57 protein-coding genes and 1 riboswitch are annotated in these 56,250 nt (G+C 70.5%); of the genes, 31 read left to right on the top strand and 26 right to left on the bottom strand.

The features are described 5' to 3' along the window. Window positions 1-53 precede the first annotated feature (53 nt). Complete coding sequence (locus ACJTNH_RS12135; RefSeq protein ID WP_458175951.1) at window positions 54-671, bottom strand: TetR/AcrR family transcriptional regulator; 618 nt, start codon at window positions 669-671, stop codon at window positions 54-56. A gap of 34 nt (window positions 672-705) precedes the next feature. Between ACJTNH_RS12135 and ACJTNH_RS12130 the strand changes: the two genes are divergently transcribed. After that, entirely contained in the window at window positions 706-1,770 is a 1,065-nt protein-coding gene (locus ACJTNH_RS12130) for a DUF3533 domain-containing protein (protein WP_458175949.1), read from the top strand. Window positions 1,771-1,831: 61 nt separating this feature from the next. Here the strand turns inward: ACJTNH_RS12130 and ACJTNH_RS12125 are convergent, their stop codons facing one another. Further along, window positions 1,832-3,007 (bottom strand): 4-hydroxybenzoate 3-monooxygenase, encoded by a 1,176-nt coding sequence (locus ACJTNH_RS12125; RefSeq protein ID WP_458175947.1) that lies wholly within the window; start codon window positions 3,005-3,007, stop codon window positions 1,832-1,834. Between the two features lie 63 nt (window positions 3,008-3,070). Further along, window positions 3,071-3,847: an IclR family transcriptional regulator gene (locus ACJTNH_RS12120; protein WP_458175945.1), complete on the bottom strand. Its 777-nt coding sequence runs from the start codon at window positions 3,845-3,847 to the stop codon at window positions 3,071-3,073. Between the two features lie 69 nt (window positions 3,848-3,916). On the opposite strand from ACJTNH_RS12120, the gene pcaH reads away from it, so the two are divergent. Genes pcaH through pcaC form a run of 5 tightly spaced genes read left to right on the top strand, consistent with a single transcriptional unit; the run spans window position 3,917 to window position 7,925 of the window. Beyond that, window positions 3,917-4,684, top strand: a complete 768-nt coding sequence (gene pcaH / locus ACJTNH_RS12115; protein WP_458175943.1) for a protocatechuate 3,4-dioxygenase subunit beta — start codon at window positions 3,917-3,919, stop codon at window positions 4,682-4,684. Next, a complete protein-coding gene (pcaG, locus tag ACJTNH_RS12110) occupies window positions 4,681-5,394 on the top strand; it encodes a protocatechuate 3,4-dioxygenase subunit alpha (RefSeq protein ID WP_458175941.1) in 714 nt (237 codons plus the stop codon). The genes pcaH and pcaG overlap by 4 nt, the downstream gene beginning before the upstream one ends. Before the next feature lie 25 nt (window positions 5,395-5,419). Then, complete coding sequence (locus ACJTNH_RS12105) at window positions 5,420-6,736, top strand: lyase family protein (protein ID WP_458175939.1); 1,317 nt, start codon at window positions 5,420-5,422, stop codon at window positions 6,734-6,736. Then, complete coding sequence (pcaD, locus tag ACJTNH_RS12100) at window positions 6,733-7,509, top strand: 3-oxoadipate enol-lactonase (RefSeq protein WP_458175937.1); 777 nt, start codon at window positions 6,733-6,735, stop codon at window positions 7,507-7,509. The genes ACJTNH_RS12105 and pcaD overlap by 4 nt, the downstream gene beginning before the upstream one ends. After that, window positions 7,506-7,925, top strand: a complete 420-nt coding sequence (gene pcaC / locus ACJTNH_RS12095) for a 4-carboxymuconolactone decarboxylase (RefSeq protein ID WP_458175935.1) — start codon at window positions 7,506-7,508, stop codon at window positions 7,923-7,925. The genes pcaD and pcaC overlap by 4 nt, the downstream gene beginning before the upstream one ends. 7 nt (window positions 7,926-7,932) lie before the next feature. Here the strand turns inward: pcaC and ACJTNH_RS12090 are convergent, their stop codons facing one another. Continuing rightward, on the bottom strand, window positions 7,933-9,369 hold the full coding sequence (locus ACJTNH_RS12090) for a hypothetical protein (RefSeq protein ID WP_458175933.1): 1,437 nt from the start codon (window positions 9,367-9,369) through the stop codon (window positions 7,933-7,935). Window positions 9,370-9,614: 245 nt separating this feature from the next. On the opposite strand from ACJTNH_RS12090, the gene ACJTNH_RS12085 reads away from it, so the two are divergent. Next, window positions 9,615-10,670 (top strand): glycosyltransferase family 4 protein, encoded by a 1,056-nt coding sequence (locus tag ACJTNH_RS12085; protein ID WP_458175931.1) that lies wholly within the window; start codon window positions 9,615-9,617, stop codon window positions 10,668-10,670. Window positions 10,671-10,673: 3 nt separating this feature from the next. On the opposite strand, the gene ACJTNH_RS12080 is transcribed toward ACJTNH_RS12085, so the two are convergent. The 4 genes from ACJTNH_RS12080 to ACJTNH_RS12065 all read right to left on the bottom strand — a co-directional run bounded on the left by ACJTNH_RS12080 (window position 10,674) and on the right by ACJTNH_RS12065 (window position 16,144). Continuing rightward, a complete protein-coding gene (locus ACJTNH_RS12080; RefSeq protein WP_458175929.1) occupies window positions 10,674-12,188 on the bottom strand; it encodes a sensor histidine kinase in 1,515 nt (504 codons plus the stop codon). Window positions 12,189-12,204: 16 nt separating this feature from the next. After that, complete coding sequence (locus tag ACJTNH_RS12075; RefSeq protein WP_458175927.1) at window positions 12,205-12,948, bottom strand: response regulator transcription factor; 744 nt, start codon at window positions 12,946-12,948, stop codon at window positions 12,205-12,207. Between the two features lie 404 nt (window positions 12,949-13,352). Then, window positions 13,353-15,137: a hypothetical protein gene (locus tag ACJTNH_RS12070; protein WP_458175925.1), complete on the bottom strand. Its 1,785-nt coding sequence runs from the start codon at window positions 15,135-15,137 to the stop codon at window positions 13,353-13,355. Continuing rightward, the gene (locus tag ACJTNH_RS12065) at window positions 15,134-16,144 is read right to left on the bottom strand and encodes a hypothetical protein (RefSeq protein WP_458175923.1); all 1,011 of its coding nucleotides are present in this window, start codon (window positions 16,142-16,144) and stop codon (window positions 15,134-15,136) included. The genes ACJTNH_RS12070 and ACJTNH_RS12065 overlap by 4 nt, the downstream gene beginning before the upstream one ends. A 974-nt stretch (window positions 16,145-17,118) precedes the next feature. On the opposite strand from ACJTNH_RS12065, the gene ACJTNH_RS12060 reads away from it, so the two are divergent. Both ACJTNH_RS12060 and ACJTNH_RS12055 read left to right on the top strand, forming a co-directional pair. Then, window positions 17,119-17,880: a hypothetical protein gene (locus tag ACJTNH_RS12060; RefSeq protein ID WP_458175921.1), complete on the top strand. Its 762-nt coding sequence runs from the start codon at window positions 17,119-17,121 to the stop codon at window positions 17,878-17,880. 433 nt (window positions 17,881-18,313) lie between these two features. Further along, the gene (locus ACJTNH_RS12055) at window positions 18,314-18,529 is read left to right on the top strand and encodes a hypothetical protein (RefSeq protein ID WP_458175919.1); all 216 of its coding nucleotides are present in this window, start codon (window positions 18,314-18,316) and stop codon (window positions 18,527-18,529) included. Here ACJTNH_RS12055 and ACJTNH_RS12050 read toward each other — a convergent pair. The 3 genes from ACJTNH_RS12050 to ACJTNH_RS12040 all read right to left on the bottom strand — a co-directional run bounded on the left by ACJTNH_RS12050 (window position 18,506) and on the right by ACJTNH_RS12040 (window position 21,608). Further along, entirely contained in the window at window positions 18,506-19,246 is a 741-nt protein-coding gene (locus ACJTNH_RS12050; protein WP_458175917.1) for a hypothetical protein, read from the bottom strand. The two genes, ACJTNH_RS12055 and ACJTNH_RS12050, sit on opposite strands and share 24 nt — an antisense overlap. Continuing rightward, complete coding sequence (locus tag ACJTNH_RS12045) at window positions 19,243-20,145, bottom strand: helix-turn-helix domain-containing protein (RefSeq protein ID WP_458175915.1); 903 nt, start codon at window positions 20,143-20,145, stop codon at window positions 19,243-19,245. The genes ACJTNH_RS12050 and ACJTNH_RS12045 overlap by 4 nt, the downstream gene beginning before the upstream one ends. Window positions 20,146-20,327: 182 nt before the next feature. Then, a complete protein-coding gene (locus tag ACJTNH_RS12040) occupies window positions 20,328-21,608 on the bottom strand; it encodes a M23 family metallopeptidase (RefSeq protein WP_458175913.1) in 1,281 nt (426 codons plus the stop codon). 336 nt (window positions 21,609-21,944) lie between these two features. On the opposite strand from ACJTNH_RS12040, the gene ACJTNH_RS12035 reads away from it, so the two are divergent. From ACJTNH_RS12035 to ACJTNH_RS12010, 6 genes are all read left to right on the top strand, one after another. After that, a complete protein-coding gene (locus ACJTNH_RS12035; RefSeq protein WP_458175911.1) occupies window positions 21,945-22,553 on the top strand; it encodes a TlpA family protein disulfide reductase in 609 nt (202 codons plus the stop codon). Window positions 22,554-22,618: 65 nt separating this feature from the next. Next, window positions 22,619-23,119 (top strand): SRPBCC family protein, encoded by a 501-nt coding sequence (locus ACJTNH_RS12030; RefSeq protein ID WP_458175910.1) that lies wholly within the window; start codon window positions 22,619-22,621, stop codon window positions 23,117-23,119. Window positions 23,120-23,456: 337 nt separating this feature from the next. Next, a complete protein-coding gene (locus tag ACJTNH_RS12025) occupies window positions 23,457-24,056 on the top strand; it encodes a M23 family metallopeptidase (protein ID WP_458175908.1) in 600 nt (199 codons plus the stop codon). 195 nt (window positions 24,057-24,251) lie between these two features. Continuing rightward, a complete protein-coding gene (locus tag ACJTNH_RS12020; RefSeq protein ID WP_458175906.1) occupies window positions 24,252-24,614 on the top strand; it encodes a hypothetical protein in 363 nt (120 codons plus the stop codon). A 254-nt stretch (window positions 24,615-24,868) separates the two neighbouring features. Then, the gene (locus tag ACJTNH_RS12015; protein WP_458176041.1) at window positions 24,869-25,060 is read left to right on the top strand and encodes a matrixin family metalloprotease; all 192 of its coding nucleotides are present in this window, start codon (window positions 24,869-24,871) and stop codon (window positions 25,058-25,060) included. Window positions 25,061-25,221: 161 nt separating this feature from the next. Continuing rightward, the gene (locus ACJTNH_RS12010) at window positions 25,222-25,476 is read left to right on the top strand and encodes a hypothetical protein (RefSeq protein WP_458175904.1); all 255 of its coding nucleotides are present in this window, start codon (window positions 25,222-25,224) and stop codon (window positions 25,474-25,476) included. Between the two features lie 597 nt (window positions 25,477-26,073). Here ACJTNH_RS12010 and ACJTNH_RS12005 read toward each other — a convergent pair. Then, window positions 26,074-27,486, bottom strand: a complete 1,413-nt coding sequence (locus ACJTNH_RS12005; RefSeq protein WP_458176039.1) for an IS1380 family transposase — start codon at window positions 27,484-27,486, stop codon at window positions 26,074-26,076. A 120-nt stretch (window positions 27,487-27,606) separates the two neighbouring features. Continuing rightward, entirely contained in the window at window positions 27,607-28,737 is a 1,131-nt protein-coding gene (locus tag ACJTNH_RS12000) for a hypothetical protein (RefSeq protein WP_458175902.1), read from the bottom strand. Window positions 28,738-28,888: 151 nt separating this feature from the next. Here ACJTNH_RS12000 and ACJTNH_RS11995 point away from each other — a divergent pair, with 151 nt between their 5' ends. The 8 genes from ACJTNH_RS11995 to efeB all read left to right on the top strand — a co-directional run bounded on the left by ACJTNH_RS11995 (window position 28,889) and on the right by efeB (window position 37,470). Continuing rightward, window positions 28,889-29,842, top strand: coding sequence for a cytochrome c oxidase assembly protein (locus ACJTNH_RS11995; protein WP_299952687.1), 954 nt, complete (start codon window positions 28,889-28,891; stop codon window positions 29,840-29,842). A gap of 2 nt (window positions 29,843-29,844) precedes the next feature. Beyond that, window positions 29,845-31,524, top strand: a complete 1,680-nt coding sequence (gene lnt / locus ACJTNH_RS11990; protein ID WP_458175899.1) for an apolipoprotein N-acyltransferase — start codon at window positions 29,845-29,847, stop codon at window positions 31,522-31,524. Beyond that, the gene (gene ccsB, locus ACJTNH_RS11985; protein WP_458175897.1) at window positions 31,514-32,485 is read left to right on the top strand and encodes a c-type cytochrome biogenesis protein CcsB; all 972 of its coding nucleotides are present in this window, start codon (window positions 31,514-31,516) and stop codon (window positions 32,483-32,485) included. The genes lnt and ccsB overlap by 11 nt, the downstream gene beginning before the upstream one ends. 92 nt (window positions 32,486-32,577) lie before the next feature. Then, window positions 32,578-32,718, top strand: a riboswitch (cyclic di-AMP (ydaO/yuaA leader). A 69-nt stretch (window positions 32,719-32,787) separates the two neighbouring features. Further along, complete coding sequence (locus ACJTNH_RS11980; protein ID WP_458175895.1) at window positions 32,788-33,951, top strand: M23 family metallopeptidase; 1,164 nt, start codon at window positions 32,788-32,790, stop codon at window positions 33,949-33,951. Between the two features lie 177 nt (window positions 33,952-34,128). Continuing rightward, a complete protein-coding gene (locus ACJTNH_RS11975) occupies window positions 34,129-34,515 on the top strand; it encodes a BlaI/MecI/CopY family transcriptional regulator (protein ID WP_458175893.1) in 387 nt (128 codons plus the stop codon). Further along, entirely contained in the window at window positions 34,512-35,453 is a 942-nt protein-coding gene (locus ACJTNH_RS11970) for a M56 family metallopeptidase (RefSeq protein WP_458175891.1), read from the top strand. Before ACJTNH_RS11975 ends, ACJTNH_RS11970 begins: the two co-directional genes overlap by 4 nt. Window positions 35,454-35,518: 65 nt before the next feature. Beyond that, on the top strand, window positions 35,519-35,968 hold the full coding sequence (locus ACJTNH_RS11965) for a plastocyanin/azurin family copper-binding protein (protein ID WP_458175889.1): 450 nt from the start codon (window positions 35,519-35,521) through the stop codon (window positions 35,966-35,968). 197 nt (window positions 35,969-36,165) lie between these two features. Continuing rightward, window positions 36,166-37,470, top strand: coding sequence for an iron uptake transporter deferrochelatase/peroxidase subunit (efeB, locus tag ACJTNH_RS11960; protein ID WP_458175887.1), 1,305 nt, complete (start codon window positions 36,166-36,168; stop codon window positions 37,468-37,470). 73 nt (window positions 37,471-37,543) lie between these two features. Here efeB and ACJTNH_RS11955 read toward each other — a convergent pair whose 3' ends face one another. From ACJTNH_RS11955 to ACJTNH_RS11935, 5 genes are read right to left on the bottom strand one after another with little or no spacing between them, the layout of a single operon-like run. Next, entirely contained in the window at window positions 37,544-38,479 is a 936-nt protein-coding gene (locus tag ACJTNH_RS11955) for a cation diffusion facilitator family transporter (protein WP_458175885.1), read from the bottom strand. After that, window positions 38,476-39,144 (bottom strand): methyltransferase family protein, encoded by a 669-nt coding sequence (locus ACJTNH_RS11950; protein ID WP_458175883.1) that lies wholly within the window; start codon window positions 39,142-39,144, stop codon window positions 38,476-38,478. Before ACJTNH_RS11950 ends, ACJTNH_RS11955 begins: the two co-directional genes overlap by 4 nt. Further along, entirely contained in the window at window positions 39,108-39,851 is a 744-nt protein-coding gene (locus ACJTNH_RS11945) for a cation transporter (RefSeq protein WP_458175881.1), read from the bottom strand. The genes ACJTNH_RS11950 and ACJTNH_RS11945 overlap by 37 nt, the downstream gene beginning before the upstream one ends. Then, on the bottom strand, window positions 39,851-40,177 hold the full coding sequence (locus ACJTNH_RS11940; protein ID WP_458176037.1) for an ArsR/SmtB family transcription factor: 327 nt from the start codon (window positions 40,175-40,177) through the stop codon (window positions 39,851-39,853). The genes ACJTNH_RS11945 and ACJTNH_RS11940 overlap by 1 nt, the downstream gene beginning before the upstream one ends. Before the next feature lie 50 nt (window positions 40,178-40,227). After that, window positions 40,228-40,887 carry an SCO family protein gene (locus ACJTNH_RS11935; RefSeq protein ID WP_458175879.1) on the bottom strand — a complete coding sequence of 220 codons (660 nt, stop codon included), beginning with the start codon at window positions 40,885-40,887 and terminating at the stop codon, window positions 40,228-40,230. Window positions 40,888-41,090: 203 nt separating this feature from the next. Between ACJTNH_RS11935 and ACJTNH_RS11930 the strand changes: the two genes are divergently transcribed. After that, window positions 41,091-42,467, top strand: a complete 1,377-nt coding sequence (locus ACJTNH_RS11930; protein WP_458176035.1) for a PepSY-associated TM helix domain-containing protein — start codon at window positions 41,091-41,093, stop codon at window positions 42,465-42,467. Between the two features lie 35 nt (window positions 42,468-42,502). Here ACJTNH_RS11930 and ACJTNH_RS11925 read toward each other — a convergent pair whose 3' ends face one another. From ACJTNH_RS11925 to ACJTNH_RS11915, 3 genes are read right to left on the bottom strand one after another with little or no spacing between them, the layout of a single operon-like run. Beyond that, on the bottom strand, window positions 42,503-43,345 hold the full coding sequence (locus ACJTNH_RS11925; RefSeq protein ID WP_458175877.1) for a cytochrome c biogenesis CcdA family protein: 843 nt from the start codon (window positions 43,343-43,345) through the stop codon (window positions 42,503-42,505). 36 nt (window positions 43,346-43,381) lie between these two features. Beyond that, window positions 43,382-44,059 carry a vitamin K epoxide reductase family protein gene (locus tag ACJTNH_RS11920; RefSeq protein ID WP_458175875.1) on the bottom strand — a complete coding sequence of 226 codons (678 nt, stop codon included), beginning with the start codon at window positions 44,057-44,059 and terminating at the stop codon, window positions 43,382-43,384. Beyond that, window positions 44,040-44,684: a DsbA family protein gene (locus ACJTNH_RS11915; protein WP_458175873.1), complete on the bottom strand. Its 645-nt coding sequence runs from the start codon at window positions 44,682-44,684 to the stop codon at window positions 44,040-44,042. The genes ACJTNH_RS11920 and ACJTNH_RS11915 overlap by 20 nt, the downstream gene beginning before the upstream one ends. A 346-nt stretch (window positions 44,685-45,030) precedes the next feature. Between ACJTNH_RS11915 and ACJTNH_RS11910 the strand changes: the two genes are divergently transcribed. The 6 genes from ACJTNH_RS11910 (at window position 45,031) to ACJTNH_RS11885 (ending at window position 49,862) form a co-directional block, all read left to right on the top strand. Beyond that, window positions 45,031-45,384, top strand: coding sequence for a PH domain-containing protein (locus tag ACJTNH_RS11910; RefSeq protein ID WP_458175871.1), 354 nt, complete (start codon window positions 45,031-45,033; stop codon window positions 45,382-45,384). 80 nt (window positions 45,385-45,464) lie between these two features. Further along, window positions 45,465-46,190: a MerR family transcriptional regulator gene (locus ACJTNH_RS11905; protein ID WP_458176033.1), complete on the top strand. Its 726-nt coding sequence runs from the start codon at window positions 45,465-45,467 to the stop codon at window positions 46,188-46,190. A 28-nt stretch (window positions 46,191-46,218) separates the two neighbouring features. Next, entirely contained in the window at window positions 46,219-46,554 is a 336-nt protein-coding gene (locus ACJTNH_RS11900; protein ID WP_458175869.1) for a YnfA family protein, read from the top strand. Between the two features lie 110 nt (window positions 46,555-46,664). After that, on the top strand, window positions 46,665-47,447 hold the full coding sequence (locus ACJTNH_RS11895; RefSeq protein WP_458176031.1) for a DUF1775 domain-containing protein: 783 nt from the start codon (window positions 46,665-46,667) through the stop codon (window positions 47,445-47,447). Next, window positions 47,425-48,090: a zf-HC2 domain-containing protein gene (locus ACJTNH_RS11890; RefSeq protein ID WP_458175867.1), complete on the top strand. Its 666-nt coding sequence runs from the start codon at window positions 47,425-47,427 to the stop codon at window positions 48,088-48,090. The genes ACJTNH_RS11895 and ACJTNH_RS11890 overlap by 23 nt, the downstream gene beginning before the upstream one ends. Continuing rightward, window positions 48,087-49,862, top strand: a complete 1,776-nt coding sequence (locus tag ACJTNH_RS11885) for a copper resistance CopC/CopD family protein (RefSeq protein ID WP_458175865.1) — start codon at window positions 48,087-48,089, stop codon at window positions 49,860-49,862. Before ACJTNH_RS11890 ends, ACJTNH_RS11885 begins: the two co-directional genes overlap by 4 nt. A gap of 248 nt (window positions 49,863-50,110) precedes the next feature. On the opposite strand, the gene ACJTNH_RS11880 is transcribed toward ACJTNH_RS11885, so the two are convergent. After that, window positions 50,111-51,271 carry a hypothetical protein gene (locus ACJTNH_RS11880; protein WP_458175863.1) on the bottom strand — a complete coding sequence of 387 codons (1,161 nt, stop codon included), beginning with the start codon at window positions 51,269-51,271 and terminating at the stop codon, window positions 50,111-50,113. A 194-nt stretch (window positions 51,272-51,465) separates the two neighbouring features. Here ACJTNH_RS11880 and ACJTNH_RS11875 point away from each other — a divergent pair, with 194 nt between their 5' ends. Then, window positions 51,466-51,993, top strand: coding sequence for a hypothetical protein (locus tag ACJTNH_RS11875; protein WP_458175861.1), 528 nt, complete (start codon window positions 51,466-51,468; stop codon window positions 51,991-51,993). Between the two features lie 442 nt (window positions 51,994-52,435). Here the strand turns inward: ACJTNH_RS11875 and ACJTNH_RS11870 are convergent, their stop codons facing one another. The 4 genes from ACJTNH_RS11870 to ACJTNH_RS11855 all read right to left on the bottom strand — a co-directional run bounded on the left by ACJTNH_RS11870 (window position 52,436) and on the right by ACJTNH_RS11855 (window position 55,982). Then, on the bottom strand, window positions 52,436-52,870 hold the full coding sequence (locus tag ACJTNH_RS11870) for a hypothetical protein (RefSeq protein WP_458175859.1): 435 nt from the start codon (window positions 52,868-52,870) through the stop codon (window positions 52,436-52,438). Window positions 52,871-52,982: 112 nt separating this feature from the next. Then, the gene (locus tag ACJTNH_RS11865; protein WP_458175857.1) at window positions 52,983-54,938 is read right to left on the bottom strand and encodes a DUF3732 domain-containing protein; all 1,956 of its coding nucleotides are present in this window, start codon (window positions 54,936-54,938) and stop codon (window positions 52,983-52,985) included. Between the two features lie 4 nt (window positions 54,939-54,942). Further along, window positions 54,943-55,416: a three component ABC system middle component gene (locus ACJTNH_RS11860; protein WP_458175855.1), complete on the bottom strand. Its 474-nt coding sequence runs from the start codon at window positions 55,414-55,416 to the stop codon at window positions 54,943-54,945. Next, window positions 55,413-55,982, bottom strand: coding sequence for an ABC-three component system protein (locus ACJTNH_RS11855; protein ID WP_458175853.1), 570 nt, complete (start codon window positions 55,980-55,982; stop codon window positions 55,413-55,415). Before ACJTNH_RS11855 ends, ACJTNH_RS11860 begins: the two co-directional genes overlap by 4 nt. Between the last annotated feature and the right edge of the window lie 268 nt (window positions 55,983-56,250).

The raw sequence follows: 56,250 nt of genomic DNA, 5'->3' as shown, positions 1-56,250 counted from the left end.
CTGACAGTTGACGAGTCGACTCGTCGACCCCCCGGAGCGAGATGTGCCAGGGGTCAGGGCTGCTCGGGGTCCACCAGGTCGGCCAGCACCCGGGTCAGCAACCCGTCCGGGACGGCGGCCGGGTCGGGCAGCGCCTCCACCGCCAGCCCGTGGGTGAGGGCGATCAGCACCACGGTGAGCGACTCGGCGTCCCACCCGGTGCGCACCGGGTGGTCGGCGAGGAAGCGCCGCACCACCTCGGCGATCCGGGCCCGCAGGTCGCGGCGCGAGGCGACGAAGGCGCGGCGCACCTGCGGGTCGCGGACGGCGCGCTGCCAGAACTCCAGGAACAGCAGTTGCCAGGTGGTGTCCCGGGCGGTGAGCTGCGCGCCCACGGCGGCCAGTGCGCCGGGCAGGTCGGTGGTGGTGCGCAGGGCCGCCTCGACCTCCTCGACCCGCCGGGCGACCTCGGCGTCCATCAGGGCCAGGAACAGCTCGTCCTTGCTGCCGAAGCTGGAGTAGACCGCGCCCTTGGTGAAGCCCGCTGCCGCCGCGACCTGGTCCAGGCTGGCAGCGGAGAACCCGCGCTCGGCGAAGACCTGGCCGGCGGCGTGCAGCACCCGGGCGCGCACCTCGTCCTTGCGGGGGCGGGGTGTGCGCGGGGTCGCACCCGCAGGGCTCGTGCTGGTCACACCACCAGAGCATACTGATCGGTATCCAATACCGATGAGTATCGAGGAGGCCGGGATGGCCGGCGCACACGGACTGCACGAGGCTCCCCGGCGTGAGCTGCTGCCCGGCGTCACCCGCCGGGCCGCCGTCCTGGTCGTCGGGGTGCTGCTGCTCCAGCTGGGCTTCGTGCTCAGCTACGTCGGGGCGTTCCACGCCCCCACCCCGCGTGAGGTCCCGCTGGCCGTGGTGGCGCCGGACGGCGCACCGGCCGGGACGGCGGAGTCCGTCGTGGCGCAGCTGAACGGGCTGGACGGCGACCCGCTGGACGCCCGGGTCGCGGGCGGCGCGGCCGACGCCACCGAGCTGCTGCGCGACCGCGAGGTCGACGGCGTGCTGCTGCTGGGCGCCGGGGCCGAGGACACCCTGCAGGTCGCCGGCGCCGAGGGTGGTGCGGTGAGCTCGGCACTGGAGCAGGTGCTGACCGCCGCCGACGCCGCCCAGCAGCGCACGCTGACCACCGATGACGTGCTGCCCGCCGCCGCGGGCGACGCCCGCGGGCTGTCGGCCTTCTACCTCGCCGTCGGCTGGGTGGTCGGCGGCTACCTGGTCGCCTCCATCATCGGCGTCAGTGCCGGCTCCCGGCCGCTCACCCGGGGCCGCGGCGCCGTCCGGCTCGGGGCGCTGGCGGTCTACGCCGTCGTCTCCGGCGTCGGCGGCGCGCTGATCACCGGGCCCGTGCTCGACGTCTTCGACGGGCACCTGGTCGCACTGTCGGCCTTCGGTGCGCTGCTGGTCTTCGCCGTCGGCGCCTTCACCATGGCGTTGCAGGTCTGGACCGGGCTGCTCGGCATCGGCCTGGCGATCCTGCTGTTCGTCGTCCTGGGCAACCCCAGCGCCGGTGGCGCGTACCCGGCGCCGCTGCTGCCGCCGTTCTGGGCGGCGATCGGGCCGTGGCTGCCGCCGGGCGCCGGCACCGACGCCGTCCGCGGCATCGTCTACTTCGGCGGTGCCGGGGCCGGGCAGGCCTGCCTGGTGCTCGCGGCCTACGCCGTCCTCGGTCTGGTCGCCACCCTCGCCGGCTCCGGCCGCCACGCCTCCGCCCCCGCCGAGCCCGCGTGATGACGGCCCTCCTGCAGGGGCCCGCCACGAGCCTGCGAGTGGTGGGGGGCAGGAGGGTCCTTCACCAGAGGTCGAGGGGGAGGCCGGTGTAGTTCTCGGCGAGCTCGCGGGCGGCGGTCTCGGAGGTGCAGAGGCGGCGCAGCTGGGAGAGCTGCAGCTGCGCGTCGAGGTCGTCGCCGGAGCGGTGGAACAGCGACGTCATCCACCAGGAGAAGTGGGTGGCGCGCCAGACCCGGGCCAGCGCCCGGTCGGACCAGCTGTCGACCAGGTCGGTCCGCCCCTCGGTCAGCAGCCGCACCAGCGCCTGCGCGAGCAGGGTGACGTCGGCGACGGCGAGGTTGAGCCCCTTGGCGCCGGTGGGCGGCACGATGTGCGCGGCGTCGCCGGCGAGGAAGAGCCGGCCGTGCCGCATGGGTGCGCTGACGAACGAGCGCATCGGCAGGATCGACTTCTCCGTCACCGGGCCGGTCTGCAGCTCCCAGCCGTCCAGGGCGAACCGGGTCGAGAGCCCGTCCCAGATCCGGTCGTCGGACCAGTCCTCGATCCGCTCGGTGGGGTCGACCTGCAGGTAGAGCCGGGAGACCGAGGGCGAGCGCATCGAGAGCAGGGCGAACCCGTCGGGGTGCCAGGCGTAGACCAGTTCGTCCTCGCTCGGCGCGACGTCGGCCAGGATGCCCAGCCAGGCGTGGGGCCAGGTGCGCTCCCAGGTGCGGCCGCCGGCGCCGGCGGTGACCACCGGCCGGGAGACGCCGTGGAAGCCGTCGGTGCCGGCGACCACGTCGCACTCGAGCACCTGCGGGACGCCCTCGGCGTCGGTGAACCGGATCCGGGGCGCGTCGGTGTCGACGTCCTCGGGTGCCACGTCGGAGACCTCGAACAGCAGTGGCGGGCCGTCGTCCAGCTGGGCGGCGACCAGGTCCTTGACCACCTCGGTCTGGCCGTAGACCCACACCCGGCGGCCGCACAGCTGCGGGAAGTCCAGGTGGTGGCGGACGCCGGGGTGCTGCAGGTGGATGCCGTCGTGCGGCAGCCCCTCGCGCTGCAGCCGGCCGCCCACGCCGGCGTCGACCAGCGTCTGCACGGTGTGCTGTTCCAGGATGCCGGCGCGGATCCGGCCCTCGACGTACAGCCGTGACCGGCTCTCCAGCACCACCGTGTCGATGCCCTGGAGCTGCAGCAGCCGGGACAGCAGCAGTCCGGCCGGTCCCGCTCCGATGATCCCCACCTGGGTGCGCACGGTCGGAGTGTGACCCCGGCTACCGGCGGACGGCGACCTGCGGACCCCGCTGGGCGGAAGCGGTCAGCGGAACTGCTCGCTGCCGCGCAGCGCCCGTCCGATGCCCCGGGCGGCCACCTGGAGCACCGGGGACAGCCGACCGACGTCGCGCCGGTGCGCCGGGACGACGATGCCCAGGGCGGCCACGACGACGGGGCCGGTGGGCCGGTCGACGGTCACCGGGACGGCGACCGACGCCGCGCCCAGGGACATCTCCTCGGCGGTGCGGGCCAGGCCGCGGCGGCGCACCTCGGCGAGCTCCCGGCTCAGCAGCCGGCGGTCGACGACGGTGTGCCGGGTCTCCCGGGTCGCCTGCGCCAGTGCCTGCTCCACCACGTCGTCCGGGGCCGAGGCGAGCAGCACCTTGCCCACCCCGGTGGCGTGCAGCGGCAGGCGGCTGCCCACCTGGCTGACCACCGGCACCGACTCGCGGCCGGAGATCCGCTCCACGTAGAGCGCCTTCGTGCCGTCGCGGACCGCCAGGTGCACGGTGTCCCGGGTGGCGGTGTGCACGTCGAGCAGGAAGGGGCTGGCGACCTGGCGCAGCTCGAGCTGCACCGGCGCGAGCAGCCCGAGGTCCCACAGCTTCCGGCCGATCTCGTAGCGGCCGTCGGGGCGGCGGGCGAGGGCACCCCAGGCGGCGAGCTCGGCGAGCAGCCGGTGGGCGGTGGTCAGCGGGGTGCCCGACCGCTCGGCCACCTGGGACAGCGTCAGCCGGGGGTGCTCGGCGTCGAAGGCGTCCAGGACGCCGAGCGCGCGTGAGGTGACCGAGCGGCCACCAGCTCCTGCTCCACCGGCCACGTCGCCGCCCTTCCCCTCAGCGGAAGTCCTCGCTTGGGCACGGTAGACCCGGGTCGTACGGTCCCGGACATGACCGGGACCACACCTCGGGCGCCGCGCCCCGCGTCGGACAGTGCGCTGGTCGTGCCCCGCTACCTCCGTGAACGCGAGGAGAGTCGCACGCCGGTCGCCTACCCCGGCTACCGGAGCACCGCGCTGCGGGCGCCGTTGCGCACCCCGGTCGACCTGCCGCACCGGCTGACCGAGGTGACCGGCCCGGTGCTCGGCGAGGACCGGGTCACCGCCGCCGACGCCGACCTCACGCTGCGCTCGGGCGGCGAGGCCCAGGGCCAGCGGATCATCGTGCACGGCCGGGTGCTCGACAGCGACGGCCGGCCGGTGCCGCACGCGCTGGTCGAGGTGTGGCAGGCCAACGCCGCCGGCCGCTACCGGCACGTCGTCGACAACTGGCCGGCGCCGCTGGACCCGCACTTCGACGGGCTGGGCCGGGTGGTCACCGACGGCCTGGGCCGGTACGAGTTCACCACCGTCAAGCCCGGCGCCTACCCGTGGGGCAACCACCACAACGCCTGGCGGCCGGCGCACATCCACTTCAGCCTCTTCGGCCAGGCCTTCACCCAGCGGCTGGTCACCCAGATGTACTTCCCGGACGACCCGCTGTTCGGCCAGGACCCGATCTTCAACTCCGTGCCCCCGGCCGCGCGGCACCGCGCGATCAGCCGCTTCGACCTGGAGCGCACCCAGCCCGACTGGGCGCTGGCCTACCGCTGGGACATCGTGCTGCGGGGGCGGGACCAGACCCCGTTCGAGACCGACGACGACGGGGACGTGGCGTGAGCGCCGACCAGCGGAGCGCCGAGCAGTTGGGTGACGGGCAGGTCAGCAGCGCGCACCCGTCGCCGCTGGTCCGGGCCGCCGACGACACCGACGACCGCCGGCCGAGCACCCCCCGGCGCGGCAGCGGCTTCCTGGACGAGCCGTTCCGGCTGGGCACCACCCCGAGCTCCACCGTGGGCCCCTACCTCGCCATCGGGCTGACCTGGGACGACGGGCCGTACGCCGTCCCGGAGGGCACGGACGGCGCCATCTGGCTGCGCGGCCGGGTGTACGACGGCAACGGCGACCTGGTGCCCGACGCGATGATCGAGACCTGGCAGGCCGACCCCGACGGGCACTTCGACCACCCCGACGCACCGGCCGGTGAGCGCCGGTTCCCGGCCTTCCGCGGGCTCGGCCGGTCGCACACCGTCGAGCCGCACGGTGAGTACGGGGTGCTGACCCTCAAGCCCGGCCGGGTGCCCGACGGCCAGGGCGGCTGGCAGGCGCCGCACGTCGACGTCTCGGTGTTCGCCCGCGGCCTGCTCGACCGGCTGGTCACCCGGGTCTACTTCGCCGACGAGGCGGCGGCCAACGCCGAGGACGTCGTGCTGCGCGGCCTCCCCGACGACGCCGCCCGCGCCACGCTCGTCGCGCAGCCCAGCGAGGACGGCTACCGGCTCGACATCCGCCTGCAGGGGGACCGCGAGACGGTCTTCTTCGCGGTGTGAGCACCCCGACCGACAGGATGGCCGCGTGATCCTCGACGCGACGTTCGCCCGCGGCCCCGTGCCGGCCGGGGACGCCTGGCTGGTCGCCCTGCTGGAGGTGGAGGGCGCCCTGGCCCGGGCCGCCGCCCGGGTGGGGCTGGTGGCCGGCACGGCGGCCGAGGAGGTCAGCCGTGCCTGCGCGGACCCGGCCCGGCTGGACCTCGCCACCGTGCACCGGCACGCGGGCGACGCCGGCAACCCGGTGCCGCCGCTGGTGCGGGCGCTGCGCGACGTGGTCGGCCCGCACGCCGCCCGGGCGGTGCACCCCGGCGCCACCAGCCAGGACGTGGTGGACACCGCGGCGATGCTGCTGGCCCGCCGCGGCCTGCAGCTGATCGACCAGGCGCTGGCCGAGTCGGCGACCGCCTGCGCCCGGCTGGCCACCGAGCACCGGGACGACGTGCTGATCGGCCGCACGCTGCTGCAGCAGGCGCTGCCGGTGACGGTGGGGCTCAAGGCCGCCACCTGGCTGGCCGGGCTGGACGGCGTCCGCAGCCGGATCGCGGCGGTGTCGGCCGGGCTGCCGGTGCAGTTCGGCGGTGCGGTCGGCACGCTGGCCGCGAGCGCCGGGTCCGGGGTCGACCTGCGCCGCGAGCTGGCCGCCGAGTTGGGGCTGGCCAGCACCGACGTCCCGTGGTCGACCGTGCGGCTGCCGATCGCCGACGTCGCCGGGGTGCTCGGCGCGGCCGCCGGGGTGGTGGCGACCATCGCCCTGGACGTCGTGCTGCTGGCCCAGACCGAGGTCGGAGAGGTGAGCGAGGTGGCCGAGGGCCGCGGCGGTTCCTCGGCGATGCCGCACAAGGCCAACCCGGTGGCGGCGATCTCGGCCCGGGCCTGCGCCCGGCGCGCCCCGGGCATGGTGGCCACGCTCTTCGCCGCGATGGAGCAGGAGCACGAGCGCGGCGCGGGCACCTGGCACGTGGAGTGGCCGACGCTCACCGACCTGCTGGGCACGGTCGGCTCGGCAGCCGCCTGGCTGACCGAGTGCCTGGCCTCGCTGCGGCTGGACACCGACCGGATGGCCGCCACCGTCGCCGCGGCGGGCGACGCGCAGCTGGCCGGGGCGCTGGCCGAGGCGCTCGCCCCGGCGCTCGGGGCGGACGCGGCGCACGACGCGGCGGCCGCAGCCGTCCGGGAGGCCGCCGCCGCGGGCCGCCCGCTGGCCGACGTCGTGCTCGAGCGCGCCGACGTCGACGGGGCGGCGCTGGTCGCCGACACCGCCCCCGACACCGGGGAGGCCGGCGCCCAGACCGACGCCGCGCTCGCCGCCCACACCGTCGCCGTCCAGGGAGGACACCCGTGACCGCCGTCGAGGTGCACGCCGTCGTCGAGGGGCCGGACGACGCGCCGGTGCTGCTGCTGTCCAACTCCCTGGGGTCGGACCTGACCATGTGGAGCCCGCAGTTGCCCGCGCTGGCCGAGCGGTTCCGGGTCGTGCGCTACGACACCCGCGGGCACGGCCGGTCACCCGCGGTGCCCGGCGACGCCACGATCGACGACCTGGCCGACGACGTGGTGGCCCTGCTCGACCGGCTCGGGGTCGAGCGGGCGCACGTCGCCGGCGTCTCCATCGGCGGGATGACCGGGCTGCGGCTGGCGGTGCGCGAGCCGCACCGGGTGGCCAGCCTGGCCGTGCTGTGCAGCTCGGCGCACACCGGCAACGCCGACGCCTGGCGGGAGCGGGCGCACACCGCGCGCACCCGGGGCACCGCCGTGCTGGCCGAGACGGTGGTCGGCCGCTGGCTGACCCCGCCGTACGCCGCCGAGCACCCCGACCTGGTCGCACGGCTGCAGGCGATGGTCGCCGCCGCCGACGACGAGGGGTACGCCGGCTGCTGCGCCGCGATCGAGCGGATGGACCAGCGCCCCGATCTGGGCAGCATCACCGTGCCCACGCTGGTCGTCTCCGGCGCCGAGGACCAGGCCGTGCCGCCGGAGCACCAGCGGCTGATCGCCGACGGCGTCCCCGGTGCCCGGTTCCTGAGCCTGAGCCCGGCCGCGCACCTGGCCAACCTGGAGCAGCCCGAGCAGGTCACCCGGGCGCTGATCACCCACGCCACCGGAGGCACCGCATGACCGCGCACCCTGCGGACGACGGGCCGCTGGAGACCGACGAGCAACGCCGCGCCGCCGGGATGCGGGTGCGCCGCGAGGTGCTCGGCGACGCGCACGTCGACCGGGCGGTCGCCGCGGTCACCCCGCTGACCGCCGACTTCCAGGACTTCATCACCCGGGTCGCCTGGGGCGACCTGTGGCAGCGGCCGGAGCTGGCCCGCCGGGAGCGGAGCATGCTCACCCTGGCGATCACCGCCTCCCTGCGGCACTGGGACGAGTTCGCGCTGCACGTGCGCGCCGCGGTGCGCAACGGCCTGACCGACGCCGAGATCGCCGAGGTCTGCCTGCACACCGCCGTCTACGCCGGCGTGCCGGCGGCCAACCACGCGCTCGCGGTGGCCCGGCCGATCCTGGCCGAGCTGCGCGCCGAGGGCTGAGCCCCGCTCAGCCGGCCGGCAGGGTGACCGGGAAGGTGAGCCGCCCGGCCCCGAGGTCGATCGTCACGTCGCCGTCGGCGGTCACCGACCCGCTGACGACGAGGTCGGCGCTGGTCAGGTCGGCGGGCACGTCGAAGGCGATCAGCACGCGGTCGGCCGAGTCGTCGAGGTCGACCGGCCGGAGCACCGTGCCGTCGTCCAGGCGCAGCGACAGCAGCCCCAGCGGCAGCGCGCCGGGCTGCAGCCCGGGGACGGCGAGGGTGACCCCGACCACCAGCAGCGCCCGGTCCGGGCCGGCCGGCCGGTCGGTGCCGTCGGGGCCGGCGAACCACTGCAGCGAGCCGCCGGAGACGCTGACGGTGAGGTCGAACTCGGCCGACACCCGGCCCGGCGCGCTCAGCGTGCCGGGCAGCTGCCGGCTGCTGGCCAGCCCCAGCTGCCGGTTCTGCCGCGCCAGCACCTGCAGGTTGCCCTCCCCGGGTGCCCCGGTGAGCAGGGACAGCCGCTGCTCCACGCCGGCGTCGGTGACCACGAGGTCGGCCGTGGCGGCGTCCACGGGCACGGAGACGACCGCCTCGACCGTGGTGCCCGGTGCGACCAGCCCGGCCGGGACGGCGATCGGCGCGGCGCCCTCGGCCTGGTAGGTCAGCACCGGCGGGGTCGCGGACCGGCCCTCCCCGGCGGTGATCTCGTAGGTGACCGCGAGGAAGCGCTCACCCTCGGCGGGTCGCCGGGCGGCGTCGCCGGTGCCGATCCGATCCGGGGTGGCCAGCCCGGTCACGGTGACCGCGGCGGCCGGGCCGGAGAGCCGGCTGGGCCCGGTCGGGGCGGTGTAGGTGACACCCGGGAAGGGCCCGACCGCGGTGTACGCGGGCTCGGCCCGGGCCGGCGGCGGCACCTGCAGCCCACCGGAGCCGTCGGGCGGGCTGCCGCCGTCCGGCCGGCGGAGCAGGGCGGCGTCGGCGAGCTGCCCGGGGGAGGGGTCGACGGGCAGGTCGGCGACGGCCAGCCGGACGTCGCCCCCGGTCGGGGTGGCGGTCAGCGGGAACCGCAGCCAGCTGCGCGCCGGGTCGCCGTCGACGAACAGCACCGGGCCGCAGAGCAGCGTGGGCTGCACGTCGTCGCTGTCGGGGCCGACCCGCTCGAACCAGCAGCGGCTGTCCTCGGCCTGCACGCCGTTGCGGCCGGACACGTAGCCGGCCAGCTGCCGGTCGGCCTCGGCGAGGGTGACCGCGGGGTCGACGACGAAGTCCCTGCCGAACCGGATCGGGTCCTCCCGCAGCGACAGCACGAGGAACAGCACGGCCCTGGCGAGCAGCACCACGACCAGCGCCGCCAGGGTCAGCACCGGGCCGCGGGGGCGTCGCCGCCGTCCGGCCGGCACCGGGTCGGGCGCGTCCACGGAGGGCAGCACCGCCGGGCCCCGCTCGCCGTGCTGGTCCACTCGTCGGCCTCCTCGTGCCCGGTCCGCCACCCGGAGGACGGGTCGCACCGCGCGGAACGTAGCCGACCGGGAGGCCTGCGGGCAGGCACCACGCTCGCCGGGGGCCACCCGCACGGGTGAGCGGTTCCTTGCCTGTCGGTTCGACAGCGACTACACCGGGTAGGGGAGATCGGCTGACCAGATCCCATCGAGGAGCACCGCCCCTGCCGCGTCGCAGTGCTCGAGCGCAGGAGGCGTACGACCGCGTGACCGCAGTGCCCGACGAGTCCTCGCAGCGCCCGCTGCGGGTGGCGACCGTGCCGTTCGCCGGCGCGTACGTGGACGCCGTGCTGCCCGAGACCGTCGTCCGGGTGGGCCCGGCCGGCTCGCCCAGCCCGTGGCTGGACCCCGAGTACCTCACCGAGCACGCCGCTGAGGTCGACGTGCTGCACCTGCACGGCGACCACGACGTGCTCACCGTCCCGGAGATGGACGCCTGGACCATGGCCGTCCGGCGCACCGGCGTCCCCCTGGTCGTCACGGTGCACCACCTGGACGCCCTGGAGGGCGTGGCCAGCGGCACGCACCCCGGCGCGGCCCGCACCCGGCACCGCGCGCACCTCCGGGCACTGCTGGCCACCGCCGAGGTGGTGCTCACCCTCACCCCGGGCGCGGCCGACGAGATCGCCGACCGTTTCGGCCGGACGGCGATCGTGGCCGCCCACCCGTCGCTGGCCGAGCCGACCCCGGGCATCGGCCGGGAGACGCGGTCGGTCGGGCTGCACCTGGGCCGGCTGGGCCCGGACGTCCCCGAGCCGCTGGAGCTGGTCCGGGCCACGCTGTCCGGCGCGCTCTCCGGCGGTGGGCGGCTGCGGGTCGACGTGCACCCCGACGTCGACCTGGCTGCCCGCCTCCCCGAGCTGGCCGAGCTCGCCGACGCCGGCGACCTGGACCTGGCCCGCAGCTGGCCCGGCGACCCGGCCGCCTGGGTGCGGCACCTGCAGGAGCTGCACGTCTCCGTGCTCGGCCGCCGCACCGGCTCCCACTCGGGCTGGGTGGAGCTGTGCCGGGACGCCGGCACCCGGCTCGTCGTCCCGGCCGGGGGCTGGCACGCCCAGCAGTGGTCCGACGTCGTGCTCTACGGCAACGACCCGGAGCACGGGCTGGACGCCGCGTCGCTCACCTCGGCCGTGGTCGCGGCGCTGACCCGTCCGGCGCCGGCCCGGGTCGACCGCGGCTGGCGGGCCGAGCAGCGGGCCGCGGTGCGCCGGGTGCACGCCCAGGTCTACGAGCAGGTGGCCGCCGACTCCGCGGTGGCCTGACGCTCAGCCGACGTCGCCCTGGCTGGCGTGCGGCAGCCGCACCGTGAACGCCGTGCGCCCCGGCTCGCTCGCCAGCTCGACGGTGCCGCCGTGCGCGGTGACGACGGCGTGCACGATCGCCAGGCCCAGGCCCGTGCTGCCGGCGGTGCGGGAGCGGCTGGCGTCGCCGCGGGCGAACCGCTCGAACACGTGCGCCTGCAGGGCCGCCGGTACGCCCGGTCCGTCGTCGACGACCTGCAGCACGGCCCAGCCGCCCTCGGTCCGCAGCCGGGTGGTGGCCGTGGTGCCCGCCGCGGTGTGGCTGCGCACGTTGGCCAGCAGGTTGGCCAGCACCTGGTGCAGCCGGTCCGCGTCGCCGGGCACCAGCACCGGGGCGTCGGGCAGGTCGACCTGCCAGTGGTGGCCGGGGCCGGCCACGTGGGCGTCGCTGACGGTGTCGACGACCAGGGCGGTCAGGTCGACCTCGGCCATCGCCAGCTCCCGGCCGGCGTCCAGCCGGGCGAGCAGCAGCAGCTCCTCGACCAGCGAGGACATCCGCAGCGCCTCGGACTCGACCCGGCCCATCGCCCGGCCGACGTCGGCGGAGACCTCCGAGCCCTGCCGGCGGACCAGCTCGGCGTAGCCGCGGATGGAGGCCAGCGGGGTGCGCAGCTCGTGGCTGGCGTCGGCGACGAACTGCCGCACCCGGGTCTCGGACTCCTGCCGGGCGGCCAGCGAGCCTTCCACGTGGTCCAGCATCCGGTTCAGCGCCGTGCCGACCTGACCGACCTCGGTGCCCGGGTCGGTGTCCTCCGGCGGCACGCGCTCGGCCAGCCGCACCTCGCCGGTGGCCAGCGGCAGTTCCGACACCCGGGTCGCGGTGGCCGCGACCCGGTCCAGCGGTCGCAGCGTGCGGCGGATCACCAGCATCGCGGCCAGCGCCGCGGCGACCAGGGCCAGCAGACCGACCAGCAGCTCGACGGCGACCAGCCGGCGGACGGCGTCGGCGGTGCCGCGCAACGGCAGGCCGGAGACGAGCACGTCGCCGTCGGGCAGCTCGGTGGCCACCAGCCGGTAGTCGCCGAGGTCACCGCCCAGGTCGCGGGTCACCGGCTCGCCGTCCGGGGTCAACGCTGCCAGCACCTCGTCCTGGGCGGCGCTGAGCTCGACGGTGGCCCCGGTCGGGGAGATCACGCCGGAGACCGTGCACCCGCCCGCGACGACCTTGGCGCCCAGCGTGCCCTCGCCCTGCCCGCGCGCGCCCAGGAAGCCCGGGCCGTCCTGGGCGTCACAGGGGTCGGCGTCCACCCCGGCCGGTGGGCTCGGCGGCGGGCCGCCGTCCCCGGCTGCGGGGTCGTAGTCCTTGGACCGGTCGGTGGTGGCGGCCAGCCGGGCGTCGACCTGGTCGACCAGCTGCTCGCGCAGCGCGGTGACCGAGACGACGCCCACCAGGGCCAGCACCGCGACCAGCGGGACGACGAAGGCGACCAGCAGCCGGGTGCGCAGCGAACGGCGGGACCGGGTGGGGCCGCGGCTCACCGCGGGTGGGCCGACGTCATGCGGCGGGCTTGATCACGTACCCGGCGCCCCGGAGCGTGTGGATCATCGGGGCCCGGCCGGCGTCGATCTTGCGGCGCAGGTAGGAGATGTAGAGCTCGACGATGTTGCCCTGGCCGCCGAAGTCGTACTGCCACACCCGGTCGAGGATCTGCGCCTTGGACAGCACCCGCTTGGGGTTGCGCATCAGGTAGCGCAGCAGCTCGAACTCGGTGGCGGTCAGCCGGATGTCGTCGCCGCCGCGGGTGACCTCGTGGCTCTCCTCGTCCAGGGTGAGGTCACCGACGACCAGCAGCCCGTCGTCGGCCACCACGCGGCTGGTGCGGCGCAGCAGGCCACGCAGCCGGGCGGCGACCTCCTCCAGGCTGAAGGGCTTGGTGACGTAGTCGTCGCCACCGGCGGTGAGGCCGGCGATCCGGTCCTCCAGCGCGTCCTTGGCGGTGAGGAAGACGACCGGGACCAGCGGGGAGTCCGCGCGCAGCCGGCGCAGCACCTCCAGGCCGTCCGTGTCCGGCAGCATCACGTCCAGGACGACCGCGTCCGGCCGGAAGTCGCGGGCGACGCGCACCGCATCGGTGCCGTCGTGCGCGGTGCGCACGTCCCAGCCCTCGTAGCGCAGCGCCATCGACAGCAGCTCGCAGATCGAGGGCTCGTCGTCGACGACCAGCACCCGCAGGGCGCTGCCGTCGGGGCGGGTCAGCTGGGCCCGGGAGCTGGACGAGGGGGAGGCGGTCGTCGTCATGAGCCGACTGTGCGCCGCGACCCTGGGAGTTCCCTGTGCTCAGCTCGGGAAGTCGCTGTGTCCGGCCCAGGCGTCTTCGCGCCGGTCAGGCAGGGAGATGAGGGTGAGAGGTTGAACGATACAGGTGGTGGCGGCCGTTCGCTCCGGGGTGTCAGAGATTAACAGCCGAGATGTCACACATTTGTGGCCGACGACCTCTTCGGCAGCCGGGCAATCGCCGCAGCCTCTGAGTGGCGCGTGGAAGGGGTCAATCGTGGCGTGGCAGTCTCGGCGAGAAAGGTCGCCGCGCGCAGTCAGTGGTTGAGTGTCGAGGAATCGCGCCCGGCGAAGTCAAAGATTATTGCGTCACATCGTGAATGCAGAAGCACCCCCGGTCATCGGACCGGGAGTGCTTCTGTCTCTTGTCAGGCCGCGGCGAGCGAGTCCCGGTCTTCGTGCTTGTGTCGGAACGCGCGTTGCGACGCCTGGTTCGTCTCGGCGACGGCCAGGGCGATGATCACGCCGATGCGTTCGACGCCCAGGGTGTTGAACACTGCTCCGTCGATGCCGCCGGTGTGATCAGCACGGAATTGGCTGTGCCACTGTTCGTTCAGGCTACGCGCGTAGCCGTACAACTTCTTGTGTTCGGCGCTGCCGAACAAGTGGACCCCGTACTGCTTGAACTGTTTCACGTCCATGAGGACGGGAGAGATGGATTTCGCGCACACGTAGGGCAGGTTGGCCATGTCGGGCTCGTCGATGACTGACGGCACCTCCGCGCCCAGGGCCAGGCTGTCGCTGACGATCGGGCAACGGCACTGGCCCGAGGCGGCCGGGCACTGCGCCTGGACGCGATACCCGATCGTCTCGATCGGGAGTGAGGTAGCGCTTGGCCGTCCACGACGGGTGTGCCGGGCCGGATCCGGGCGGCCGTTGGGGTGCATTCGCCCAGCGAGCAGTTGCGCCTCTCGCTGCTCGTGCGCGAGACGCTCAGCCTCGGTTGCAGTCGCGGACAGGGGGTTGAACGCATCCTTGGTGGCCGCACTGAAACCCGGGCAGATGAGGACGCCGTTGAAGAGCGTAGGTCCGTTGTCGACGATACGGAGTTCGTCCCCTGTCTCGACGTTGGTCGAGGTGTTGGCTGGCCGCTGCAACTCGAAGCGGCGCGTGTCGCCGTCGCGGTAGTCCTGCACGAGGTAGTAGCCCTTGGCGGTGAGGTTCTCGTTCATGCGCGACTTGCGCGTGAAACCCAGGTCGGCGATCGCGAATCGTGAGCGGCCCTTCTCCGCGCGTGGGGTCAGCAGTCCGGTCTTCTCGGCGTACTCGATGGCGAGCATGGTCTCGTCGACGTCACCGCCGGTCGGCTTACCGAGGCTCATGCCCACGACGACGATGGGGATCCGCTTCTGTCCGGGGCGGTGAGTTGCCATGATGAAGGTCGCTCCGTGGCCCCAGGTGGCTGAGGAGATCTCCTGCTTCTTCATGAACCAACCGGCGTCGGGATTCCCGGTGTGTCGTGCTTGCGCCTTGGTCCCTGTCTTGCCATTCGGCTTGGCGGTCCGGATGACGACCTCGTCGAACATGATGTCGCCGCGATGGGAACTGAGGAGAGATGGGTCGACGCTTGCAGCGATCAGCGTGTTGACGAGGAGGTCGTGGCGCTCCTTCTTCTGTGTCATCACCTCTCGTTCTTCGTCGGTGAGGGTGCGGATGCGCTTCTTGAGTTCTGCGTTCGTCTTCTTTCCGGTGCGGTCGTGCGGACTCCAGCGGATGGTGTCGAACGTGCGGTCGAGCGATCGGGCGAGCCGCGCGTACTCGGACTGCTGGATGGCGAGCGCCTCCTTGGGCCAACGGGTGTCGATCTCCGCGGTGAAGGACGTCAGCCAGCGCTGGCGCTCGGGGTCGATGGTCTCGGCGAGCCCGAGTTGGGTGATCTGCTGGCGGTCGAGTTGGAACCAGTACATCTGCAGCAGGGACGCCCAACTGATCGGCTGGCGGGTGATGATCAGTAGATAGAGGCCGATCAGCAGTGCGCGTGCCGAGTAGGCCCCAGTAGAAGCCGAGGTGGCCTTGGCCTCGCTTCGAGGGGCGCTGTCTTCGAGGAGCCACTGTTCGACGAGCGGCACGGCGCCGGAGCGGTCGATGAACTGGGTCGCGTAGGTGAAGGGGCCTGCGAGGATGTTCAGGCGCGCCTGTGGTGGTCGGATCATCGCCAGGTCCCCCGGACGTACTCCTCAATCTTGTGCATAGGTGGCGTGCCGGCGAATCCGACGAGGTCTTGGGCCGTGTGGCCGCCCGCGGCCAGGTCTGCGAGGTGGCAGATCACCGCGAACGGGATCGGGTTGGCCATGAGGTCGACGATCCAGCGGTTTCGGGCGGCGATGAGGTCGAACTTGACGCTGGGCACGGTCTTGGCGGCGCGTGCGAGAAGAGCGGACACGACCTTGTCCCGTGCGTGCTCGGGGCGGACGAGGAACTCGTCAGGTCGACGCTGCGCGGCGACGATCCGGTGGGTGGGGTAGGGGCCGATCGGGACCTCGCGAATGACACCGTGGTGATTGGTCACCGTGATGCGGGCTTCACCGTTCGCGAGCAGGTACAGGTCGTCACGACGGGCGCGGGCGACCTCGTCAGCACGCATGCCCGCACCGAAGGTCAGGTCGGCGACCATCGTGACGTCGGTGCAGAGATCGGCGGGGAGTCGCTGGGCGTTGTCCAGTGCTCGTGCCCATGCGCGCTTGTCGGCCGGTGGGCTGGCGACCCCGCGGGGCTTTGCTTCGCGCGTCGACCGGAACGGCAGGAGGTTGTTGAAGCGCGCGACATCTCGCACCCGCGACAGGTAGTCGCCCTGTGAACGGGCGCTGACCCCACGGGCTTGGAGGACGGTCTTGCACCACGCGGTCAGGGTCGCCTCGGCCAGGGCTCGGTGCGGATCGAATGAGCCGTTCACGTTGGCGTCATAGCCAGCCAGGTCGGCGAGGGCGGCCATCAGGTCGAGGTCTCGTTTGGCGGTCTTGAACGGCGTCGCCGTGACGAGGCTGATCAGGACCTCACGGAGATCTGCCGTGGGCGGAGGGCCGAACCTAGGCGTGTACGACCGCAGTGGTGCTGCGCGCTCCGCGTCGGTGGTGGGCAGCAGGTGCGGTGACCGGCGGGCCTGGGCGGCCTCGTCCGGCGACAGGGTCAGGTTGCGCTTGACTGCGCGTGGCTTCGCCATCAGGAACCCACCGCCATTCCGCCATGCGTCCGGAGCAGAGTCGTGCGGACGGCGTGGAGGTGACACCCAGCAGCGCGGGCGTCGGGAGCGCGCCGTGCTGTCTGCTGGAGCGGGCGGGGGAAGGACACCGCTGGGCCGTGTAGCGAAAACGCTACATCAACCACCGGCGACGCGTCGAGCGTTTCCTGTGCGATCGGGTTCGAGCGGTGCGACATGGGCAGTGCAATCGGCAGCGTGTTGCAGCCAGACGTTCACTGGGCGTCACTCGTTCGGGTGGATTGCCACGCAAGCGCCCGCTGGGGCGGCTGCTCTGGGCCGGGGGCCCAGCGTCTCGACTCCTCGCTACCGAGTCCTGCGGTCACATCGACGTCAGTGACTCCTGCCCGATGATCAAGCCGCGCCTGCGGAAGGCCGGTGGCGTGGTCGTCACGCCTCGACGGTAGAGCCAGGCTCGGGCATAGCGCTGCCTCCACAGCCTGGGGACCAGAGAGTGGGGAACCAGCCGGACGACGGCCAGATCGAACTGGCTGGGCAAAGGTCGTCCGCCCCACCATGGGTGCGCGAGGAAGCGACTCGGCTCGTTGGTCCAGGTCGGAGCACCTCGTCCGGACTCCCGGGCGGCGTGTTCTGCGGCCGCGGCAACGAGTGCGTCGATGACTGGCGCACCTGCAAATGGGGGCGGCGGCAAGAGGTCATCGGCGCGAGACAGCCAGTCAGCCGTGAAGCGGACGTACTCCGCAGGCGTCACCGCCAGCAGGGTGGCGACCAGCCTCGCAGGACTGGTCATCCGGCCCTCCGTCGACGGCGCCAGGAAGGGAGCGGTGTCCCGGCGCCGCGAGCCTAGCGCTGGGAGCGTCGGCAACCCGCTCGCCTGGGCTGGCCTGCGGATCGGCGGTCACCGAGTGATCGAGGCGGCCAGAGAATGCATCGGTCGATTCTGAGAAAGAGCCACCGGGTGTGCCGATTGTCAGCGCGTGACCGCACAGCGAACTCTCTGTTGGGCGGTGCCCTCCTTCTGGCCCGCGTTGCTGCACCTCCCCAAAGGGCATCTGACCACCGTTCTGCGCCCAAATGGAGGGGGCTGCCGCTCAGATTGGGCCACGATCGTCGGTCGCCTCATCCTCGACCTCATCGAGACCCGTCAGCCGGTTGTGTACATGCGCGCGGGACTCCCGGACGGTCCCGGTCCGGCCAGGGGCTTCTACGAGACGCCTGACCGATTCCTCAACGTCCTGGACGTTCACGCTGCGGCCGACGATGTTCGAGTCCGGCGATCTCGGTGGTCGGCGGGGAAGCGTGAACCGGAATGGGGCACGGTCGATGCCTTGCGCCACGGTGCAGGGCTCATGGACGGGCGCTTCGGTCCGGCCGCATTGATCCTGGACAACGGGAACGATGCAACGGTCGGCATCGCTGATGGGGCTGCCGCTCCCTGGTCGGAGACCGACACCAGAGGTGCGTCTGAAGGTCGTCGAAGCCGAGGTTGGGCCGATCAACTCGCCGAGTTGGCCCGAAGCCGCCCGGAGTCGCCCACCATCGTGGTCTGGTCACTGGACGACTCCGACGACGTCACGAGTCACGTGCTCGCGGATGCGTCCTTGGCGACCATCCACGTGCAGAAGGTCCTGCCCTGGGGCGAGGTCCCGATGTACGTGCGAACACGCGCTGCCGTGGATGCCGACTGGAGTGCGCCCCGGTTCGCCAGCCCGGATGTGCTGGACTGGGGCCTCCAGTAACGCGGTCTCGACGAGCACGGCATTCCCTGTGGTGGGAGTGGTCCAGGCTCGCCTGCCGCACATGCGATCGAGTCCGCGCGGGCCCGCTCCTGGCGGATCGGTCGTCGTCGCGACTCGGAAGTGTCACACGTGTCCGTCATCGTCCGTGCATGGCGGAGAGCGAGGGAGCACCCGAAGGGGCGCCGGTCAGCGCACTGCTGTGGGACCTGGACAATGTCGCGCCCGGCCTCACCAGGTTGTCCCAGGTCGGAGAAGCGCTGAGCCGCCTGGTCGAGCCACAGTCACCCCGCGTCGCGGCGGCGCATACCGGGTCATTCGGACCTGCCGGACAGCGCTGGAGGGGCTGGGCATCCGAGCCCTCTCCGGCGGTCGCCGACCAGAAGGCGCCGACCTCGTCCTGCTCCGTCAGGCCAAGCGAGCCAGCCGAGCCGGCGTGCGGCGCTTCGTCGTCGCCAGCAACGACCGGGTGTTCGCGCGGCTCGCTGATCTCGGGTCGCTCTGGGTGGTGACACAGGACGTGCAGTACCTCAGCTACCGACTGTTCGCGGCGGCGGACGAGGTGCTCGTGCTGGATCGCGACGGACTACTGACGACGACGATCGACGGCTTCGGCCGGTCGACCATCTCACTGACCGAGCGCAGTCCGTAGCCGCTCGATCCCGTCACTGGCTCCCTCGACACCGGCCCACAGATCCCCTCGCTCCGACAAGCGAGCCAGCAGGTCGATCAACGTCCGCCGCCGCTTTGGCTTCGCGGTGATGGCGGCCAGATCTGGAAGGTCGCGGCGTTCCAGCATCGAGGTCAGGACCGCGGCGTCCAGCAGGTGACGATCACGATCGCGATCGAGGAAGACCCCATACGCGCGGGCCTTGGTCAACAGGGCTCCCGCGAGATGAGGACGAGGAACCTCGGCCTGCTGGTCCCCGCTGCGAACAGCGACCGGGCGGCTGTACTCCAGGGCTTCCAAGCCGCCAGGCGTCCGGATGGTCGTCGATCCGGTGGCGCCCGTCCGGGCTGCCGCTCGCTCGCCGACGTTGTCAGGGATCAGCACATCGATCTGGGCCTCCCCACGTAGCCACCGGTGCTCGTGCCCAGAAGCGCTCACGCCCGCGGAGGTGAACCCGAGGTCGCGAAGGACCCGCGTGAAGACGTCGAGCATCGCTGGCACGGCGCGGACGTCGAGAACGGCATCGCCGTCGGTGGTGGGGCGCGCCAGTGGCCGCTCGCGCTCCCAACAGTGCAACAGGACCATCTGGCCTCCGATGAGCGTCCAGTGTTCCGGCAGCCGCTCAGCGATCTCCAAGATGGCAACCCAGGCTTCCCCAAGAGCGCCTGCCATCGGCGGGAGGACGACGGGCTCACTCATCCGACACCAACTTCGAGGGTCTTACGCCGGCCAGCCGCCTCCGCTGCTGCCCGCTCCGCCTTGCGAGCCGCGGCGCGAGCGGCTTTGGCGCGCGCAAGTGCCTGGCGTGCCGCGGCTTCCGCCTTCTTCGCACGGGCAGCCTCTCGGTCTGCACGTGCCTGCGCTCGGGCTACGTCGACGTCTGCGGATGGAGCGGACCGCCTGGCGCGAGGCGAGGGGCGCTCGGCCTCAAGTTGCGGCTTCACGTCCTGCAGCAGGCGTCCTACCGCCGCTGCCTCGCGCGGACCCCCGCGGGACGCCAGGTCGGAGAGCAGCCATCCCAAGTCCAGTGGGCTGTCAACCGGGTCGTTGGCGATGTGGAGGACGACGTTCGGCTCTGCAGAGTCGACCATCAGGAACTCACGCTGGACGGCATCCACGTCCTCGGCCGCGATCCATGCCTCGAACTCATCTACGACCGCGAGGCCGGATCGAGGATCGCTGATCCCTCCCGGTACGAGGCGTCGGTCGGCGCGGAGGTCGGAGAGGTCTGCGGGCGCTACGGCCAAGCGACGTACGGGAGGTGCCACGGCTGCCAGCCACGAGCGGAGCAGCGCAGCGGGATCCGCGTCGGCGACGAGCGCCGCCATCCGACTGTGATGGCGCGCTGCCTCACTGCCAGCCAGCAGGGACGGCTTGCCGGAGACGCTGCGCACGACCGCGTGCGCAGCCCGAGGGCTCAACGGACGGCTTCGATACTTGACTCTCGAGAGGTCGGCCACCGGTACCAGCCACATTCGGCCCACCCTGCGGGCAGGAAGACGCCCCGCCTCTATCAGCGCCTGCACGCGGCGTTCGGAGACGCCCAGCCTGGCGGCGGCTTCCTTGACGCTCACATCCCGGACCTCAGCCACGCTCACGACTCAAGCATACGGCAGAACGAATAGAATCCTTTACACTTCTATTCGGTGATACGTATGGATGTTGCGACATCGCGTCGATGGCCGCTCTCGGTCGGCGTCGAGTGCACCTCGCACCTTCCGATCATCCTGCGATCCACCTGGGTCCGTAGCGGTCGTCGGGGTGGCGTCGGGATGGCCGATCAGCGGCAGCGGCCGCCCATGGACACCCCGTACTGGGCAAGCCAGGTCACGGGGTTGATCGCCCCGGCGTGCAACCCGTCGGTGTTGACCTGGAAGTGCAGATGAGGGCCGGTCGACTGGCCTCTGTTGCCGACCTGAGCGATCAGTTGCCCGGCAGAGACCCGTTCGCCGGCCGTCACGAAGAAGCCGTCGATGTGTCCATAGACGCTGACGGAGCCGTCGTCGTGCTGGATGTACACGGCGAGGCCATAGCCGGTTGCGCTGCCCGCCCGAATCACTCGGCCGGCCACCGGTGCGTAGATCGGTGTGCCGATCGGCGCAGCGATGTCCAGGCCCTTGTGCATGACACCCCAGCGCGTCTCGAAGCAGGTGCTGAACTGACCGCTGGTCGGGGCGACCCCTGAGCCGATGACCACAGGTGTCCGGACGCCGTTGGCGGGCGTGCTGCTCGACGAGGCCGGGGCCGGGGCCTGTCGCGCACGGGCGGCAGCCTCCGCGGCAGCCTGCGTTGCCGCGGCTGCCCGAGCCTGCTCGGCCGCCCGCTGTCTCGACTGCTCGTCCTGCCACGCCTGGTAGGCGTTCCGCTGTCCCTGCAGCGCCAGGAGCGCGACCTCTGCCTCCTGCAACTGCTGCTGATAGGCGCTCATCTGCGCACTTGCGGTCTGCATGGCCGACTGGAAGACGGCCATCTGGGCCTCGGCCTCCGTCTTCGACTCCTCAGCCTCTGCGGCCGCGGCCTGGTGCTCGGTGACAGTGGCGCGCGCCATTGCATCCGCATCGGCCTGGCGAGCCTCGGCGACGCGGAGTCCCTCCAGGGTGGCGGTGCGCTGGTCGCCCAGCAGGCGCAGGGTGGCTGCTCGGTCCAGGAGTTCGGTCGGACCGTCGGCGCTGACGAGCGCCGCAAGGCTGTTGATCGAGTCGCTCCGCATGTAGCTCTCGCGACCGAGCGTCGCGACGTCGGCCTGAGCCGTCGACACTGCCGCTTGCGCGACTCGTAGTTCGTCGGCCGCAGCCGCTGCGGCGGCGGTTGCCTCATCGAGTCGCCCTTCGGCTTCGCGATACGCGTCGTTCGCAGCCTCCACCACCAAGCCTGCTCGCTGGAGATCCGTCTCCGCCACGGCGACCAGTGCGGAGATCCTTCCGACCTCGGCCGCCGCGGCATCCTGTGCTGAGCGGGCGGCGGACAAGCTGTCGTCGCTGGGATTCGCCGGTGCGGCGACAGCGGGAGTCTGGGGCAGGGTGAGCAGGATGGCGATGGCCGCCGTGAGGCCAAGGGTCATCGCGGACCCCCGTCGTGCCGCGCTGCGTCCTCGTGCCCACCCGAACATGTCGCTCCCTCGTGCACTGCTGCCGTTGTCCTACGTTCCCTAGTAGGAACGGCAGGCGCACGAGTTCCTTGAACGCTCTGGCCGACCAAGAGGTCGGGTGGGCGCGCCCCGGCCGTCGAGGGGTCGACCTTGCTCCTAAGCTGGTTCGTAGAACCTGCCTGATGCGGGCCGACGGCCTTGCCGGCTGCATGCAGAGTGACGAGGAGGGTGCGTGACGATCCGGTGCCAACTGCAAGCGCGCCGACGGGGCCGTGCAGCGCTGCGCGACCCGCGGCGAGGGGTGTCGCGGTGAGCAGCCACCTCACTCGCAGGCACGCTCTTGGGGTGCTCGGCTTGGCTGGTCTCGGCGTCTTGATCGGCTGCTCGAGTCCTCCGGACGGGAACGCGGCCGACGAAGAGGGGTCGGGGGAGTTCGACTTCACCGGCAGCACCCCGCTCGGTCAGGTCATCCCAGAGGCGGAACGGCGGTCAGCGCCCTCCTTCGCGGGGGAGTTGTTGGACGAGTCCGAGTTCGACTCGGCTTCGCTGGCGGGCGACATAACAGTTCTGAACTTCTGGGGCTCGTGGTGTGCGCCCTGCCGGCTGGAGATGCCCGAGTTCCAGACCGTCTACGGCGAGGTCAAGGACGAGAACGTCCAGTTCCTGGGGGTCGACGTCAAAGACCAACGTCAACTCGCGCAGGCCTTCGTCGACTCGATCGGCGTCGAGTACCCGTCGATGTTCGACCCTCGCGGCGAGGTCGCCCTGGCATTTCGTGGTTTCCCGGCCAACGTCGTCCCGACGACGATCGTGCTCGACCGGTCGGGACGCGTGGCCGCGGTGTACATCGCGACCGTGTCTGAGGACGACCTTCGAGCTGCCCTGGACACACTGCTCGCTGAGGGGGACTCGGAGTGACCGCGCGAGGCGACCGCCGGCCACCTGCTGGATCGGCCGGCACGGGAGCATCGCAGGCTGGTGGAGTGCCGGGCTGGCTGACCGTTGCTCAGGGCACAGACCGCGTGCCCTTCTCCCGCGCACGCGTCTGGCGGGCGCTGGCCGTCCTGCAGCCCTACTGCGCAGTCTGCGACGTGTCTTATGTCGTCGACGGCTCCGGAACGTCGCAGGGAACTGAGTTCCGCTGCGTTCCCGGACGTCTCGAAGGCCAGCAGCCACCCAGCGGTGCACCCCGTGGTCGGGTGGTCGAGTGGGAGCCCGAGCACCGGGTCGCAACCCGGCTGGAGCTCACCCCAGAGGTATGGGTCACGACCATCGACCTGGCGGACGCTCCGGACAGCGGCACGGACGTGACCATCACGCTCACACACGAGCCACTGGCCGGCGGCCTGTTACAGCGCCGCCGTCAGCGCAAGGTCGTCCGAGAGGTCGCTCAGGACACGGTCGAGTCCGAACTGGCAAAGGTGCCTGAGCACATCCAGCAAGCCGAGCGGGCGCCCGACGACACGGCGACCCCGTCAGCCTGACCGACGGTCACACCGCCCTCATCTGACACGCGCTGCGGACAGCCGGACGTTGTTCGCCTGCAGGCCAGCGGCACCCCAGCGTCCCGACGGTGGTGGGGGCTCGGCTGTTGGCAACGGTGGGGGACGGCCGGTAGCCGGTCGGCTGACACGCCGACTACTAGCTTTCTTAGGGGATGGGTCGACTTCTCGTAGCCTCGTCAGCGCTCACGGTGACGGATGAGGAGGGCGCATGAGTCGACAGCCGCTGGCTGCGAGGGCACGCCCGCGAAGGCGGCGGACCGGCCCGCCAGTGGGTCGCCGGGGTCCCCTCCTCCTCACCGCCCTCGCGCTGGGGGCTGTGGTGGCGGGCCTGTGGGAGGGCGGCTACGGGCTCGGCACGCCCCTAGCGCACGCGCACGAGCCGGCCAGCATCGCGCCCTACGAGGGCTCGGCCATCGAGGCGCCCACCGAGCCTGACGCCCGGTTGCAGATCAACGAAGCAGAGGTCGCTGAGCGCCTCGATCAACTGGCCGCCAGCCGCGCCGCTCGAGAAGAAGCAGCCCGCCCCAAGGCCGTGCTCCCCGTCAACGGACGTCTGACCAGTTCTTATGGCGCCCGCTGGGGAACGACCCACTACGGCCTCGACTTCGCCGCCCCCATGCTCACGCCCGAGTACGCCGCGGCTGACGGGGTGGTGCTGCGGGCTGGCTCGGCCAGCGGTTTTGGGCTGGCCGTCTACATCCTCCATGACAACGGGGACGTCACCGTCTACGGGCACATGGAGAAGATCCTCGTCAAGAAGGGTCAGTACGTGGACGCCGGCGAGACGATCGCACTGGTGGGCAACCGCGGTCAGTCGACGGGGCCCCACTTGCACTTCGAGGTCTTCGAGGGTGGCCTCGATGGCAGCCGAGTGGATCCGAGGGCCTGGCTCGCCGAGCGCGGGGTCTATATCTAGGGCATGTGCGTTGACGGCGGCCCAGGGCGACGCCGGCAGCCAATGAGCGGCCTGCGGGCTCGGTCCGGTCTGCTCGCGGTGACGCTGGCCGCTGTGACCAGTGCCTGCGCAGCCAACGGGGGTGGCGGTGTAGCCAACTCCTGCGTCGGTCCACTGCTCTCGATCTCCGCCCCCACCGCCAGTCCTGGTGAGACGGTGACCGTCTCGGGCGAATGGCTGCGTTCCGGTTGTGATGACGGGAGTGGCGAAGAGGAGAGGCCGTACACCGACGTCGCGGTTGTCTTCCTGCAGGCCGACCAGTCTCTCGAGCTCGCGCGGACAGATGCCACCGGGCACCGGTTGACCGCCACGGTCGACGTGACCGTCCCCGCCACTGCCGCCGCAGGGCCGGCCGCGTTCGCCTTCGCGCATGGCGACGGGCCGTGCCCGCCGGCCGTGGCTGTTCTGATCGAGGCCCCCGGACCGACAGCGGAACTGCTGGCCGGCTTCGGGGCGGTGTGTGGCGACTGGCCTGCGGCGGCGGTTTTCCAGAGCGAGTCGATGTCGGTCGTCGACTAGGGCGGGTCTCTCAAGTCCGGGCGTGCCGCCGCACACTGTCGGCCACGCCCCTGACCGCTCCGACGCTGACCACGTGCCGTGCGTTCATCTCAATCCTATTACGGCGGTAGCACCCGGAGTCGGCAGAATGTAGTCGGGTGGGGGCCTCGCCCAAGCGGCATCCTCGCCACCATCTGCACTTGGTACAACAGCTTCGGGGATGCTTTGGAGTCGGACATGGTCTACTCCACTAGTAGGCCTGGAGTTCTTCGAGCATCTGTTCCGGGTCCACCTACGACCTCAGGGGAGTGACAGCGCATGAGTGGGGACACGCCTTCGGCCTCGATCACACAAGTCCGAGCGGTGGGTTGGTGATGAAGCCCTCGATTGGTTACTGCGACACCAGTCTGCGCAGTTTGGGTCGAGGCGATCAACTGGGCATCGACTTCCTCTACTGGTGCAACTAGACCGATACGGAACTAGGAGGATGGGGGTAGCACTCCCCATCCTCCTAGTTGTCGCAAGCTGCGGAAGTGGTGATATTCGAAGCTCTGCCTGCTCCTCGTATATCGAGTTCTCCAACATTCACGAGGCAGCCGAGGCGGCCGACCTGGTTGGGGCGGCGAGCGTGACCGATGCCAGTTCGGAAGACTTGCAACTCCTGGTTGATGATGTCCGGAAGGGCGACTCAAGTCTTGCCGGAGTCGGCATATCGATCGACGATTATCAAGAGTGCGGGGCGGTATCGCTGCCTAGCGACCTGGCGAACTCGCCACGCGTGATCGTCTTCCTGATCAAGGTGAACGAAGGTTGGCAGCTCATCTCTCCGACGCAAGGGGTCGTGGCGTTCGAGGAATCGACGTACGAGTCGATTGATGCCTGACGGACGCGATAACGGCATCTCCGGATATGGGCATTGGTTCCAGATCTGGCGCAGTGTCTTGCTCGGGCACGATCCACTCGGGCGGTGGCTCCGGAGGAAACGCTCCGAGTCGCTTTCCATGGCCACGCTGGAGGTGGCTGGGCGGTGACGGGAGCCCGTGGCAGACGACATGGTCGAGTTGGCCGTCAGCGTGCTGGGACACCGACCGCCTAATGAGGGCAGCCGGCTTGAAGAAGCACCCCTGGCGGCAGGCGCCGGTACCGGCGCCAGACGCTCAGCCACCTGGCGGTGATCCCAGGACGGCCACGACCGACTGGTGACCCGTGGCATCAACGGCTCGATCGCAGGCCACCACCCATCGCTCAACTCGGCGCAATCGCCCACTCGTGCTGATTGCGCAGCGCGCCATCCGCTGGGAGGAGCGCCCTAGCCCGGATCTTTCGTGATCTTGCTGATCGTCACGGTCGTCGGGGTTCTGGTCCCGCGTAGGCCTGAGAATGGCATCGGGGTGTGACGGTTCGCCCGAGATCGCTCGGGTGGGCGCCGGTTCCACTGACCGGCCGGGTTTCTGGGTCGTCGGGACGGGTGTCGCTGGGCTCAGCCGGAGGCGACTCGTGGAGTCGCGGTCAGCTGGGTGAGCGCCGCCAGAGCTTGCAGCGCGAGCGCGGTGAACGGCGCGGTGGCGGCCAGGTGCAGCAACCGGCGGCGGCCGGTGCGGGCTGCCCGGGCGGGGATCGAGAAAAGTCGCAGACGTAGCCGCTTGGGCTCCCAGCGGCGGGCCTGGTGGTCGGGGAAGGCGAGGGTTTGCGTCCAGGCGGTCAGCTCGCAGGCCAGGGCGACGATGGCGCACCAAATCTGGTTCTGGGCGAAGTCGTGCAGCGGCAGGTTGGCCAGGCCGGTGTCCTTGGCGCAGCGGATCCGGTCCTCGCAGCGTGCCCGCCGGCGGTGCCGAAGCTCCAGGTCTGCCAGCTGGCCTTTCGTGGTGTTGGTGACGAACGCGGTGACCCGCAGCCCGTCGATGTCGGTGATCCGCAGCTGCGCGCCGGGATGGGGGCGTTCCTTGCGCACGATCAATCGCATGCCCTGGGGCCAGGAGGCGAGGTCGAACAGTCCGGTGACCTCGGCGACCCAGGCGCCGGGACGGAGTTGACCCTCGGCGTCGTAGGCCGGCTCCCACAGCTCGGTCGGGATGGTCGCGAGCTTGGCCTGGATCGAGGCGAGGTCGCCGGGCAGGGAGAACCCGACGGAGTAGGACAGCCTGCGGCGGGTCAGCCAGGCCAACAGCTCGTGGGTGCCGCCGGCGCCATCGACCCGGACCAGTACCTTCTTCCCGCGCGCATGGCCGCCGGGCAGCTGGGCGAGCGCCGCGCGGAGCACCGCGATGTGGTCGACGACGGTGTTCGACCCAGCGTTGCCCGGCCGCAGCGCGAACGCCAGCGGTTCCCCGGTGCCCTCGGTCCCGTGGTCGAGGAAGGCCCACAGCGGATGGAAGCCGAACCCGCGCTTGAACGTGGGCGCGGCCGACTCCTTCTCCGAGTGGGCGCCGACCAGGGTGGCGTCCACGTCGATGACCAGCGGTGCTGATGCATCCGCGGCGTGGTCGGGGGCGTTCTTGTCGGCCAGCGACCACGCCCTGGCCCGGGCGGCCGCCCGGGCGGTGTTGATCGCCGCCAGCGCGGCCGGCGCATCGGCGGCCAGCGCGGCGATGCACCGGGAGACGGTCGGATCCGAGGCCACCAGCCCGAACACCTCCGGGGCGGCCCGCAGCTGGGCGAGGTCGGCCAGGCAGTCTCCACCGATCGCGAGACTGACCGCGAGATCGAGCACGATCTTGCCTGGGTCGTGGCGGGCCAGCGGCTTACGCCACGGCGTCAACGCCTCGGCCAGCGCGCTCGTAAGCCCGACTTCCTGCGCAGTCCTGAGCAGGACTGTGCTGCCGGCATGCGGCACGACGCTCGACCCGGCGCCATCCACTGTTGAGGCCGGGTACGGCCCGGTAGTCTTCTTCACCAGAAAGGTGCTCCGGTCTCTGCGAAGTTGTGACCCTAGACAAGCCACATCTTCCCAGCTCAGGAGCACCTTTCCTACATCTCCCACCAGGTGATCAAGACCCGGCGTGAAAGCCCCGGGCTAGAGCGTTGTGGCCGCGGCCGGCTCAATCTGCACAGGTGCAGCCGTTGGCTCCCTTCGCCGGAAGCGGCGCACCGCTGTGGCCGCCCCCAGCATGAGTCCGACCCCGCCGAAGATCAGGAATGCGACCGTCGCCCGAGCGAGCCAGACGGGTCCGCCGGTGATGACGTTCGCGGCCCACAGCACGTCCATGTCCGGGAGTCCCTGCACCAGCAACATGAACCCGACGACAGCCGACAGCATCGCGGCGAGCAGGTCCTTGCCCCTCCATGCAGCTCGGACGGCCACTGTGGTGACGGCCATCGCCACCAGTGCGGGGAGCATGGCGGCGCCCGTCGCCAGTGCGCGATCGGCGGCCGTCAGCCCTGGCTGTGGTGTCGCCGCCACGTGCCAGACGGCCGACACGACAGCCGTCAGGAGAAGCAGCGTCAGTGGCCGCGCGGATCCCGGCAAGAGGCCAGCCAGCAGACCAGCTATCGGGATGAGCAGGTAGAGCGGCCACCATGCCAGCGGCTCCGGCGGGGGTGACCAGGTGAGTTCACCCCCCACCGCCACTGCGGTGTCGCCGTAGGACACCGGGACTGTCCAGTTGGTGATCGTGTGCTTCGACTCTGGGTCGGCGGCCACCTGCGGGGGTGGTGCCGACAGCATCCAGTGCGTCCGGTGGTCGTGCCAGGAGTACTCCGGCTGGGTGGACACCTGTCGCCAGTCCGGCGCTGCGTCGGGCGCAGCGTTCGCCGGCAGTGCCGTCCGGCCATCTCGGCGCAGGTTCAGGTGTGTCGCTGGGCTGTTCTCGTTCCGCCAGACGCCGTCCGGTCCGATCCGCAGGTACTCCTCGTCGGAGTACCCGTAGACGGTGATGGTGACGGTCGAGCCGTTCAGGATCTCCAGGCTGTCGCCGAACTGCGTCACGCTGAGATCGACGCCCGGCATGGGCGAGGAGAGCTCCAGTACCCGCCCAGCCCAGTTGCTCCCCGCGACCCCGCGGTCCGTGTGGGCCTGTGCCGCCGGCGCTCCGGTCAGCATCAGGGCTGACGCTGCCAGCGCGATGACGAGCAGCCGCTGGGCGGTGGCTCGACCCGTGCCCACACCCGTCACCACCCGACCGTAGGTCACCGGTGTCGCAGTCACGGTGCATCGCCCGTGATCGCGGCGCCTGGGTCGTCGATGGACGTCACGGGAGGGAGCACGCGACACAGCATCACCTACTATGCCGCTTAGGACATTCCGGCCCCGCAATCGTTGCGGAGGGCAGGCCGCGACCTCACAGGGAGATGCGAACGTGTCATCTGGCATGGACGGCATGCGGATGCCGGTCGACCCACCGTCCCTGCTGACGCTCTTCACCCCCCAGATCGACATCACGTCCGTGTTCCCCGCATCCGCTCTCATCGCGCTGGCGCTCTACCTGCGTGGGGTCCATGCACTGCGACGCCGGGGTGTGCGGTGGCCGTGGCGCCGCACGGTGAACTTCACCCTGGGCATCGTCACCGTCCTGCTGGTAACGGCCACGCAGGTCATGGGCTACGCGATGATGCTCTTCTCGATCCACATGCTGCAGAAGATGGTCCTCGCCGTAGTCTCGGCGATGCTGATCATGCTGGGTGCTCCGGTCGCCCTGGCGGTCAGAGCGCTCCCGCGCCGGGGGTCAGCAGTGATCTGGCGGAGGTTGCTCGTCCTGGGCATGCGGTCCCGGACGGCGAAGCTGCTCACGCACCCCGTGATCACGACGACCCTGTTCATCGGCAGTCTGTACGGCTTCTACTTCACTCCCGCCTTCGACGTGCTCATGCGGCACTGGGCGGGCAGCCTGCTGATGCTGGCCTTCTTCCTGTTCACGGGGTTGCTCGCCTTCGGCGGGGCCTTCGGGTTGGATCCCTGGCCGCACCGGGTGTCGGCGCCCTTGCGACTGGTCGAGCTGGTCGTCCCGGGTCCGTTGCACGCCTTCTTCGCCGTGGCGGTGATGATGGCCAGCACCCCGTTGGTCCAGACCTTCCGTGACGTCCCGGCCAGCTGGGGCGTGGACGTCATGACCGACCAGCTGGCCGCCGGGAACATCGTCTGGGGCTTCGGCGAGGTGCCCACGATCATCGCCGTGGCGATCGTCTTCTGGCAGTGGGTGCGCTCGGACGAACGTCGCGCCCGAGCCGGCGACAAGCGGGCCGAGGTGGAGCTGGAGGCGTACAACGCTCAGCTCGCACGCCTGGCCGCGGGCCAGCGCCGGACCACGGGCTGACGATGATGACCGTCGTTCCGTCCACGGCCGCTTCGAGTTCCATCCGCCCTGCCTGGCCAGGCGATCACCGTGCAGGGCGGCCACCGGTGGATCGAGCTCCCGTGGCTCTGCTGCTCGCCGTCATCGGCGGGCTCGCCCTCTGGCTGGCCTTTCCGCCCTTCGATCTCTGGCCACTGGCCGCTGCCGGGCCGCTGTTGCTGATGCTGATCGTCTTCGGGCGCTCGGCCCGGGGCGGCGCCGCGCTCGGCATGGTGATGGGGTCCGCGTTCTTCCTGCCGCTGCTCACCTGGACCGGCGTGTTCGTCGGTGACCTGCCCTGGGTTGCGCTGTCGCTCGCCCAGGCGGCGTTCTTCGCCCTCATGGGTGCGGGAGTCGCCCTGGTCAGCCGGCTCCCCGCCGCTCCGCTGTGGGCAGCCGGCCTGTGGGTGGTCCAGGAGGCCCTGCGCTCACGCCTGCCCTTCGGTGGCTTTCCCTGGGGGCGCCTGGGCTTCAGCCAGGCCGATGGGCCGTTCGCCTCCTTCGCGGCCTACGGCGGGGTCCCGCTCGTCACCTTCGGCGTCGCGCTCACCGGGGCGACGCTGGCGGCTTCGGTCGCGCGTCCGGTGGGACGACGGCTACGCCGGGGGATCGACCGGTCGCCGTCGCGTCTCCGACGGGCACTCACGTGCGCTGCCGCGGCCGTCGTCCCGGCCCTCGGATTGCTGGCGTGGCTGCCTCTGCCCGGGAGCCAGCTGTCGGAGGGGGGCGAGCCGACCACTGTCGCGGTCGTCCAGGGGAACGTCCCTCGATCCGGCCTCGACTTCAACGCCCAGCGCAGAGCGGTCCTCGACAACCACGTCCAGCAGACCCTCGAACTGGCGGAGCGGGTCGACGGTGGCGGCACCCCGCGACCCGACGTCGTGATCTGGCCCGAGAACTCCTCGGACATCGACCCGTACCAGAACCCGGATGCAGCGGCGGCCATCGACCGGGCGGTCCGCGCGATCGACGCGCCCATCCTGATCGGTGCCGTCCTGGACGGGCCTGGTCGGTACCTGACCAATGCGGGCATCGTCTGGGACCCGGTCACCGGGCCTGGCGAGCGTTACGCCAAACGACATCCGGTGCCCTTCGGTGAGTACATGCCCGCCCGGTCGTTCTTCCGGTTGTTCAGCGAGCAGGTCGATCTGCTGCGACGCGACTTCCTGCCCGGTACCGAGCCGGGGGTCCTGGACGTGGGCGGAGTGCGCCTCGGGGACGTCATCTGCTTCGAGGTCGCCTACGACGGGCTCGTCTCCGACGTCGTGGACGGCGGCGCCTCCCTCTTGGTCGTGCAGACCAACAACGCCACGTTCGGGTACACCGCGGAGAGCGAACAGCAGCTGGCCATGAGCCGCCTGCGCGCCATCGAGCACGGGCGCACCGTCCTGGTCGCAGCGACCAGTGGCATCTCCGCAGTCGTTGCACCCGACGGGACGGTCGTCGACCGATCCGAGCTCTTCACGCCCTATGTCTTCGTCGGCTCACTGGCGCAGCGGACCCAGACGACCACGGCGACCCGAATGGGTGTCGTTCCCGAAGCTGCGCTCGCGGGGCTGTCCGGTGCTGCCGTCCTGGCCGCCCTCGCCACCGACCGTCGGCCTCGGCGGGCGCGCACCACACCTGAGCACTCCATCGATGAGGAGGGTCCTCGTGACCTCTGACGCCCTGGCCGACCTCTCCGACACGCTCTTCGGGGTGGCGATCGCCATCTATGCCCTCGCCGCCATCGGCTTCTGCGCCGAACTCGCGTTCGGCCGGCCGTCGACGCGAAGTCGACCTCAGTTGGCCACGGTGAACACCGGTGCGTCGAGCGCCACTGCTCTCCCGGCGGCCAGTGGCGCAGCCGGGCGACCCCAGGCTGCGCGGTGGGGCCAGCTGGGTGTCGTCCTGACCGCGGTCGGAGCGCTCGCACAGGCCGGCGTGCTCGTCACGCGCAGTGCGGCTGCGGGGCGTGTGCCGTGGGGCAACATGTACGAGTTCGCCACGGCGGCAGTTCTGGTCGGGGTGCTCGCCTACCTGTTCCTGGTCATCCGGGTGCCGGGCCTGCGGCGGATCGGCGTGTTCGTCCTGGGGCCGACGGTCATCGGACTGGTCCTCACCGGCTTGCACCTGTACGCGGAGTCCGGACCGCTGGTCGCCGCGCTCAGGTCAGACTGGCTCGTGGTGCACGTGTCAGCCGCCATCCTCTCGTTCGGCGTCTTCATCGTCAGCGGTGTGGCCAGCGCGCTCTACCTGGTCGCCGCCCGGTCCGAACGGTCGGCGTCAGCGGCCGGCGGTGGCGAGCAAGGCCGGGGTGGCAGGCTGCCCAGCGCGGAAACGCTCGACCGGGTGGCGCATCGGACAGCGATCTTCGGCTTCCCGGTCTGGACCTTCGCCGTGATCGCCGGCGCCATCTGGGCGGAGAGCGCCTGGGGCCGCTTCTGGGGCTGGGATCCCAAGGAGACGTGGGCCTTCATCTCCTGGGCGCTGTACGCCGCCTATCTGCACGCCCGCAACACCTCGGGGTGGCGCGGCAGGCCGGCCGCCTGGACCAACCTGGTGGCGCTGGCCACCCTGGTGTTCAACCTGCTCTTCGTGAACCTCGTGTCCACCGGTCTCCACTCCTACGGTGGTGTCTCGTGAGGCGCTTCGTTACGAGACCGTGACAACTAAGCTCCTTCGTAGTAGCGTCTCGATCCGGTCCACCCGGGCCCTGCTCCTCGCACCGAGGACCTCGGGTGGACACGCCGAACCACCACGGCCTCGCCGAGGTGGACCGGGGACCCACGTCTCTTGGGGTGAATCCTGCGTGCGCAGGTAGGGCAGCTTCCCGTCCGAACCCGTCAGCTAACCCGGTAGGCAGTCAGGAAGAACGGAGAACCGTCGCCTTGGCGACCCTGCGTCACCGGAACCCACGCCCGTCCAAGCCCCGACCCCTGTCACGCTTGGCGCCGCTGAGCGTCGCCGCGGCTGTCACCGCGCAGTTGGCGCTCACCTCGCCGACTGCGCTCGCAGCACCCGGCGACCCCAACGCCCAACAGAACTCTGCTCAGTCGACGTTCGACACGGCCAGCGCCGAGATCGACCGAGTCGAGCAGCTCCTCGCAGCCGCTGAGACAGAACTGCAGCGACTGACGGTCCTCGCTGAAGCCGCCGGTGAGGCGTCACGCCTGGCAGCGCAGGAGCTGACGACCGCCCAGGCTGCGGCAGCGACCACCGCCGCAGAGCTGGCCGCCGCTCAGGTCGCCACGACCACAGCGAAGGACGACGTGGCCGACCTCGGGCGTGAGACCTACATGGGGGCCGACTCCCTCAGTGATGCAGTGACGCTCCTGGAGGCCCGAGGGCCAGAGGACCTCCTCCAGCGTGCAGCCATGCTGGAACTGATCGGCGACGACCGGGCAGAGCGGCTACGAGCGCTGCAGGATGCCGAGAGCCAGGTCGCGCGCGCCGACCAGGCCGCCCGTGACGCGGTCGCCGCCCGCGACACCGCTGCCCAGGCGGCCGAGCAGGCCGAAGCCGCTGCTCAGGCCCAGCTCGGTCAAGCGCAGGTGAGCTATGACGCCGCGGCAGGTCAGAAGGCGGAACTGGAGGAGCAGCTGCGGACGGCGCAGGTCCAGCTCCTGACGCTCCAGGGAGACGATGACCCTGAAGCCACCGTCGACGACCGCCAGGAGGTCGCGAGCGCGGCCGCGACGGCCGGCACCGGGTCGCTGGCCGAGGGACGGGTCACCTCTTGCTTCGGGAGTCGATGGGGCACGAGCCACAACGGCGTGGACATCGCCGCACCCATCGGCACGCCTATCTACGCCCCTGACTCGGGTGTCGTGTTGCACGCCGGCCCGGCCAACGGGTTCGGCCTGGCGGTGTACATCCAGCACTCGGACGGGACGATCACCCTCTACGGTCACATCAACCAGGCGTTCGTCTCGGCCGGGCAGACTGTCTCCGCCGGCGAGCAGATCGCCGAGGTCGGCAACCGTGGTCAGTCCACCGGGCCGCACGTGCACGTGGAGGCACACACAGGCGGGCTGTACGCCAACCGCAACGACCCGGCTCCCTGGCTCGCTGCACGCGGCATCTCCCTGGGCGGAGCGTGCTCCGGCTGACCAGGTCAGCAGTGCCGGCGCTCGCACGTTGGTGGGATCCTGCGCGGATCCTCGGGGCGCAGGAGCCTCGACTGCCTAGGCTGACCGTGGAACAGGACCGGGTGGGGCGAGAAGGCGAGCGCCTGACCGTCCGGCCGGCAGCGGTGCGTCGTCGAGACGGCAAAGAGAGGTGGGGGCGTGCGCCCGTTCGGTGAGTTGGAAGCGGCGATCATGGCGGAGCTGTGGCGTCGCGGTGAACCGGCGACGGTGCGCGACGTCCTGGGGGCCCTCAACTCCTCCCGGAACCTCGCTTACACGACCGTCATGACGGTGATGGACAACCTCCACAAGAAGGGCCAGCTCACCCGGGAGATGTCGGGACGGGCGTGGTTGTACCGACCGGTTCGTAGTCGCGCCGAACATGCCGCGGCCTTGCTGCAGGACGTCCTCGCCGAATCGGGGGACCAGCAGGAGGTGCTCATGCACTTCGTCGCCGAGCTGCAGCCGGACGCGGTCGCGCAGTTGCGCACCGCCGTGGAAGCCGCTCGTTCCGAGTCGCAGACCCCGCCAGGAGACCGAGCGTGAGCGCCAGCCTGGCACTCGCCGCGATCGGTGTCGCCGTCCTAGTCCTCGGCCCACGACTGGTGGATGCAGGATGGACTGCTCAGGCCCCTCGGCTGGCGATCCTCGCCTGGCAGGCACTGACCTTCACGGCTGTCGCCACGTTCGTGCTCGCTGGAGTGACCCTGCTGATCCCCATCACCACCCTGGCGGGTGGACTGGGGCGGGTCTTCCATGCGTGCGCGGAGAGCGTCGCCAACGCCTACGGGTCGGCTGAGTTCCCATCCGGCGCCTTGGTCGGGATCCTGTTGGCCGGGCTCATGCCCCTGTGGGTGCTGTCCTGCGTCACGTGGGAGCTCGTGTCGGGTTGGCTGCGCCGGCGGGAGCTGCACCGATCGATCGACATGGTGGCCGAGCCGGATCGCGGGCTGGGCGTGCTGGTCATGGACGCCTCGACTCCCGCCGCCTTCTGTGTGCCCGGGCGCACGTCGCGCATCGTGGTGACCACCGGCACCTTGGCCGCACTGTCGCACGACGAGCTGAAGGGAGTCCTGGCACACGAGGCCGCACATCTGCGAGCGCGCCACAACCTGGCGGTGACGTTGTCGCAGGGGCTGGTGCGGGCTTTCCCCCGCCTGAAGCTGTTCCGGGCGGCGTCGGCCCAGACGCGGCAGTTGATCGAGCTGCTGGCCGATGACGCGGCGGCGGTCAGTGTCGACCGGGTCAGCGTTGCCTCGGCCATCGTCAGCCTGGCCGAGATGCGCGCACCGGCAGCCGCCATGGCCATGGCGCAAGAGGGCGCTGTCCTCCGGGTCTCGCGGCTGCTCCAGCCACTCACGCCGATGGATCCGTGGCGTCACCGTCTGCTCGCGGGAGGGCTGTGGGCGGTCCTGCTCACTCCGGTGCTGATCGCCGGACTGCCCACGCTGTCCGCAGCTCTCAGCGACCTCTGCAACATCTGAGACAGGGCCGTGGCCCTACGTCAGCCGTACGAGGGGACTTAGTAGAGCGTGGGTAGGCTGCTGAGGTGCATCCCGAACTGAGCCGGCGGACCCTCTTGGCTGGAGGTCTCGTCGGGTTGGCCGGTGTCGCCCTGGCTGCGTGCGGCGGCGACCCGGCCACGGAAGCCGAGCCCAGCGAGAGTGTGGCCGACGCAGGGACGGTCTCCGTCGGCTCGGATGGCGTCCAAGAACTCACCGTCCTGGTCGATGACGACTACGTGTTCGTGCCGGCGACCTTCATCGTTGCGCCGGGCCAGGTTCGGTTGACGCTGACCAGCAAGGCCGAGCAGCTGACGCACAATCTGCGCTTCACGCCCGGCGAGGGACCGGTGGACATCGCCGAGCAGATCCCGATCCTGGCCCCCGGCGACAGCGAGACGTTCGACTTCACGGTCGAGCAGCCCGGCGACTACCAGTACGAGTGCTCCTTCCACGTCGCGCTGGGCCAGATCGGGACGATGACCGTCGCGGCCTGAAGTCGGCCCGCCAGGACATCGCCGGCCTCACCGGCCGACCCGTCGTACCCGTGAGGTGGCTCAGAACCGAGGAGTCACCGTCGACCAGATCACAAGGCCGCCGAGCCCGACCGGAACCCAGCTCTCCTATCATCGCTAGTACGCAAGCTCGGCTCTCCGACGCGGGCCGTGACGTCGATCCGGATGGGGGAGTTCGGTTGTCCGACGACGGTGCGCGACCGTCGGAGTCGACAGACGGAGGCAGTCCAGCGGGGCTCTCGAGGCGCGGGCTCTTCCGCGTTGCAGGCGTCGGGGCGGCCGGGATGCTCGCTGCCGGTGTGACGGGCGGTGCCGTCGGTCGGATCACGGCCAACGACGGCCCTGCGGATGTCGCCGTGTCTCCGCTGCCCGACGACTCGCCCAGGGCGATGGTCCGTTTCGCCGGCGAACACCAGGCAGGCATCATCACCCCTGCGCAGGACCGGTTGCACTTCGTTGCCTTCGACGTCATCACAGACAGCCGCGAGGATCTCGCAGCGCTGCTCCGGACGTGGACTGTGGCCGCGGTCCGTCTCACGAGCGGGCAGCCGACAGGCCCAGACGACACTGGCGAGGCCCAGGACCTGCCGCCGGCTGGGCTCACCTTGACCATCGGCTTCGGTCCGACCCTCTTCAAGACCGGCGACGGGATGGACAGGTTCGGGTTGGCCGGACGCCGCCCCGCGTCGCTCGCCGAGCTACCGCCGTTTCCTGGTGACCGGTTGGACCCGGCGATCAGTGGCGGCGATCTGTGCGTGCAGGCGTGCGCGAACGACCCCCAGGTGGCCGTCCATGCCGTCCGGAACCTCGTGCGCCTGGGGGCCGGCGTCGTGCGGGTCCGATGGACACAGCTCGGATTCGGTCGGACCTCGTCCACCAGCTCCGCCCAGGCCACGCCGCGCAACCTCCTCGGCTTCAAGGACGGGACGGCCAACCTCAAGGCGGAGAACGGGCAGGCCCTCGACCGCTTCGTCTGGGTGGGCGAGGACGACGTGGACTGGCTGCGTGGCGGCTCCTACCTGGTCACCCGCCGGATCCGGATGCTGATCGAGGACTGGGACGTGCTCCCTGTGTCCCAGCAGGAGGCGGTCATGGGCCGCACCAAGACAGCGGGGGCCCCTCTGGGGCAGGTGGCGGAGTTCGACCCGACGGACTTTGCGGCCGTCCGGGACGGGCAGCCTGCCATCCCTCGCGACTCGCACGTCTTCCTCGCGCACCCCACCAACGCCGGGACAGCGATCCTGCGCCGCGGGTACAGCTTCGTCGACGGCACCGGCCCGGACGGACGGCTCGATGCCGGTCTGTTCTTCATCGCCTACCAGCGCGATCCGCAGACCGGGTTCGTCCAGGTGCAGCACAACCTCGCCGGGGATGCACTCAACGGCTTCGTCGAGCATGGCTCCTCCGCCGTGTTCGCGTGCCCGCCCGGGGTGGTCAACGAAGACGACTGGTGGGGACGCGCCCTCTTCGAGTCGAGCCCCTGACGGCGATCGCGGGCCGGCGCTGCCCACGGCCACGGTGCCCAGGAGTGGCCCCGGGACGTGACCGTTGGCTGCGTCAGTGGTGACCTGGGTGTTCGTGCGTCGCGTGCAACCGCGGCTCCAGTTGGATCGTCGAGTGCTCGACGCTGATCGGGAAGTGGCTGGCCAGGCAGGACTGCAGCTGGTCGAGGACCCGGGGCGCATGGCCGTCCTGGAAGCAGGAGTCGTCGACCACGACGTGTGCGGTGAGCACCGGCAGCTCGCTGGTGATCTGCGAGGCGTGCAGATCGTGGACGTCGAGCACGTGTGACTGGCTGAGCAGGTGCGTCCGCACGTCGTCCAGGTCCAACCCAGGGGGTGCGCTCTCGAGTAGCACGGACACCGTCTCGCGCAGCAGCTTCAACGTGCGGGGGACGATCAGCAGGGCGATCAGCATGGACACCACCGCGTCCGCCTGGAGCCATCCGGTGAGCGCGATGATCAGCGCAGCCAGCAGAACGGCGACCGACCCCAGAGCGTCGTTGACCACCTCCAAGAACGCCGCCCGCATGTTCACGTTGCTCCCGCGGCCACGGGTGAGCACCAGCATCGACACGAGGTTGCCGACCAGGCCGATGACCCCGAACACCACCATCGCGGTCGAACCGACCTCCGGGGGCTCGAACAGCCGGCGGATGCCTTCGATGAAGACGTACACACCGACGGCGAGGAGCACTGCGGCCTGGAGGGTGGCGCCGAGCACCTCCGCTCGGCGGTAGCCCCACGTGCGTTTCGGCGTCGCTGGGCGGAGCGCGAGGTTGGCCGCGATCAGGGCGATGGTGAGGCCGGCAGCGTCGGTGAGCATGTGTCCGGCGTCCGCCAACAGGGCAAGGCTCCCCGACACCACCGCCCCGATCACCTCGACGATCAGCACGGTGGTCGTGATGGTCAGGACGATGGCCAGTCGCCGGCGGTGGTCAGGACTGCCTGCTCCAGTGCCTGCGCCGTGGTCGTGCCCGTGGCCGCCGCTCATGGCTTCGCTCCCGTCGACTGGTGGACCAAGGGCCGGCGCCCGATGCCGGGGAGGAAGCGGCCGACTCGGGCTGCATAGCGGTGGTAGTCGGCGCCGTGGGCGTGGGCGAGGTGTGGCTCCTCGATGAGCCGCACCTGGAGCTCCACAGCCGCCAGGAGGCACAGGAGCGCTGCGATCGAGACAGGCGTGGGGACCATGAGGGTCACCCCGGTCTGCGCGGCGAGCATGGCGGTGAAGACGGGGTTGCGGGCGACCGCGAAGGCCCCGGCCGTCACCAGGCCGGTCAGCTCGGTCTCGTCCACCCCGATGCGCCAGGACGCGCCCATGCCGGATTGTGCCGCCAGCACCCCGGCGAACCCGATGAGCGCGATGACCAGGCCCGTCACTCCGAGCGCGTCGGCCAACGGCCCGTCCGGCGTCCTGGACAGGTCCATCACGGCGAGAGTCGGCGCCATCAGCCCCAGGGTCAGGGCGACGACGAAGAGCACGCCGGCCCACCACTGCAGGGACCCGGGCGCTCCGGAGATGCCGCGGAAGCCCGAGTCACCCGTTCGTCGGGCGTGGATCCAGCTGCGCAGGCCGAAGACGACGACCAGCCCGCCGACGTACAACGAGAGCGCGGCGACGTTCATGACGTCGCGCTCGGCGAGGAGCAGCAGGAGCACCCAGGTGAGCAGCCGCAGTCGTCCTCGCCCTCGGCTGTGAACCGCAGAGCTGCAGCCGGCGAGCAGCAGTCGTCCCCGGACCAGGCTTCGCGGCCCTCCCGCACGGCGACCACGGCGATCACCAGCGCCGCGACGGGATCGGCCCATGACCAGCCGAAGAGGCTGTTGAGCGCCAGCCCCACGAGCAGGACGGCCGACAGGTACGTGCACAGCAAGGTCTGCTTGGAGTCGGCTACGGCTGAAGCCGAACCCAGTTCGCGGCCGGCCCGCCGCTGGGCGTAGGAGAGCCCGGGCATGACCGCCAGGCTCACCGCCGCCAGGACGAGACCGACAGAGGAGTGCTCCGCCTCTCCGGACCCCAGCAGCGACCGGAGCGCGTCAACGGTGACGAAGGCGGCGAGCGCGAAGAACGACGCCCCGATGACCTTCAAGGCCACCCGCTCCCGCACCTCGGGATCGCGGCCGGCGAACTGCCAGGCCACGGCCGCAGCAGACGACACCTCGATGACCGAGTCCAGACCGAAACCGATCAGCGCCGAGGACGACGCCCTCGCTCCGGCGGTGAGTGCCACGACGGCTTCGACGACGTTATAGGTGATCGTGGCGGCCACAAACCACCGGATGCGGCGAGCGAGTAGTGCTCGACGGTCGGTGGTGGGAGTGGTGGTCGGATGGCTGGTTGACAGGTTGACCGGTTCGGCGGCCATCAGCAGCAGTCCTCGTCCGCGGCGGTCGGGCAGGCGGCGGGGTCTACGGCGAGGACGACGCCGAGCAGGTCGCCGAGGGCGTGAGCCAGGCGTGGATCGGCCAGTTCGTACCGGGAGCGGCGCCCCTCCGGCACGGCCACCACCAGGCCGCACCCTCGCAGGCAGGCGAGGTGGTTGGACAACTTCTGCCGGGTCACGTCGAGCAGTTCAGCGAGCTCGGAGGGGTAGCCAGGACCTTCGCGCAACGCCAGTAGGAGCCGAGTGCGGGTCGGGTCGGACAGGGCGTGGCCGAATCGAGCGAGGACCTCTGCATGCAGGACGGGCATCACGAGACCGGACAGTACAGGCACAACTGAATTCAAGAAATCCTGAAACGTCAGGCGTTGGCGACAACCTCCAGGTCTTGCGCGATCTCGGCGGAGGTGTCGCCTGCCGAGAACATGACGCGGGCCAGGTCGTCGGTACCGAACAGGTAGAGGCTCGTGGCGTGCATGGTGCCGTTGCCTTCTGCCAACGGCACTTCCGCTGCCTCCTGTGCGGCCTCGACCGCCGCCTGGGTGCCGGTCAGACCGATGAAGCGGTTGGGCAGTCCAGCGTCGAACCGAGCCAGGTAGCTGCCGAGGAAGTCGGCCGTGTCCCGCGCCGGGTCGGTCGTCACGAACACCACCTGGGTTCGAGCCGCGACGTCCTCTGGCACGGAGCGCAGTGCCAGAGCGACATCGGCCATGGTCGTCGGGCAGACGTCTGGGCAGTTGGCGTACCCGAAGAACAGCATCGTCGGCTGGCCGGCGGTCGCGGCCGCGAAGTCGTAGGTCGCGCCCGTCTGGTCGGTCAGAGTGAAGGCTGGGCGCGCCTTGGGCTCGGGCAGCTCACGTCCCGCGTACGGTCCTTCGTCCGCTGAGGACGACACCGACGCCGCGCCCTCGTGGTGCGTTGCGGCGTGGTCGTCGTTCGTGCCGCAGGCAGCGAGGACCAAGGCCAGGCCCGCGCCCGCGAGCGCCAGCAGTGTCTTCCCGTAGCGGTCTTCCCTAAGCACGTTAGTAGCCTAGGCGTTGACCCGGGAACTGGGGCGACCTGTCCGACGACTGTCTCCCCGGCGGCTCCGATCGGTCGCCTCCGATCACCGAGAGGCGACACGTGTCGACCACGCCGTACACACCCGATGACTCGACGAAAGCGCCGACTGTCGTCGCATCGGGGGTCCGACCGGCGCAGCGAGGTGGCCTCGTCCCGTTGCTCATGCGGCTCCACTTCTACGCGGGAGTCCTCGTGGCGCCCTTCCTGATCGCGGCCGCCGTCACCGGGCTCCTGTACACCCTCTCTCCGCAGATCGACCGGGTGCTCTACGCCGACGAGCTGTGGGTGGCGGAAGTCGGTGACCGGACCCTTCCGCTGGGCGAGCAAGTGGCGGCGGCTCAGACCTTCGAGACCGGTCTGGACATCGCCTCCGTTCGCGTGTCAGACGCTCCGGACCGGACGACGACGGTGACCTTCAGTGATCCGACTCTGACGAACGACCGGGAACGCAGCGTCTACGTCGACCCCTACACCGGGGAGGTGGCCGGTGAGCTGGTCACCTGGTTCGGATCGACCCCGGCAGTCACCGCACTGGACGACCTGCACCGCAACCTGCTCCTGGGCGACCTGGGACGGCACTACTCCGAGATCGCCGCCAGCTGGCTCTGGGTGGTCGCCCTCGGTGGGCTGGTGCTCTGGCTGCGCCGGCGCCGAACGACATCGCGCATCCGCCGGACTCTGCTTCCCGATATGTCGGCCACCGGCCGGCGGCGCACCCTGTCCTGGCACGGCGCGATCGGTGTGTGGCTGCTCGTCGGTCTCCTGTTCCTGTCCATGACCGGGTTGACCTGGTCGCGGTTCGCCGGTGAGCGCTTCAGCTCGCTGCTGACGTCACTGGACGCCACCAACCCCGGCGTGCAGACCGTGATCGAAGGGCCCGGTGACCCGACCGCAGGCGAGCACGCCGGGCACGGCGGTGCCGCAGCCGTCGCACTGGACGTGGGACAGCTCGAGGCTGTGGTTGCGGCGACCTCGGACGCTGGCATCAGCGCGCCATACGTGGTGACTCCTGCCGGGCCTGGCAGCGCGTGGACGGTGGCGGAGGACGACGATCGCTGGCCGGTGCAACAGGACGAGGTGGCCGTGGACCCGGAGACCGGCGAGATCTTCGACGCGAACCTCTGGTCAGACCGGCCGGTCCTGTCCAAGTTGTCGACGTTGGGCATCGCGGCACACATGGGGCTGCTCTTCGGTCCGGTGAATCAGCTGCTGCTCGCCGCGTTGGCCTTGGGGCTGCTGTGCGTCATCTTCTGGGGATACCGGTCCTGGTGGCAGCGCCGTCCGCGCCGTGACGGTGCCCGGGTCGGCCGAGCGCCGCGGCGGGGCGCTTGGCGCGGCGTCCACCCGGCGGCGCTGGTCGTCGTGCTCGGCGCCGCTGTGGCGCTGGGGTGGGCGTTGCCCTGGTTCGGCTGGACGCTGCTGGGCTTCCTGGTGGTGGACGGTCTCCTCGATGTCCGGCAGGCAAGGAGCCGGGAGTCGTCGCCGGTCGACGCTGACCAGCCGCGCGACGCGGAGGATGAGTACGAACTCCTCCGCTGAGGACCGACCTTGTGTCGCTCCGGCCCCAGGGGCGGTCAGATGGACGAGGTGCCGAGCCCGGTGGCGGCCAACCAGGACCGCAGCCACAGCATCATCCCGTCCCACAGTCCACTGACCAGCAGCAGTCCCAGAACGAGGAGCAGCGCACCGCCGATGCGCATCACGGTCGGGGCGTGCCGCCTGGCGAAGGCCGACAGTGAGAGTGCTCGCCGGGCTCCCAGTGCCACCAACAGGAACGGGACGCCCAGCCCGATGCAGTACGCAAGGCCCAGAGCGGCACCTCGCCCGGCGGATGCCTCCGTGTAGGCGAGGGTGTTGACGGCGGAGAGGGTCGGTCCGAGACAGGGCGTCCACCCGAGGCCGAACACGACGCCCAGCAGGGGGGCGCCGGCCAGACCAGCCGGCGGGCGCCGGGTGATGCGGCGCTCCCGCTGCAGCCAGGGCAGACCGCCGAGGAACGCCAGGCCCATGACGATGGTGACCACGCCCATGACCCGCGTGAGCACCGGCGCCCAGTCGAGCAGCAGTCGTCCGAGTCCTCCGAAGAGAGCGCCGAACGACACGAACACGACGGTGAAGCCCAAGACGAACAGCAGGGCTCCGAGGACGACGCGTCGACGCTCGCTCACGTCGCTCCTGGCTGCAGTCGTCACTGTGGCGGGAGCGGGGGTCGTACCCGTGCTCACCTCTTCCCGGGGGCCACTCGCCCCGGTCGCGGCGCCGGTCAGCCCGGCGACGTAAGCCAGGTAGCCGGGCACGAGCGGCAGGACGCACGGCGATGCGAAGCTGAGCAGCCCGGCGAGCGCGGCCACGCTTGCCGCCAGGAGAAGAGAGCCGTCGCTGACGATGTCGGCGAACGCGTCACCGAGGGTGCTCATGAGCCTCTCGTCCCTGGTGGGACGTGGGGCGGGTGGTCAGGCAAGGAGAGTGCTCCAGTACAGCCAGAAGGCCTCGATGATCGCCATGGCGATGATGAGGAACCACGCGGTGAGCGCCGCGCCGTGAAACCGCTGCGCCGCCAGCAGCACGGTGGAGAGCCGTCGAGGGAGTCGCCCTGCCACGAGACCGACGTTGCGCAGCGAGACGTACCAGAAGAGGGGGATCGTCACCGCCCAGACGACCATGCAGTAGGGACACAAGGCGCCGATGCGATACAGGCTGTTGAAGATCAGCCAGTGCACGAAGAGCACGCCGCCGGTGACTCCGAGTTGGAGACCAGCCCAGAACCAGGGGGCGAGTCGCGCGCCGGACAATGCCGCGGCGCCGACGGTGGCGACCACAGAGAAGCCGGCGACCCCGAGCAGGGGGTTGGGAAAACCGAAGGCCGCCGCCTGGGTGCTCGCCATGATCGAACCGCAACTGAGCACCGGGTTCAGGCTGCAGGTGGGTACGTAACTGGGATCGACGAGCAGTGCGTACTTCTCGACGGCGAGTACGAAGGACGCCGTCAGCCCGACGGCCCCGCCGAGGAGCAACAGCCAAGCGAGTCCGCGATCCGTCAGGCCACCGACCGACGGGGTCGCCTCGCTGCGGCGATCGGCGTCGGCGGTCGCCGCGGGGTCGCGGACCGGTTCAGTCAGCGAGAGCTGCATCGACCTGCTCGATGAACTCGTCGGTGGTGGTGACCGTCAGCTTCTCGCCGTTCAGGAAGAACGTGGGCGTGCCCTCCACCCCGAGAGCGATCCCGTCCGCTCGGTCCCGCAGTACGCGTTCCAGCGTCGCCGGGTCCGCTACTGCGGCGTCGAAGGCTGCCAGGTCGAGTCCCATGTCCTCAGCGAAGCCGCGGAACACCGCTGCCTGTGACTCCTGCTTCTCGCCCCACTCGGTCTGTGTCTCGAACATCCGGGCGTACATGTCCTCGAAGCGGCCTTGCTGGGCGGCGGCCTCGACGGCGACCGCAGCGTTCTCTGCGTTGGCGTGGCCGGGCATCGGGAAGTAGCGGGCCACGAAGGTGATCCGCCCGTCGTAGAGCTGGCGGAGCTCTTCGACGAAGGGGTAGGCAGCCAGGCAGCCCTCGCACTCGAAGTCCAGGAACTCGACCAGGGTCACCCGACTGTTCGCAGCCGTGGACAGTCGGTGGCTGTCCTCCCGGACGACGGCCGGCGCGGCGGCAGCGGGTACGTCCTCTTCGCCCTGGCTGCGGACGAGTCCGAACACCCCGAGCCCCACGACGAAAACTGCGACCAGGGCGGCGGAGATCTTCAAGTTCGCGCTCATTGCGCTCCTCGTCAGGAGTAGACGGCTCACGAGCGAAGGCGACCTGTCCGGTGACCTACTATCTTCGCTCGTAGGGGACGCTACAGGTCGCGCGTCGGTTGTCCGACGTCAACCACCGCGTCCGCGTGGTAGCTGGGACGCCACCGCAGGATCCGCGTCAGCTGTTCCAGCCACCGACCATGACTGGAGAGAAATGCAGGCCGGCAAGCCGTCCGATGTCCCGACCCCGACGCGAGTGACCGCCGTGCCGCGTCTCCTACGGCTGGTGGTCACAGCGGCTGCCCTCGCAGTCCTCGCCGTCACCACCGTGGTCGTCCTCAGGCTTCCCTCGTCATCCGTCGGAGTCGTGGCCTTCGGCCCGGCGGACCAAGTGGCGATGTTCGGCCTGGGCCTCGCCGTGGCCGTAGGGGTGCTGCTCTTCGGCCGGCCCCGGGTCGACGCCGACGAGCACGGTGTCCGAGTGCGCAACATCGCCACCTCGCAGGACGTCCCCTGGGAGCGGGTCGCCGCCGTCCGGTTCGAGGAGAAGTCCTCATGGGCCAGCTTGCAGCTCCGCAACGGGGACGAACTCGCTGTGCTCGCCCTCCAGGCGTCGGACGGCGAACGAACGGTGACCGCGCTGCGCGGCCTCCGATCGCTGCTGGCAGCCCACCAAGCCGCCCACGCGAAGCCGCGCGAAGACCTCCTCTACCCGGACTGACGGTAGGCGAGCTGAGTCGCGGGGCTGGCGTCCTTGACCTTCGAGTGGGGTCGAAGCTCTACGGTCCGCTCGTGGAGGGGATGCGTATCTCGCAGCTGGCCGAGGTCAGTGGTGTACCGGCCACAACCCTGCGGTTCTACGAGCAGGAGGGTCTGCTGCCGGCGGGCCGCACAGGCGCGGGGTACCGGGTCTACGGGCGGACAGCGGTCGACCGGTTGGCCTTCATCGGCACGGCGAAGCACCTCGGGCTGCCGTTGCGCGAAATCCGGGAGCTGCTGGGGTTCTGGGAAGGCGGCGCGTGCCGCGACGTCCGCGCCCAGTTCCGTCCAAGGCTCACGGCTCGTCTGGAGGAGGCAGCAGTTCAGCGCCGGCTGCTAGCCGACTTCGAGCGGGAACTGATGTCAGCGCTCGAGCACCTCGATGCGCTCCCGGACCGGTCGTCCCGTTGTGACCGTGGGTGCTCTTTCCTGCACGACCCGACGGGCGTGCAGCCCGATGACTCCGCCGAGTCCCCGCCGACGCCCACCGAGGCGATCGCATGCTCGCTGACCGGTGCCGACTACGCGGAGCGCATCGTCAGGTGGCGCCAAGCGCTCGGGAACGCGCCGCGGACGGCAGTGGACGGCGGTTACGCCCTGCACCTCCCACGCCGGGCGGTCGAGGCGGTCATGCTCCTGGTCAGTGAGGAGCACGAGTGCTGCCCCTTCCTGACCTTCCGCCTGCAGCTGGACGGCACAGGTCTACGCGTCGAGGTCACGGCGCCGCCGGAGGCGACGTCGCTGATCGACCAGCTCTTCTCGCCCTGACCGTGTGCTCTGTCGAGAACGGACCCAGATGCTCGTCGCTCGCTCCATCGGACTGTTCGTCGTCGCCGCCCTCTTCGAGATCGGTGGTGCGTGGCTGGTCTGGCAGGGAATCCGGGAGCACCGCGGCTGGCTGTGGGTCGGTCTCGGGGCCATCGCGCTCGGTCTCTACGGCCTGGTCGCCACACTGCAACCGGACGCCGAGTTCGGGCGCATCCTCGCCGCCTATGGCGGCATCTTCGTGGCCGGATCGCTGGTGTGGGGCATGGTGGCGGACGGCTACCGCCCGGATCGTGCCGACGTGCTCGGAGCCGCGATCTGCCTGGCCGGTGTCGCCGTCATCATGTACGCGCCCCGCTCGGGTTGACGCGACCTCTCGAACGTGGCCGGGGGACCGGGCGGCGGTCGGGAACGACTACGAAGTTGTGTCGTAGTACTTGGAACCAGCGGGGCGACCCGGACGACTGAGAGAGCGTGATGTTCCTCTTCCCTCCCACCGTCCGCCGGGTGCTCCTCCCCATGACCGCCGTGTTGGCATTCGTCGTCCTCGGTGCCGCTCCGGCGAGTGCGCACGTCGAGGCCAGTTCGCCAGGAGCCCAGGCTGGAGCCGGGCCGGTCGTCGTTGCCTTCACGGTCGAGGCCGAGTCGCCCACGGCCGGCATCACGGGCGTCAAGACGCAGCTGCCCGCTGGCCTAGCTCCGTCATCGGTCTCCCTCGCCTCAGGGCCGGACGGCTGGGTCCTCAGCCCCACGAACGACGGGTACGAGATAGCCGGTCCGGCCATCGCCACTGGCGTCGACGCCGAGTTCGGCATCACGATCACCCAGCTTCCGGTGGACGCCGCTGCCCAGGTGCCCTTCAAGACCCTCGTGCGGTACTCCGACGGCTCCGAGGACGCCTGGATCGAGCTGCCGACGGCTGACAACCCTGAGCCGGAGAGCCCGGCACCCGCGATCGCGGTGGCACCGGCAGCCGTTCCGGCTCCGTCGCCGGCCCAGACCTCGGCCACACCGAGTCCGAGCGCCACGGCCGAGCCCTCGGCGGACGCTGAGGTCACTGCCAAGCCGGCAGCTGCCACTGACGAGGAATCGCCCTCCACCGGCTGGGTGATCGGTGCCATCGTCGCCGTTGCCGCACTGGCAGGTGCGGCCCTGTGGTTCCGACGCAGGCAGTCCGGCCGCGCCTGCACCGCGTCCGCCTCACGCACTATCGAGCAGAACGAACCGGGAGCGCCTCATGAACGGTCAGACGCACGATGACGGGTGCGGGCCATACCGCGAGGCCATCTCCGCCCGGCTGGACGGCGAGTCGCTCGGGCTCGCTGAGGCCATGCTGACGCGTCACCTCGCGGCCTGTTCGCACTGCACGCGGTGGGAGGAGCAGGCGCAGCAGGTGACGCGCCGAACCCGGCTGGCCGTGGCCGAGTCCATCCCGGACGTCACTCATGGCGTGCTGCTCGCGCTACGAGACGCCCACCCGCCAACTGCACGACGAATCGGTGCTGGACTCGGGGACCTCGCGCTACGGCTCGTGCTGCTCGCTGTCGGGGTCGGACAAGGCGCCCTCGCGCTACCGGCGTTGTCCGCAGCGACCGGCGTCATGGGCGCCCCGACCCATGTCGCCCATGAGACCGGGGCATGGAGCCTCGCTGTCGCCGTCTCGTTCCTGGCCGTTGCTGCCGCTCCGCGCCTCGCCGCGGGCGCTCTGCCGTTCCTGGCTGCGTTCACGCTGCTGCTGACCGTTCTCACCGTGTCCGACCTGTCCGCGGGGATGGTGCACATCGAGCGGGCCGCTGGCCACCTGCTCGTCCTCGCCGGTGTCGCAACCGTCGGTGTGCTGGCCTGGCGGGAGCGGACGCCCGGCGGTTGGCGACCGCTGATCCACGGCAGGGTGCGCGCGTGAGGCGATTGGCCGGCTTCGTCCTGACGCTGGGGGTCATGGTCGTCTTAGGTCTGCTCCTGGACGTCGCGACGGCCCGGCCGGCCTCGGCCCACGCGGAGCTGGTCACGACGTCACCCATCGACGGGGCCCGTCTGGACCAGCCGCCGACGGAGGTCACGCTCGAGTTCAGCGAGAGCATGTCCCTCGACGCTGGCTACGCCCGTGTGCTGGGCGCCGACGGCGAGCGCCTGGACACCGGGTCGCCATCGGTGAACGGCGCCGAGGTCCGGATCCCACTGCAAGACGATCTCCCCGAGGCGAGCTACGTGGTGACCTACCGCGTCCTGTCCGCCGACTCGCACCCCATCGCCGGGGCCTATGCGTTCGTCGTCGGCGATGCCGAACTGGTGGCCGCGACCGACGTCGACGTCCCTGACGACTCCAACCGGCCGGTGGCAGTCGCTCTGATGATCACCCGCTGGCTGGGGTTCGCTGGCGTTGCCCTGGGCGTCGGCATCCCTGTCCTCCTCCTCGTCTGCTGGGCGGGCGGCTGGAATGCCCCGCTCCTGCGCCGCCTCACCAGCTTCGGGCTCGTCGCGGTCGCCCTCACGGCACTCGGCGGGCTCGCCCTCCAGGGTGCCTACGCGGCCGGCAGCGGCCTCGGCTCGATCGCGAACCCGACCCTGCTGCAGGCAACCGCCTCGTCGACGTTCGGCGCTGTCCTCCTGAGCCGGGCGGCGCTCGCTGTCCTCCTGGCCGTGCTCCTGACGTCGGCCTGGCGCAGCGGACGGGTGCCACGCCGCGCGGCGCTCGCGGTCACCTCAATCGCGGCTGCAGCACTGGTGGCCACGTTCGCAGCGGTGGGTCACCCGGTGGCTGGGGCGCTCCCGGCCTTCGCGATCGTCGTCACGTCGGTTCATGTCGCCGCCATGGCGGTCTGGACGGGCGGGCTCGTCGGCCTTCTCGGTGGCGTGCTCCGACCGGGCGTGGACCCCAGGCAGCAGGCGACCGCCGTCGCCAGGTTCTCCCAAGTGGCCGCGGCTGCGGTTGCCGCACTGATCGCCACTGGGGTCGTGCAGTCCGTCCGCGAGGTCGGCGCTCCCTCAGCGTTGATCACCACCACCTACGGATGGGTGCTCATCGGGAAAGTCGCGTTGGTGATCGCTCTGCTGGCCGTCGCGGCGACGTCGCGTGCCTGGGTGCACCGCCACCACGGGCCGGTCACTCCGTTGGTGAGAGAACTCGCGATGGCCGCCGCGACCGTGGGCGCCCGACCGCCCGCCGGGTCGGACGCCCCGCCGGAGAACCGAGCTGCCGAAGACTCACCATCGGAGCAGCAACAGCGCGTCTTGCGTCGGTCCGTCCTCGTCGAGGCCGCGGTGGTCGCGTTGATCCTGGCGCTCTCCGCAGTCCTCGTTGGAACTCCGCCGGCCAAGTCCGCCGCCGCGCAGCCCGTCGACGTCACCGTTCCCCTCGTGGACTCCAACGGTGCGACCGGCCTGGGGCAGGTCCAGCTGTCCATTGAGCCGGCTGCCACAGGGACCAACACGCTCCACCTCTACCTCTTCGATGAAGCGAACCAGCTGACGCAGGCGCAGGACCTCCGTGTGTCGTTGACCGCGTCGGCACAAGAGATCGGCCCCCTTCCCGTGGACCTGCAGCCAGCGGGCCCCGGACACTCGGTCAGCGAGGCCATGTCCATCCCCACGAAGGGCACCTGGACGCTGACGGTCACGGTGCGCCTCGACGAGTTCACTGCCACGACTGCAGGGATTGACTTCCAGGTGCGTTGAGGCGCGCCTGCCCGGTGTGCAGCTGCGGAGTGCAGTGCTTGGGGAGCGATGTAGCGGTGGTCGTCGACCTGCGGGGCCGGCGGACCGAGGCGACAGGGAGTGGGTAAGCATCTGGGCGTCGTGGACGCCGATGTCGCAAACCCGGCCAGCGTCGACAGCCTGCGCGCGACGGTGGCCCCCGCGGCCGGCCGACCGGTGCGCGACTGGGGGATGGTGGTCAGGCTCCCTCTGCTCGTGGACGCTGAGTCTCAAGTGCGGTCGTCAGGCAGTTCAACGCGCATCATGATCGCGCCAGACGCCAGTTCTTCTAGCTCCGTCCACGTTGGCTCAGCTGGCACGGTCGCCAGCACGCCATCGATCATGAAGAAGGCGGAGGCTCCAGGGGGACCGCCGACCTCCTTGGTAGCTCGCACGAGAAGGTCGAAGCCCACCGGGAGGTGCGCGGGGGCGCTGGTGGGGGCAAGGCGCTTGCTTCGCTGGTTCGCGACGTACCAGGCCACGGATCCATCAACCGATACCTGAGCCACGGCAACTAGACCTTGCTCTGGCGGATTGGTGGGCCACAAGCGTGCGTCTAGCTCCATCATGGCCCGGCGATACGCAGGCCACGCCCCCTCCAAGTGATCCATGGCATCGATCAGCAGGACCGTCAACGGGTGACCAGCATCCTGCTCTCGGGCAGGAACCAGGAGGCGGAAGCTCCTGAGCCCATAGATCGCCGCCAGAGGGCAGATCGCCAATGCCGGTCCGGTGCGGACGATCTGTCGGCCACTGATCAGGTTCTCGGTGCCGTAGCCGCCACCGGCACCGGCGTGGATGACGCCGGATGTCACCTTGTATGGCGCGTACAGATGCTCGTGACCGTGCGCCCGGGCGCGGGCCGCGAGGTCGCCTCGGGCCCACCCATTGACGAAACGTTTGCCGTAGCCCTTATCCGACACCAGCTCCGCGTACGCCTCCTGGGCGCTTGCCCGATAGCGCCGGCGACGATCTTCCTCAGCGGCCCGCTCTCCCGGCGTTAGCAAGTCTTCCCCGAGTGACAGGCCGGACTCCAGATAGGCGGTGACCCACAGATGGTCCATGTACCGCTTGTCCGCGCTGCCGTCCGTGGTGACGTCGAGCAAGGCGATCGCCGACTCGAACACCGCTCGCGCGGCCCGCATCGCTGGGCGGCCATGGCCGGCGATGACCGCAGCCAACAGATCAAGAAGGTCGTTGCACGCCTGACTGAAGATGGTCGGAAAGCTCTCCGCGGGGCCGGGCTCGCCGTCGTAGACGACGTCCAGGTAGTTGAGAAGGGAGTCGGCGACCGAGTCGGCTGCCAGCGTGAACGCTGGCGCCGCTTCGGCTACCTCATCCTGCAAGCCGACCAACCGCTGTCGGAGGCGTGAGTCCCCTGTCGCGTCCATGTCCCTAGTCTGTCGGCGCGCCGCGCTCGACGGCTGGGGACGTGAAGGTCTTCGGGTCCACGAGACGCCCGGAGTCAACCGAACCCCGGGCAGTCCCTTCCCATGCGCCGTATGACCGACCGAGTGGGTGAACGCCTCAAAGTGTCGGTACCTGCGGATACGGTCCACGCCCCTGGGCTTCCAGGTCCCGTGAGGTGGAGGAATTGCGTATGACGGAAGCCAGCGTGTGGCTGATCCTTGACTCGGGCGTTGCTGTCAGCCGCGTCGCCTACGCCAGCCGAGATGCAGCCGAGCGCGACGCCGAGGTGTTGCGCGCCGAAGCGGGCGACGCGCTGGGCTATGCGATCCCCGACGGGCAGATCGAGGTCTACGGCGTCCAGGTCATCGACCTGCCTATCTACGGTCTGAGCTCCACCGAGGGAACCACGAACTCCACTGCAAGAGTCGCGTCCAACGGCGGCACCGCGCAGGACATCGACCCCTTCGCTGCACCCCCGGGGTACCGGCCGCCGGCGAGAGACGGTGGACCCAAGCAGAACGTCGCCTACCGCTACGCGTCACTGGACGGGGTCGATCCTTTCGCACCGCCGGGGTATCCGGCGTCAGGCAGCGGTGCCCCCGAGTCGACAGAGGGCGCCGCTGCCGACCAGGGCGTATCTCGACCGGCCCGTATCGGTCGTCGGCGGCACCTCACCCTTATTCGCTGCGCCGCCGACGGGTAGGCATTAGGTCGCACGTCGGGCTGCCTGCCCGGCCGCGCGGCACGTGGTGCGCGGCCGCGTGGCCTCACGTCGTCCCGAACTGTCAAGGCCGTAGTTCATTCGCAGCCCGTAACAGCCGGACTGCCGATCCGATGGACGCCGGGGCCTGTCACCCTCCTCTGGGACATGGACAACGTCTCGACCGGGCGGGACCAGGTCGCCGGCCAGGCGAGGCTGCTGGGCGCTCTCGGTGATCCTGACGTCCGACGTATCGCCGCCGGCCACTTCATGACCTGCCGAGCGCATGGTTTTGTCGTGGCCGAGAGCGGATTCGAGGTGATCAATGGTGGTCGTGGCCCCAGGGAGCTGACCGAGTCTCGTTGCGCCCCCCGTCGCGCCAGGCTGAGCATGGCGCACGCCACTTCGGGATCGCGAGTAACGACGGGGATTACGCCCAGATTGCTCAGGGAATCGTCAACTGCAGCGGACTCCGGTTCGTTCGTCGAGCCACTGTTGTGCTGCCCGGCGTGGGCGGCGGCGGGGCCTGAACGGCGAGGCCGCTTGGGTAGCTGGTGGGATTGCCCGCGGGGCCAGCCGAGTCGATGACGTGGAGCGCGCGGACATCCGCTCGCTGCGCGGCCCTGGCTCCGTCCTTCTCGACGAGGATCGTGACCGTCCGGGCATCGCAGTCAGTGTTGTCGCAGTAGACCTCGACACGCCCGGTGTCGTTCTGCACGTCCGATCCGGAGACCTTCGCGGTGTCGTGGCCGCAGAAGTAGCACCGCACGCCCTGGCCATGCGCCGCCGACGCCGAATAGCCGGAGGGTGCGACCTGGCGCACCCACGGCTGGGTGCCAGCGACCCAGGTTCCGCTGCCTTGGGAGATGTTGGGCGTCACGGCCGCTCCTTTGCGTGGTGGATGGAAAGATAGGTCATCAGTATTCGCCAGGGCCCGCCGCCTACTCGTCTCCCTGTCGTCCTAGGGAGGCGGTGAGATTACGAGGAAAGGCTCAAGATTCGTCCCGGGGTCGCCAGGTTTCCGGGATTAGTGCTCGGCCGTTTCGCCACTCCTCCACAACGGCAGCCACAAACCACGGCTCGTCTCGCAGGTTCACATGGTCGCTGACGATGATCTGAAACGATCCTTCGCGCTCTTCGGCGAAATTGTGGAGCAGGCGGTACATGTCGCGGACCGCCTGTCGATCACTGTCACCTGTCGGCAGCTCCCCGAGCTGCCTGGTTGGGTCATCCTGTGGGTAGAAGGGTTGGCTCGGCTGGTCAAGCATCAGAAACCGAGGGACCGGTCTGTCCTCCTCCACGAAGAAGCGATGCAGGGCCAGATGGACCGCTAGGTGGAGTCCGAGGTAGTTCGAGGCGCTGCCGACCTGATTGAGACGGAGGCGCCCAGAGCCGGTGCTGACTACCGCGGTGAGATTGCGGACATCGAGGGTGACCGGTCGCTCGGAGTGCTCCACATCGAGTTTCGCGGCGATGTCGGTGATGTACTGGCTGACGGTCACCAGACGGGCACCGAGGTCGGACTCTGACTCACCTGCGCGCTCCTCGGCCCAATCGAGGTTGCGTTGGGCGGCGTCATAGGCCTCGCGGGCCCGTTCGACAGCCCCGTCTGCGCCGCTCGCGATACCCGCGAGCGACGCGTCGATCCGTCCCCGGTGGAACGCCACCTCTTCTGCGCGGCTCAAGCCGAACAGCTGCGGGCTCGTCGCGGCCTGCAGCGCAGTCAGTGCGGCGTCGGTTGCGGTGAGCTGTTCCTGGACCGTCGAAACCTGCGCCTCAACGCGCGCAACCGCCTGCGCTCTGCGTGGTCGATGACCAACCAAGCCCGCCAAATCGTCCCGCAGGTGGGTGGCGAAGCTGCGCATCTCTTCCAGGCTCGGGTCTGGTTCTTCGAGCTGCTGGCCGCACACCGGGCACAGCTCTGCGGCGGCCTCAGCCGGCTGAGCGACGAGGTCCAACGACTGGAGGGCGGTTTGCTGTCGGTCGAGGGCGGCGCCGTAGCCATCCTCATCCTGCCCCAGCGCGCGGAGCGCAGCCCTCTCCTCAAGGAGAGCTCGCAGCTCCCGACGAAGCCGGGTCTGTGTGTTCTGTAGGGAGAGTTGGCGCTCGAACGCAGTTCCATCGAGGCTCGTCGAGGTCGTTCCCACCACGCGGATGGTCGCAGCACGCAGCGTCCGGATGGTCTGTTCGCGGGACTGGATCGTGGTGGTGTCCACCAGGCCCACCGCGAAGGCTTCCTGCACCAGTGCCTGTAGCTCGGCCTCGACGGCCGCATCGCGCGCTTCTGCAGCCCGCAACCGGTTCAACTGAACCTCGACCATGCGTCGCGCCTGCCGCGCCTGGGCCTGCCAGACCGCTTGGTCCCATCGCTCGGCGCCCAGGAAGTAGGGAAGTGTGTCCCTCAAAGCGTCGGCACGCCGACGTTCGGTCTGCCGGTGGAACAGCAGGTCCTGATTGCTGACCTCTCCTTGCTTTTGAAGGCAGAGCAATATCGCCTGCCCGACGCTAGCTGCACTGGGCTCACCAAGCGCATTGTCTGCTGAGGGCGCGCGAAACTCGCCGATCCCAAGCACCTGTCCGAGTCGACGTCTCATGCTGGCGGTGTCGGTGTTGGCCTTCAGCTCTGCGAAGGTCGGCAGCCGACCGCTGGTGGACTCCACGAGCAATGCTTGTTGGTTCGTTGCGGCGCCGCGCGCAGGCCGCGGGCGAGCGATCAGCAGAAAAGTGTCGCCGGTCCGCAGTAGGACTCCGTACCAGGAGACTGCCTCCCTAATCCGCTCACCGGCAATGGACTCCTCGGAGCGACCAAAGCAATAGTCGACGATGTCGAGCAGTGCGCTCTTGCCCGTCTTGGAGTCGCCCGTGATCACGTTCAAGCCGGGCTTGAAGGGCACCACTCGCGGGTCGGGGCTGTTCCAGCCCCACACGATGATCGATTCGAGCTGCACGGGCTTAGGGTGTCACCCCCAGTGTGGCCAGCACCGTTGCCGTCGGAAGCGGCGCGAGCCATCGACCGACAAGGGCTGAGGAGCGCTGCAGCGCCTGCAGGTCGCTCGGGGTTCGCGCGGGGGGAAGTAGGCCCCGGAGACCGGCGCCGTTGATCTCCAGCAATCGGTGCCGAAGCCCGGCACGCAGGCCGGCCCGCGTGAAGGGCCTGAGGGCTAGGCATCGTGCCGGGACCCCCGCCACGAGCAGGTCGTTCTCGTCTCGCCACGCAAGAAATCGCTTAGCTGTCGAGCCTGGGAGTGCGTCCCGAGACGGCGCGTGCAGCACCAAGGACGGCACCACGAACGCCAAAGGCCACGGCATCGGCTGCCGATCGGCAGTCTCCTGGTACGCCCGACTGGACCAGGAGAGCACTCCAGCGACCAGCAGCGGGTTCAGTGTTGCTCGGACGGCTGGCGGTTGCTCGTCCCAACGGGTCATGGGAGTCGGGTCATGAGGAGAGCCTCAAGCCGTTGAGCGAAGTCTGGGTGCCAGCCAACAGTTCCGGCATCTGCAAGGGAGTGATGAGTGCCGCGCGCGAAGAAGGGGTCGGTGAGACTGGGTCGGAGCATCGAGGCAGGCTGATTCATAGCCACCAAGTAGAGACGCATCCCGGCGTCCTTGAGGTCCTCCTCCGTAGGGGACGACCCAAGGCTCCGACGTACCAACGCGGACTGCATCTTCCACTCGTCGATAACGCGTTGCTCGTATGCGGTTAGCTCCGCCAACTCGATCATGTTGTTCTCGACCCAATCCTGAGATTGAGCATAGGCACGGTAGTAGTCGCGTACTGCGATGAGCAACAAGTCGTCACCAGCCTCAACCCAGTCGAGCTGGTGAGCGAAGATGCGGTCGCGTTGGCCCTCGAGAGACTCTGGAAGACCGTCGGCACCCACAGTCATCGGCAGGTTCCGGGATGAAAACTGGTCGCGGAGATCATCGAGCTTGAGCCGAAGGTGTAGCCGGGTCACGCCGGCCCTGGCGCCCGAGAGTAGATCGACGCTCACTCGCCACCACCAGCCCAGCAGCAGCTCCAGGAACGAGTCCTCCTGACCGACGGGTAGGCCAACGCCCAATACCTGGCGCAGCTCCCCAGTCAGTTCTTGCGCGGTTGCCTGTCGCCACACAGCGGTGATCCGCGAGACGATGGGACTGCTGCAGCTTCGGTTGACGGTTCTTGGGACTGATCATGCCGCGATAGCGGCCTGAGTGGTGAAGGCGAGTTCGAACTCGACCGGGGTGAGCTTGCCGAGGGCACGCTGGCGCCGGCGGCGG

Source organism: Modestobacter lacusdianchii (genome assembly GCF_054177765.1).
This window is presented reverse-complemented; position numbering and strand designations above follow the sequence as displayed.

Coding starts and splice junctions, on each gene's coding strand:
- ACJTNH_RS12130 (WP_458175949.1), top strand. CDS start 706: ATGAGTATCGAGGAGGCCGGGATGGCCGGCGCACACGGACTGCACGAG.
- pcaH (WP_458175943.1), top strand. CDS start 3,917: ATGACCGGGACCACACCTCGGGCGCCGCGCCCCGCGTCGGACAGTGCG.
- pcaC (WP_458175935.1), top strand. CDS start 7,506: ATGACCGCGCACCCTGCGGACGACGGGCCGCTGGAGACCGACGAGCAA.
- ACJTNH_RS12075 (WP_458175927.1), bottom strand. CDS start 12,948: ATGACGACGACCGCCTCCCCCTCGTCCAGCTCCCGGGCCCAGCTGACC.
- ACJTNH_RS12070 (WP_458175925.1), bottom strand. CDS start 15,137: ATGATCCGACCACCACAGGCGCGCCTGAACATCCTCGCAGGCCCCTTC.
- ACJTNH_RS12065 (WP_458175923.1), bottom strand. CDS start 16,144: ATGGCGAAGCCACGCGCAGTCAAGCGCAACCTGACCCTGTCGCCGGAC.
- ACJTNH_RS12050 (WP_458175917.1), bottom strand. CDS start 19,246: ATGAGTGAGCCCGTCGTCCTCCCGCCGATGGCAGGCGCTCTTGGGGAA.
- ACJTNH_RS12040 (WP_458175913.1), bottom strand. CDS start 21,608: ATGACCCTTGGCCTCACGGCGGCCATCGCCATCCTGCTCACCCTGCCC.
- lnt (WP_458175899.1), top strand. CDS start 29,845: ATGATGACCGTCGTTCCGTCCACGGCCGCTTCGAGTTCCATCCGCCCT.
- ACJTNH_RS11955 (WP_458175885.1), bottom strand. CDS start 38,479: ATGAGCGGCGGCCACGGGCACGACCACGGCGCAGGCACTGGAGCAGGC.
- ACJTNH_RS11945 (WP_458175881.1), bottom strand. CDS start 39,851: ATGGCCGCCGAACCGGTCAACCTGTCAACCAGCCATCCGACCACCACT.
- ACJTNH_RS11940 (WP_458176037.1), bottom strand. CDS start 40,177: ATGCCCGTCCTGCATGCAGAGGTCCTCGCTCGATTCGGCCACGCCCTG.
- ACJTNH_RS11930 (WP_458176035.1), top strand. CDS start 41,091: ATGCGGCTCCACTTCTACGCGGGAGTCCTCGTGGCGCCCTTCCTGATC.
- ACJTNH_RS11925 (WP_458175877.1), bottom strand. CDS start 43,345: ATGAGCACCCTCGGTGACGCGTTCGCCGACATCGTCAGCGACGGCTCT.
- ACJTNH_RS11920 (WP_458175875.1), bottom strand. CDS start 44,059: ATGCAGCTCTCGCTGACTGAACCGGTCCGCGACCCCGCGGCGACCGCC.
- ACJTNH_RS11915 (WP_458175873.1), bottom strand. CDS start 44,684: ATGAGCGCGAACTTGAAGATCTCCGCCGCCCTGGTCGCAGTTTTCGTC.
- ACJTNH_RS11905 (WP_458176033.1), top strand. CDS start 45,465: ATGCGTATCTCGCAGCTGGCCGAGGTCAGTGGTGTACCGGCCACAACC.
- ACJTNH_RS11900 (WP_458175869.1), top strand. CDS start 46,219: ATGCTCGTCGCTCGCTCCATCGGACTGTTCGTCGTCGCCGCCCTCTTC.
- ACJTNH_RS11895 (WP_458176031.1), top strand. CDS start 46,665: ATGTTCCTCTTCCCTCCCACCGTCCGCCGGGTGCTCCTCCCCATGACC.
- ACJTNH_RS11890 (WP_458175867.1), top strand. CDS start 47,425: ATGAACGGTCAGACGCACGATGACGGGTGCGGGCCATACCGCGAGGCC.
- ACJTNH_RS11880 (WP_458175863.1), bottom strand. CDS start 51,271: ATGGACGCGACAGGGGACTCACGCCTCCGACAGCGGTTGGTCGGCTTG.
- ACJTNH_RS11860 (WP_458175855.1), bottom strand. CDS start 55,416: ATGACCCGTTGGGACGAGCAACCGCCAGCCGTCCGAGCAACACTGAAC.